Source organism: Azospirillum sp. VT-I1 (assembly GCF_055698305.1).
In genome coordinates, this window is the sequence record NZ_CP168804.1 from 57672 (window position 1) to 115342 (window position 57671).

The following is a 57671-nucleotide window of genomic DNA, read 5'->3' on the forward strand; positions in this document are numbered from 1 at the left end:
CCTCCGGCAGCGTGACCGACAGGCGCGGCTCCTCCGCCGCGACGTCCAGCTCCGGCGACTGCGGCACGGGCTTCGGCGCAACCGGCTTTGCCGCCGCCTGCGGGGCGGGCGCCGGCTCCTTGGCGCGGGCGAAGGCGCGGCTGACCGGCGTCATGTCGAGCGGATGGCAGGTTTCGGCGGTCGTCGGAACGGTGGCGGCACCGGCAGGCGACGCGGGAGCTTGGATTTGTGCGGTTGGTGCAGCAGCGGCCGCGTCCGTCGCCCCGGTGCCGAGCGCAAGGCCGCGGCTGGCGGCGGGCACGGTGCAGTAATCCAGCAGGGTCACCTGCGGGCGGCGCTGGGTCAGCAGGCGGATGTCGCCGATAGCGGATAGCCGCGCGGCGATCTCCGCCTGACCGGTCTGCTGCAGCTTGGAGCGCACCAGTTCGGGGGCGTTGAAAACGCGGTAGACCTGCTTGAACTCGACCCACTGGAGACCCTTCTTCTTCGGGTCGTTCAGGTGGAAGCCGACCAGGGTCTCGCCGCCGCTCTCGGAATGGTCGAAGAAGGCTTCCGGCGTCCACAGCACCCAGCGGCGGCCGTCGCGGTGCGGGAACAGCGCCGCCAGCTCCTCCAGCGGGCGGGTGCCGCCGGACAACGCGTACCAGCGCAGCGTGCCGTCGCCCAGCGCGGCCACGGCGACGCGCCCGTCGGCCGACGCGACGACGCCCCACACCGCGGCCGGAACCTCGGCACGGGCAAGCTCGGCCCCGGTGGGGTCGAGCAGGCGCAGGCTGAACTCCCCGCCCAGCAGGACGCGGCGCTGCCGGCCCAGCACGGTGACGCTGCGTGCCCATTCGCCGCTGTCCAGCTTCACCGGCTGGCCGTTGACCTTGGGGTTGCGGGTGTTGCGCCAGTCGGCGATGCCGATCCCCGGCCCCTCTGCCGTGGGCCGGGCGAGGCCGGGCAGCGCGTCCGGCGCCGGGGTCAGGCTGCGGGCGAGCACGTCGAAGCGCATCGGGCGCTGGCCGCCCTGCTCCATTCCGAATTCCAGCACCAGCCCGTCGTCGGACAGGCCGAAACGGCCGAGATGGATGTCGCGGTAGTCGGCGACGTCGCCCATGCGGGCGAACTGCAGCCCGCCGGCCGGGCCGATCACGCCCCATCCCGGATCGGCGGCGGCGAAGGCAACCCCGCCGCCCGGCAGGGCCAGCAGATGGGTCACGGAATCGCGCGCGGCGGGGGTATCGGCATAGGCCCCCTTGCCGGCATCGGCCCAGCGCCGCACCACGTTGCGCTTGCCGTCCACCGTGGCGGTGCCGGCGGCGACCAGCGCCGTGCCGTCCCAGGCCACCGCGGCGAAGCTGCCGCCGGTAATCCCGGTGGACTTGGCGCTGTGGCGCGTCTTCAGGTCGGCGGCGGCCAGCACGTCGACCTGCGCCTGATCGGCATAGCCGACCGCCAGCAGCGCCCCGTCCGGCGAGAAGGCGACCGAATAGGGCATGCCCTTGCCCGGCTTGCGCTTGGCCTTCGGCTTGAAGCTGCTGTCATAGAGGCGGACGTTGCCGTCGAAGGACGCGGTGGCGAGCCGCCCGTCGGGCGCGAAGGCCAGCGCCGACACCCGCGCCTCATAGGCGGTGTCCTCGGCGACCAGCTTGAAGCTGGAGCTGTCCCACACACGGATGCCGGCGGTGCCGCCGAAGGCCCCGGCGACGAACCGCCCGTCGGGGGAGAAGGCAAGGTCGTTCAGCACCTGCGGCTGCCCCGGAAGCCGGGCCTTCAGCCGCTGCGCCTTGACGTCGAACAGGTAGAGCGTGACGCCGTCGCCCCAGCTCGACCCGGTGTTGCCGGCTGCGACCGCCAGCGACCCGTCGGCCGACAGGGCCACGGCATAGAGCGCGCCTTCGTCCCCCGCCTCAATCGGCACGCGCAGGACGCCCAGCGGCTCCCCGCCGTCGCGCGCCCACAGGCGCAGGGACTTGTCATTGGAAACGGTGGCGATCAGCCGGCCCTGGGCGTCGCTGGCCAGCCGGTTGACGCGGGCGGTGTGGCCGCCGGTCTCGATCCGCAGGAACGCCCCCGTCGAGGCGTCACCGGCCAGCACCGGCCGGGCCGCGAAGGACCCCGCCAGCGTGCCGAGGAGCGCGCCCAGCAGGACGGCGGGAAGAACGCCGCGCCGCAGGCGCGCGTTCAGGCGAGAAAGACAGCCGGCCATCATCCGTTCCGCTTGCACTGGTGTCGTCCGGCGGCGGTCCCGCGCATTCCGCGCGAAGGCCCGCCGCCGGTCAGCTCCTATCAGACCGCGCCGATCAGGCGGCGTCCAGCGTCGCTTCCTTCTGGGCGATCTGCTGGATGCTGCTGGTGGTGGCGTTGATGCGCTCCGACGTCTCGAAGGCGGTGTTGGTGCGCTCGACCACCTGGGCGGCCTGGGTGGTGGCCGTCTGCTTCGCCGGCTTCTTCTTGGTCTGCGCCTTGACCGCGGTCTTGGTGCGGATCTTCTCGGCGGAGCCCGGCTCGATGTTGTCGGCGGCGATCAGATACTCGTCGCGGCGCTTGGTGATGTTCTGGTTGATGCTGCTGGCGATGGCGTAATCCTTGTCCAGCTGGCCGCGGATCGCCGCCAGACGCTTCTCGGCCTCCGGCTTGGCGATGCGCTGGGCCTTGTAGTCGGCCTTGACGCGCGCGATCTCGGCGCGGCGGCAGTTCACCAGCTGGTCCAGCGCGACCTGGGTGCGGTTCAGGTTCTGGTTCTCGGTGTCGAGGTCGCTCATCACGCCCAGGATCGCCTGGTCGCGGCCCTGCTGCGACCGCGAGTTCCAGTAGCCGCCCAGCGTGCCCAGGGCCGCACCGGCGGCGGCGCCGATCAGCGCGCTCTTCACGTTGCCGCCGACGATCGCACCGGACAGCGCGCCGACGCCGGCGCCGATGGCCGCGCCCTTCAGCATGTCCTCGGCATAGTAGTTGCCGGTCGAATCGAGAGCCACGCGGTACTGATAGCAGGCGTCGCTGCCATCGTTGGCGCCGATGCGGTCGGTCTGCGTGGTCACGCAGCCGCTGAGCGCCATGGCGAGGATGGTGATGGAGACGAGGCTTGCCTTGGCACGGTTGCTTCGCATGACCTGGATTCCCGTTTGCATTTCTGTTCAAGACATATTTCGATCAGGTCCAGAACTCCGGGCCGTCCGCACCACCCCCACAGTGGGCGCGTCCCGTAGCCGATCAGGACCCGCCGCAACGCTGCCACAGCAACAACTGTAACGGAAGAGGTCATTACTACCAATTCGTGCGGCCTTTTATCGATTTTTTCGCTCTGTAGCCTTTGCGGCACGGCTTTCCAGGAGAGGTATGATGTTCGGGGACGTGGGGATATGATGTTCGGAAGAATGCGGCGCCGGATGGCGGCGACGAAGATCCTGGCCGGCCTGACCGCAATGGTTGCCGTCGGGACGGTCCTGACGATGACGGCAGGCACGGCGCGGGCCGAAATCGCGGCCCTGGTGATCGGAATCGACCGTTACACGCGGATCAACCCGCTGCAGGGCGCCGTCAACGACGCGCGCGACATCAGCGCCGCGCTGAAGGGCCTGGGCGTCAAGAAGCTGCGCCTGTTCATCGACGGCGAGGCGGAGCGCAGTCGCATCATCGCCGCCTGGCGGGAGCTGATCGCCGAGACCTCCCCCGACTCGACCCTGGTGCTGACCTTCGCCGGCCATGGCGCGCAGCAACCGGAACGTGTCTCCGGCAGCGAAGTCGACGGCATGGACGAGTTCCTGGTGCTCGCCGACTTCGCCCCGCGGGGTCCCGGCACCGCCCAGCGGCTGACCGACGACGAGATCGCCGTGCTGCTGAAGGAGGCCGAGCCGCGCCGGGTGATCTTCGTCTCCGATTCCTGCCATTCCGGCACCATGACCCGCGGTTTCGACGACCGCGCCGGCATGCTGGGCACGCGGGCGGCGAAGATCGACGGCGCCCCGGTCGACCGCATCGACGACGACGCCCTGCCCCCGCCCACCCGCGCCGCCCTGCAGGCGGAGGCCGACGACCAGCCGCACGTCACCTTCTTCGCCGCCGTGGCGGAGCACGAACTGGCGCCCGAGGTGATGATCGACCGCAAGCCGCGCGGCGCGCTGAGCTGGGCCTTCGCCAACGCGCTGCGCGGTCAGGCCGACCGCAACGGCGACGGCATCGTCACCAAGGGGGAGCTGGAGGCGCATATCCGCGGCGCCGTCCGCATGGCGCTGGAGGGCAAGCAGCATCCGCAGGTCCAGCCGCGCGGCCGCGGCGAGGTCGCCCTGATCGACCCGGTCGCCACCAAGCCGAAACCGCCGTCGCTGCTGCCGGCCGCCGGTCCGATCCCGCTGCGCATCCTGGGCAAGCCGGCGGCGGTGAAGACGCTGACGGCCGGCCTTTCCGGCATCGAGCCGGCCGGCAAGGACGATCCCGCCCTGGTCTGGGACAGCGCCACCGGCGAGGTGGTCAGCTCGATGGGCGATGTGCTGGCCAGCATCGCCGGCGACCCGATGGCGCCGGAGACCCGGCGGCGGGTGCAGGGCGTGATCGACAAATGGTCGCTGGTGGTGCGGCTGAAGGCGGCGGCGCAGGACCGCTCGCTGGCCCTGGCGCTGGAGCCGGGCGACCGCAACTACCGGCAGGGCGAGACGGTCTCGCTCGACATCCGCGGCAATGGCGGGACCTATTTCACCCTGATCAACCTCGCCGCCGACGGGACGATCAACTACCTCTACCCGCTGGCGGAGCGCAACGACCCGGCGCAGATCCCGAAGGGCGGCCCCTACCGGCTGGCCCTGACGGTGGAACCGCCCTTCGGCGCCGACCATTTCCTGGCCATCGCCTCGACCAAGCCGATGGCGGCGCTGCAGCGGGATCTCGCCGCACTCGACGGCAAGCCGGCCGCCGCCGAGGTCGCCACCCTGCTGACCCGCCACCTGACCGGCCAGCCGGTGGAGTTCGGCATCCACGGCGTCTACAGCATGGGGCGTTAGCCATCACCCCCGCAGCGCCGCGCGGCGGTCCGCCCGCATCAGGGCGGCGCCGCGTTCGGCGATCATCACGGTCGGCGTGTTGGTATTGCCCGAGGTCAGGGTCGGCATCACCGACGCGTCGATCACCCGCAGGCCGCGCACCCCGCGCACCCGCATCTCGGCATCCGTCACGGCGGTGGCGTCGTCCTTGCCGCCCATCCGGCAGGTGCCGACGGGATGGAAGATGGTGGTGCCGATGTCGCCCGCCGCTTTCGCCAATTCCTCCTCCGTCTGGAAGCTGGGGCCTGGCTTGTATTCCTGCGGGTGGTAGGGGGCGAGCGCCGGCTGCGCCACGATGCGGCGGGTCAGCGCCAGCGCTTTCGCCGCCTTCGCCCGGTCGGCCGGATCGGACAGGTAGCAGGGCGCGATGGCCGGATTCTCGCGGTGGTCCGCCGAGGTGATGCGGGTCCAGCCGCGCGATGCCGGGCGCAGGTCGCAGACGCTGGCGGTGAAGGCCGGGAAGGCGTGCAGCGGATCGCCGAACTTCTCCAGCGACAGCGGCTGCACATGGTATTCCAGGTCGGCGGTCTCGACCTCCGCCGAGGATTTGGCGAAGACGCCGAGCTGGCTGGGCGCCATGGTCAGCGGCCCCTTGCGCAACAGCGCATATTCCAGCCCCATCATCGCCTTGCCGAACAGGCTGCCGGCCCGCTTGTTCAGCGTCAGCACGCCATCGACCTTGTAGATCATCCGCAGCTGCAGATGGTCCTGCAAATTGGCGCCGACGTCGGGCGCGTCCAGCACCACCGGAATGCCGAGCGACTTCAGATGCTCCGCCGGGCCGATGCCGGAGCGCTGGAGGATCGCCGGGCTGCCGATGGATCCTGCGGCCAGCACCGTCTCGATCCTGGAGGTCGCCCGCGCCGGCTCTCCCTTGACGGTGAAGCGCACGCCGGTGACGCGGCCGTCGGCGATCTCCACCCGGTCGATGGCCGCCTCGATGGCGAGCTTCAGGTTCGGCCGGTCGAGTGCCGGGCGCAGGAAGGCCTTGGCGGCACTCCAGCGGATGCCGCCCTTCTGGTTCACCTCGAAACTGCCGACGCCGAAATTGTCGCCGCGGTTGAAGTCTTCGGACCGCGGGATGCCGGCCTGCTGCGCCGCCTCGGCAAAGCGGTCCAGCAGGTCCCAGCGCAGCCGCTGCCGCTCCACCCGCCATTCGCCGCCGACTCCGTGCATCTCGTCGGCGCCGCGCCAGTAATCCTCTCTGCCCTTGAAGACCGGCAGCACCTCCTTCCAGCTCCAGCGCAAATCCCCGGTGATCGCGGCCCATTCGTCGTAATCGCGCGCCTGCCCACGCATGGCGATCATGCCGTTGATCGACGAACAGCCGCCCAGCACCTTGCCGCGGGCATAGTGGATGCTGCGGCCGTTCAGCCCGGCCTCCGCCTCCGTCTTGAAGCACCAGTCGGTGCGCGGGTTGCCGATGCAGAACAGGTAGCCGGCGGGGATGTGCAGCCACACCCAATTGTCTTTGCCGCCCGCCTCCAGCAGCAGGACCGAGACGTCCGGATCGGCCGACAGCCGGTTGGCCAGCACGCAGCCGGCCGTACCGCCGCCGGCGATGATGTAGTCGAAGCTGCCGAAATCCAGCACGTCCGCCATCCGCTTCCCTCCCGAGGGGATTTATCGATTTGTCAGACATATTAAATTGCTGACCGGGCGAACGATCCAGCGAAATTTCGCCGCAGCCCGCAGCCTGCCGCGAAAATCGCCGTTTCGCCCGGTCAATCCGCCGCCCGACGCCGCTGACGCTCCCGTCCGGTCAGCAGATCGACGAAGGCCCGCACCTTGGTCGGGCGGAATCGGGCGGTCGGAAAGACCGCATGGATGCCTCCCGACGGAAGACTCCAGTCGGGTAGCACATGGAGCAACCGGCCGGTGGCGAGGTCATCGGACACGCAATAGTCCGGCAGGACGGACAGGCCGGCTCCGGCGCGCACCGCCTCGCGCACGGCGAAGGTAGCGTCGAGCGCGATGGATGCCCGCAGCGTCACCCCGCGCCGCTCGCCCGCGGCGGACGCGAACTGCCAGTTCAACGGATCGCGCAGCGCCGTGTTGGCGATGAAGGGCACCGCGGCGACGGCGTCCGGCCCGACGCGATTGCCCAACCGCCCGGCCATTTCGGGCGTGCCGACCAGCAGTTGCCGGAAACTGCCGAACTGGCGGGCCTGCAGGCTGGTGTCGGTCAGCCAGCCGACGCGGATCGCCAGATCGAAATTGCCGGTGAGCAGGTCCAGCGACTGGTCGGACAGGGCCATCTCGGCCCGGCAGGCCGGATGGGCGGCGGTGAAGGCGGCGATGGCTGGCACCACCACCGAAACGCCGTAGTCGAACGGCGCCGTCAGCCGCAGCAGACCGGATGGCGCCGCCGCGCTCTCCGCCAGTTCGGCGAAGGCATCGTCGGCTTCGCGCAGGATCACCACGCAGCGCCGATGGAATGCCATGCCGGCCTCCGTCGGCCGGACCTTGCGGGTGGTGCGGACCAGCAGGGTGGCGCCGACCTCCTCCTCAAGCCGGGCGACCTGCTGGCTGACCACCGCCTTGGTGATCCCCAGACGTTCCGCCGCCGCGGTGAAGGATCCGGTTTCGGCCACCGCCGCAAAATAGGCGATGCGGTTGAGGTGCCTGGGGTCGCTCATGGCCCGTCCTGCCGGCTTCAATTGTCAGTTATTGGCATACGATATGTCCATTTCATGCCGGCTATACAGCACAATCGCCGCCGGATAGGGTCGGCTCACTCCATCGGCCTCGGTCAGGCCGGCCAACCATGCCCCGGACCCCATCATGACCCGGACCAGAACCGTCACCTATCTGTTCGACCCTCTGTGCGGCTGGTGCTACGGCGCCTCGCCCGCCATCGCATCGCTGGCGGCGGTCGGGGGCCTCGCACTGGACCTGCTCCCGGTCGGCCTGTTCTCCGGAGCCGGCGCCCGGCCGATGGATGACGGCTTCGCCGCCCATGCCTGGGCGAACGACCAGCGCATCCAGGCCCTGACCGGCCAGCCTTTCAGCGAGCTGTACCGCAGCCGGGTCCTCGCCGATCGGCAGAGCCGGCTCGACAGCGGACCGGCGACGCTGGCGCTCGCCGCCGTGGCGATGACGGCCCCCGACCGGGAATTTGCAGCACTCGCCGCCATCCAGTCGGCACGCTACGCCGACGGGTGCGACATCACGGAGGCCGGGACGCTGACCCGCATCCTGGCCGGACTCGGCCTGGAGACCGCGGCGGACCTGTTCGCCGAAGGGCCGGAGAATCTGACGGTCTTCGATGCCCTCCGGGTGGAGCGCGGCCGGCAGCTGTTGACCGCCTACCGGGCCGACGGGGTGCCGACCCTGCTGTATGACGACTGCATGCACCGCCGGAAGCTCGATTCCGAAATCCTCTTCTCCAAACCCGGCCGGCTGGCGGCGCTGCTGCAGGCTCAGTAAGCGCCCGATTTCAACCGCCATACCCGAAGGACACCGACGATGATCACCCGCAGGGACATCCTTGCCACCACGATGCACGCCCTGGCCCTGGGCGGCGCCGCGACCCTTCTCCCCTCCGCATCCGCTTTCGCCGCCGCTGGCGCTCCGCTGTCCTGGCGTCACTTTCCCGCGGGCGAGGCCGGCTTCTTCCGGACGCCGGTCCTGCTGTCGGGCAGCCGGGAGGCGATCCTGATCGATGGCGGCTTCACCCTGTCCGACGGCAAGGCGCTGGCCGAGGCGATCCGGGCGAGCGGCCGGACGCTGACCGCCATCTATGTCAGCCAGAGCGACCCCGACTATTATTTCGGCCTGAGTCCGGTCAGGGCCGCCTTCCCCACCGCCCGCGTCATCGCCGCAACCGCGACCATCGAGGCCATCAAGGGCAATGTCGAGAAGAAGCTGGCGGTCTGGGGGCCGAAGCTGAAGGAGAACGGTCCGCAGACCCTGGCCGACGTGGCGATGCCGGAGCCGTTCGACGGCCCCTCGCTGACGCTGGAGGGCCAGTCCATCGAGATCGTCGATGCGCAGGGGCTGGCCAACCGACGCTACCTGTGGGTTCCGTCGCTGGGCGCCATCGTCGGCGGGGTGATGGTCTTCTCCGGCCTTCATGTCTGGACCGCCGACACCCCGACCGCCGAAGCGCGGGCCGCCTGGATCCGCACCCTGGACGCCATGGCGGCGCGGAACCCCGCCCTGGTGGTCGCCGGCCATGCCGCGCCGGGCGCCGGCACCGACCCGGCGGCCATCGCCTACACCAAGGCCTATCTGCTGGCCTTCGAGGAGGAACTGTCGAAGGCCAGGACCAGCGCCGACCTGATCGCCGCCATGAAGCGACGCTACCCCGAGGCCGGGATGGGCATCGCGCTCGACATCGGCGCCAAGGTGGCGACCGGTGAGATGAAGTGGGGATGACGGAGCGGCCGTGACGGCGGGGGCGGGGGCGGGAAGCCGGACCTCCCCCGCCGTCACGGCGCCCCCTCACTTCCGGTTGACCAGCGCCACGCCGCAGACCGCCACCGCCATGCCGGCGAGCGCCACGACGCCCAGCTTCTCCCCGAACAGGATCCAGGCGACCAGCGCGGTGACCGGCGGGGTCAGGTAGAACAGGCTGGCCACCTTGGCCGCAGCCCCACGGCGGATCAGGGCGAACAGCAGGAAGATCGCACCGACCGACAGCACGAAGCAGAGCCACAGCAGGGCGAACAGGAATTCCCCCGTCCACTGCACCTGCATGGTTTCGGTCAGCGGTGCGGCGACGGCCAGCACCAGCGCGGTGGCGCCATACTGGATCGCCGTGCCGCTGCGCAGGTCCATGCCGCCGCCGTGGCGCTTCTGGTAGAGCGTGCCCAGGGTGATGCCGACCAGCGCAACGAGGGCATAGCAGAGCGGGACCAGATGCGCCGCATCGACGGACAGCTTCTCGCGCACCACCAGCCCGACGCCGGCAAGGCCCAGCAGCAGGCCGGCCCATTGCCGGCCGCTCACCCGCTCGCCCAGCAGCGGACCGGACAGGGCGGCGGTCAGCAGCGGCTGGATGCCGACCACCAACGCCGTGACCCCCGCCGGAAGGCCATCCGCGATGGCGATGAAGATGCCGCTCAGATAGACGCCGTGCACCAGCAGCCCGGCCAGCGCGATGCGTCCGGCCGTCGCCCAGTCCTTCGGCCAGGGCGCGCGGGTGGCCAGCGCCACCAGCGCCAGCACCGCCGCGACCAGCGCCAGCCGGATCAGCAGGAAGGTCAGCGGCTCCACATAGGGAAGCCCGTATTTCGCCCCGATGAAGCCGGTGCTCCACAGCAGCACGAATAGACCCGGCATCAGGCGCAGCCAGGTCTGGCCGCCGCCCGTCGCGGTCTCGCCCATGGAAAAATCCCTTCCCTGCGGTCAGCTCACCGCCGGGACGGCCGGGGACGACTGGGTCGGCTGCCGGCGCGCCTCGGCGACCGCCTGGATGTGGGATCGCAGATCCGCGTCCTTCTGCACCAGCCGGCGGAAATCCTTCTCATCCAACACCAGCAATTGGCAATAGCCGAGCGCCCGCACGTCTGCATTGCGTCGCTGGCGGGTCAGCAAGGCCATCTCGCCGAAGAAGTCGCCGGTGCCCAGCTTCACCGGCTCCGCCAGATTGGGCACCAGCACCTCGACCGCGCCCGACGCGATGAAGAACATGGCGTCGCCGCGGTCGCCCCTGCGCACGATGGTCTCGCCCGGCAGGGCCAGCTGCGCCCGCAGCAGCGTGGCGATGGTGGTCACCCGTTCGGCCGGCAGGTCGGCGAACAGCGGCACCCGGCGCACCAGCTCCGCCACGTCGAAGCGCACGTCCAGCTTCGGCAGCCGCTCCAGCGCCCGGCGGCGCTTCTCCAGGTCGCGCTCCAGGTCGGTCAGCACCTCCTGGCTGATGATCGATTCCGCGAACAGGGTCCGGTAGTCGGCCTGCTCCAGCCGCAAGGCGGCGCGGCCGACATAGCGGCTCTGCAGCACCACGGCATAATCGGGATACTGCAGCTTCAGGGCCGACAGCGCCTGTTCGACGATGCCCAAGCGGCCGACCAGCATGCCTTCCAGTTCGAACGCCACCTCCTGCCCCAGCACGCGGGCCAGCCGGTCGCGGGTGAAGGCCAGCAGCTCGCGCAGGACGGTGCGCACGGCGACCAGCACCTCGAACCGCATCGACAGGCGCCGGGCCAGCGGCCGGTGGATGCCGAAGCGGCGCTGCAGCCAGCTGGCCCCCGCATCCAGGGAGAGAAGGCGATGAAAGGCTCCTCGAAGGCGCGGTAGCCGTTGCGGCCCTGCACCTTGACGGCGTCCAGCAGCCGGCCGCTGCGCCCGGCCAGCATCTCCATCACCGCGCGCGACACCACGCCTTCGGAGAAGTGGGCGTAATAGAGTTCTTCCTCGCGATTCACCAGGATGACGAGGCCGATGGTGACGCGGTCCTCGTCGGTCAGCTTCGCCTCGTCCCGGCTGTCCTGGTCGATCTTCTTCAGCCGCTCCTCGTAGCGGGAGATCATCACGTCCTTGACGGCACCGTCGACCTCGTAGGTCTGGGCGACGGCGGCCACCCGGTCGCGGATGCTGTCGGTGGACAGGGCCAGCGCCCGGTTGCGCATGGCGCGCTCCACCGGCGTCAGCTCGTCCAGCTTCAGCACGCGGATCAGCCAGCGCAGCGTCGTGCCGTTGACGAACAGCGTGACGAAGACGAAGCCGGTGACCATCACCGCGACGAAGCTCTGGATGCGGTCCGGCACCCGGAAATTCTCGGTCACCGCCAGCGCCAGTGTCAGCGACACCGCCCCGCGCAGGCCGCCCCACAGCATCACCGACTTGTAGGAATTGCTGACCTTCTGCGCCAGCCCGGCCCAGGACAGCACCGGCAGCAGGCCGAACAGCACCACCGCCCGCGCCGCGAAGGCGGCGGCGACCACCACCAGCACCAGCCCGACCTCCGCCCATCCGGCGTCGGCCATCAACCGCGGCACCAGGATGGCGGTCAGCAGGAAGATCAGGGAGTTGGCCCAGAATCCCAGCTGCTGCCAGACATGCTCCATGGCGCCCCAGGTGGCGGGGGAGATGCGGGTGCGTCCGACCGACCCGATGACCAGGGCCGAGGTCACCACCGCCACCACGCCCGACGAGCCGACATAATGCTCCGCCATCACATAGGACAGGTAGGCCAATGCCACCGTCAGCGTGATCTCCGCCATCGGCTGGTTGCGCATCGGCTCCACCAGCATGCAGACGATGCGGCCACAGACATAGCCGGTGACGACGCCGCCGGCGAAGTCGCGCAGGAAGTCCAGGGCCGCCGCCCCCGCCCCGCCATGGGAGGTGCGCGTCAGCATCTCCAGCAGCAGGGTGAACAGGGCGATGGCCGCGGCGTCGTTCAGCAGGCTCTCGCCCTCGACCAGCGTGGTCAGCCGTCGCGGCGCGCCCAGGTCGCGGAAGATGCCGATGACCGCCGCCGGATCGGTGGAGGCGACGATGGCCCCCAGCAGCAGGCAGGCGACCAGCCCCAGCGACGTGAACAGGCTGACCGCATAGCCGACGGCGAAGGTGCAGACGAAGACCGCCACCACCGCCATCAGCAGGATCGGCCCCAGGTCGTCGAACAGCCGCCGCACATCCACCGCCAGCGCCGTTTCGAACAGCAGGATCGGCAGGAAGACGTGCAGCAGGATGTCGGACGAGACGTCCAGCTCGGCCAGCGAATTCAGGAAATCGTGGAACGGGTCCTTGCCCGGCCCGGCGAAGGTCTGGATCACCGCGCCCAGCGCCACGCCCACGCCCGCCAGCAGCACCGTGTAGGGCACCTGGAAGCGGGCGGCCAGCGGCGGCAGGAAGCTGACGAGGGCGAGAAGCCCGGCAACGCCGAGGACTTGAATGACGATGTCGTGCATGTTCCCACGGGGACGGCTGCGGCGTGGGCTGCACGGTATCGCCGCACTGTGGCGGGAGCAAGACCGGGAACCACGGACTCCTGCGGCAAAAATGGTCCCGGACGGCGAGCCGCCTCTACCGTTCTGACAGGATGGTCACCGCGGCGGCGGGGCCGCGATCCCGCGCGACTGCAGATACTGCCGGCAGCGCCTCTGCCAGTCCGAAAGCGGCGAGGACGGGTCGAGGACGGCATGGAAGATGTAGTCGGCCGCCGTGTCCTCCGACACCGGCGAGCGGTGCAGCGCGTCGGCATTCCGGCCCAGCAGATAGGCCACGACGTGGAACTGGTTCATGCGCGCCAGGACCAGCGTCACCGTGCTGCCGCTCTCGTCCGTCGCCTCGATGTCGGCGCCGGCGTCCAGCAGGATGCGGACGGCGTCGGCGTTGCGGCGCAGGCCGGCATTGACCAGCACCGGCTCGCCGATGGCGTTGCGGGCGTTGGGATCGCCGCCGAAGGCAAGCAGCAGCCGCAGCCAGTCGGTATCGGTGCCCGACGCCACCATGGTCAGCGCCGATTCCCCGTCGCGGGCGCGGCGGTTGGGATCGGCCCCGGCCTCCAGCAGGGCCTTGGCCCCGGCCTTGCTGTTGCTTGTGATGGCGAACAGCAGCGGCGTCATCCCCTCCGTCCCGCCGGCATTCGGGTCGGCCCCCGCGGCGGCGAGCTGGCGCACGGCGGCGGCATCCCCCGTCCGGCGGCGTCGGCCAGCCTTGCCGTGGCGGCATCGGGGAAGAAGTGGCTGGCGGACGGCAGAGCGGCCATGGCGGACCTCGCGGCGAAGGGGGTGGGAAGGGGCGTCCAGCCTGCTGCGGCCAGCGCCACCAGGATCAACAGCCGGGGGAGAAAGGCAATGCTAGGCTTGGGGCCGGGCTTGTGGCCGGATTTGGGGGGCGCTGCGGCACCCTCACCGGTGCAGGGCGGCACGCAGCTGGCCCTCGTCGGCGCGCTTCTGCTTCTCCAGCGCGTTGATCGGATAGGCCATGCCATGCTTGGTGACGGAATCGGCGGCGGCACCCTTGACATACTCCATGCCCTTCTTGCCGGCAGCGGCACCCTGGAAGGCATTGCCGTGCTCGTCGACCGCCTCCAGCGGCACATTCCTGCCGATGCTGGTCGGCATCGGCCCGACCGCGTTCTGCGCGGTGGTCAGCACCTCGCCGGCAACCTGATAGTTGGTGACCTTGCCGCCGTTGGCGCGCGACTTGCCGAAGGCGGCGACCGTATCATCCTTCAGGCCGGCCGTGTTGAAGGTGGTGCAGGGCACGTCGGCCACCACGGCGCCGGCGGTCGCCAGCCCGCCGCCCAGCGAATGGCCGGCCATCTCCAGCCGCGGCCCGACCTTGCTTTTGACCTTCTGCGCCGCCTGGATCGCCCGCTCGTAATAGTCGGAGCGCAGGCCGATACCCTGCTGTAGGTTGTTGACCCAGTCCTCCTGGGCGGTGAAGGTGGTTCCCTTCGGCACCAGGACGACCTGCGGCGGGGATCCGAACACCTTGGGGTCAGCCACATACAGCTCCGCCCGGAAGCCGGACGCGGTGCCGGGATTCAGGTCGCTGGGAACGAGGCCGTATTTGCGCAGCTCAGCCGGGTCGTCGCTCAGCCGGGACCAGCCCGGCGGCGGGGTCTTCGGCGAATCCGGGCCGTTCTCGTGGTGATAGACGTCGGCGGCCAGACGCGCGCGCTCCACCGCCTTGTTGTCGCGGGCGAAGCGTTCGGTCACCTCCGGCAGCACCTTCTTCTCGCGCGCCTCGTTGATCAGCGCCTGCCGTTCGGCGACGCGCTTGGCCTTGGCGTCGATCTCCGCCTGGGAGCAGGGGATGGTCGGGTTCTTGGCGGGGACCGGGGCGTTCCGGCGGAAATGATCGGCCAGATCATCGGTCAGCGTCTGGCCGGCGGCCTTGGCGCCGCGCTTGGCCGCTCCGCCGAAGTCGCCCTCCAGCACCGCCGCCCCGGTTTCCTTCAGGCCGGCCTTGACGGTGTCGGCCGCCATCCGGCCGCCGGTGCGCAGGGTCTGGTAGGTCGCCTTGGCCTTCGCCGTGGCGCTTCCGGCCATGTCGGCCAGCGTGGACAGGATCGGCATGGCGTCAGTCCCGCTGTGACAGGGCGGCGATCATGGCGTCCACCCATTCGGTCAGCCATTCCGCCTTCCGGTCGGCGGTCATCGCCGGGTCGGCCAGCACCTCGCGCGCTGCAGGGCTGTCCTCGTCGAACCGGTCGCCGGCCAGCGCCGCGGTGACGATGTAGCAGGCGGCCTGCCAGCGCGTGCTCAGCCCATGGCCCTCCGCCCGCGCCAGCTGGTCGCGCCCGAACGCGAGGAACCTGTCGGCCGGCACCGGATCGGCATCCGGAAATCGGTCGGCGAGGTAGCGATGCACCGCACGGATCAGATCCTCTTCCCCCAGCTTGTCCATCTGGGCCTGAGACAGAACGAACACGGCGCACCCCGATCGATTGCGTTATCGGAATATGATAGAGGTGCAATTATTGCCAGAAAAGCGGCAACGCTGGGTTTTCATGGCTGAGTTGGCCCGGGAGAGTACAACCGGACGGTCCGGTCCTGGAACCGGGACAAGCGGTCGGTTATTGTGGCGTCGGCTTTGCCCGAATCGAAGATAGGGGATGGGGGAATGGGAGCGGTCAGGGTCTTGCGGCCGGTGTTCGCCGGATTGGCGCTGCTGATGGCATCCGGCGGCATCGCCATGGCCACGGAACCGACCGCCGCCCCCACCACGACGCAGGACTTCATCCGGGCCCTGCGGCCGGACACGCCTGCGGCCGGCGAGCAGACCGACGAGGAGCCCGACGAGAAGCCCAGAACCCGCGGCCTCTCGCTCGGCACCGGCAGCACCGCGGAACCGGTGGCACCCCCGCCGGCTTCGGCATCCACCCCTGCCGCCGCCACGACCGCGACCGCGAAGCCGAAGACCGCCCCCAGGATCAGCTTCCAGGTGGAGTTCGCCTTCAACTCGGCGGAGCTGACGCCGAAGGCCACCGGCATCCTGGACGAGCTGGGCCGCGCCCTGACCTCCCCGGATCTCGCCGCCTACCGCTTCCAGCTGACCGGCCACACCGATGGCGTCGGTAACCCCGACTACAACCTTGCCCTGTCGAAGCGGCGGGCCGCCTCGGTGCGCGATTACCTGACCCGGAGTTTCGGCGTGTCGCCCAACCGGCTGGTGGCGATCGGCCGTGGGTCGCAGCAGCTGCTCGACCCCGCCAACCCCGCCAGCGACGCCAACCGGCGGGTGGAGATCGTCAATCTCGGCTCCTGACCGCCGGGAAGCCGGCGGCGGGGCAATGGCGGCTCACCGCCATCCGCCATCCCGCGTCAGCCCGGCCAGGATGTCGCGCAGGATGGCGTGGGCGGCGCGGGCGGCGACCGGCATCGGCCGGCCGGCGGCATGGGCCAGCAGGATCGTCCGGTCGATCTGCGGATCGACGATGGGCAGCCCGGTCAGGCGGTCCGCCACCGTGCCGTAGCGCGCCACCCGCTCCGACAGCACCGTGTAGCCGCAGCCTTCCGCCACCAGCGCCTTGATCTGTTCCAACGCGTCGATCTCCATGGCGACGGTGACGCGGGCGCGGGCCAGCAATGCCGCATGCTCCACCTCCTCGCGCACGCCGTGCGGCCGGCCGGGCAGGATCAGCGGCAGGGCCAGCGCCTCGGCAAAGGGGATGGAGCGTCGGCCGCGCAGCAGCGGGTCGTCCGCCGGCCCGACCAGATGCAGGCTTTCCCGCGCCACCAGCTCCGTCTCCAGCCCGCCCATCTCCTCGGCACCGAACACCAGCGCCAGATCAAGCTGCCCCGACAGCACCCATTCCAGCATGTGGCCCGACAGCCCCTCCACCACCCGCAGCCGGATCTGCGGATGGGCGCGGCGCACCGCCAGCGCCAGCGGCACGGTCAGCACCGGCCCCAGCGAGGTTGGGATGCCGACGGTCGCCGGACCGGCCGGCACCGCCTCCACCGCGCGCACCTCGTCGCGCAGCCCGTCCATCGACTCGATCAGCGCCGCCGCCCGCTGCGCCAGTCGCCGCCCGCTTTCGGTCGGCACCACGCCGCGCGCCGTGCGCAGGACCAGCTGGCAGCCGAAATCCTCCTCCATCCGCTTCAGATGCAGGCTGAGCGCCGGCTGCGCCACCCGCAGCGCCTCCGCCGCGCGGGAGATCGAGCCATGCTCCACGATGCCCAGGAAATAGCGAAGCTGCCGCACGTCCATCCTGCCGGAACCCCTAATGCCCATATCGCAGCACTATGAAGGGGGTGGTGGGGATCGCGTGTCAATATGGCTCTGCTCCTGACGACCGCTGCGATCGGCGCTCACGAGCCCCCTCTTGATCGCCGCAAATCCGTTAACCATTTACCCATCAGGCGCCGGGCGGTCGCGCATTTTGCGGACCGCGGGGGCGCCGTCCCGCGCTGGATGGCTGGGCGGGAGACCATGGAAACGGAGTGCCGGATGGACTTCGGTCAATTCACCGATCGTGCGCGTGGCGTCATTCAGGCCGCGCAGATCGCCGCCCTTGCCGAGCGGCATCAACAGCTTCTCCCCGAACATCTGCTGAAGTCCCTGATCGACGACACCAGTGGCGTGGCGGCGCGTCTCGTGCGCGACACCGGCGGCGATCCCGACCTGCTGAAGTCCGCGACCGAGGAACAGCTCGCCCGCGCTCCGGTGCAGCCCGGCGCCAACGAGGGGCCGCAGCCGCTCTACATGTCGCCGGCGCTGGCCGCCGTGCTGCAGGGCGCCGTCGCCTCCGCCCGCAACGGCGGCGACCGCTTCGTCACCGCCGAACGGCTGCTGGAGAGCCTCGCCCGTCAGAGCGGCCCGCTGCGCGCGCTGTTCCGCCGCGCCGGTGTGGATGCCGACGCGCTGGCCGCCGCCGCCGATGCGCAGCGCAAGGACCATCCCGCCGACGCGGAGACCGAGACGACGGCCGGCGAGGCGCTGGCCCGCTACACCCGCGACCTGACCGAAGAGGCGCGGCAGGGCCGGCTCGACCCGGTCATCGGCCGTGACGACGAGATCCGCCGCACCATCCAGGTCCTGGCCCGCCGCACCAAGAACAACCCCGTCCTGATCGGCGAACCCGGCGTGGGCAAGACCGCCGTGGTCGAAGGCTTGGCCCAGCGCCTGGCCTCCGGCGACGTGCCGGAAGGGCTGAAGGACCGGCGCGTCCTGGCGCTCGACCTCACCGCGCTCTTGGCCGGCGCCAAGTTCCGCGGCGAGTTCGAGGAGCGGCTGAAGTCGGTGCTGGCCGAGGTGCAGGAGGCCAACGGCCGCATCATCCTGTTCATCGACGAGCTGCACACCCTGATCGGCGCCGGCCGCACCGACGGGGCGATGGACGCCGCCAACATGCTGAAGCCCGCGCTGGCGCGTGGCGAGCTGCGCTGCGTCGGCGCCACCACGCCGGACGAGTACCGCAAATACATCGAGAAGGACGCGGCACTCGCCCGCCGCTTCCAGCCGGTGACGGTGGACGAGCCGTCGGTGGACGACGCCGTGTCGATCCTGCGCGGCATCAAGGGCAAGTACGAGGTGCACCACGGCGTGCGCATCGCCGATGCGGCGGTGGTCGCGGCGGTGAACCTGTCGGCGCGCTATATCGGCGACCGCCGCCTGCCCGACAAGGCCATCGACCTCGTCGACGAGGCGGCGAGCCGCCTGCGCATGGCGATCGACAGCAAGCCGGAGGCACTCGACGCCGTCGACCGCCGCGTCGCCCAGCTGAAGATCGAGCGCGAGGCGCTGAAGGCCGAGCCCGACGCCGCCTCGCAGGAACGCCTGCATGTGCTGGAAGGCGAGCTGGCCGAGGCGGAAGCCCGGCAGTCCTCGATGGAGGAGGAATGGCGCGCCTCGCAGTCCCGCCGCACCGAGGGCCGCCGCCTGAAGGAGGAGCTGGACCAGGCCCGCACCAGGCTGGAGCGCGCCCAGCGCGACGGCGACTGGGCCAAGGCCGGCGAGCTGGCCTATGGCGTGGTGCCCGACCTGGAGAAGCGTCTGGCCGAGGCTGAATCGCGCGCCAGCACGGAGCGTGACGAGGTGACGGCCAAGGACATCGGCGCCGTCGTCACCCGCTGGACCGGCATTCCGGTCGAACGGATGCTGGAGGGCGAACGCCAGCGGCTGAAGGGCATGGAGGACAAGCTGGCCGAGCGCGTCGTCGGCCAGAAGGAGGCGGTGCGCGCGGTGTCCAAGGCGGTGCGGCGTGCCCGTGCCGGGCTGAAGGATCCCAGCCGCCCGACCGGCTCCTTCCTGTTCCTGGGTCCGACGGGCGTCGGCAAGACCGAACTGGCTAAGGCGCTGGCCGCCTTCCTGTTCGACGACGAGACGGCGATCACCCGGCTCGACATGTCGGAGTACATGGAGAAGCACGCGGTCAGCCGCATGATCGGCTCGCCGCCGGGCTATGTCGGTTATGACGACGGCGGCTCGCTGGCGGAGCGCATCCGGCGCCGGCCCTATCAGGTCGTGCTGCTGGACGAGGTGGAGAAGGCGCATCCCGACGTGCTGAACGTCCTGTTGCAGGCGCTCGACGACGGGCGGCTGACCGACGGGCAGGGCCGGACCGCCGATTTCCGCCACGCCATCCTCATCATGACCTCCAACCTGGGGGCCGAGGCGCTGAGCGCCTTGGGCGATGACGAGGATATGGCCGGCGTGACGGTGGAGGTGATGGACGCGGTCCGCAAGGCCTTCCGGCCGGAGTTCCTCAACCGGCTGGACGACGTGCTGATCTTCCGCCGGCTGGGCCGGGACCAGATGTCGCGGATCGTCGACATCCAGCTGGCCCGCGTCAACGAGCGGCTGGCCGAGCGGGGCGTCACCCTGGCGGCGGACGCGGCGGCCAAGCGGCGGCTGGGCGATCTGGGCTGGGATCCGGCCTTCGGCGCCCGTCCGCTGAAGCGGGCCATCCAGGGCCTTGTCGAGGACCCGATCGCCGAGCGTCTGCTCGACGAGGAGGTGGAGGGCAGGACCACCATGACCCTGTCGGTGGTCGACGGCCGGCTGGCGCTGGACGGCGTGGTGGTCGAAGAGGACCGGGCGCACGGCTTCAAGGCGCCGGAACGCCCGCCGCTGGGCTTCGCCCTGCCGCCGGTGGCGAGTTCCGCCGGTAGCCGGGAGGCGTCGGTCCACTGACCGTCCGCAGGCGATAAGGAAGAATCGGCGACAACGGAAAAGCCCCGGATGCAATGCATCCGGGGCTTTTTCATGATCGGGTGACGGCCGACCGGGTCAGACCAGAACGGCGCCCTTCACCTTGCCCACCCGCTTGAAATTCTGGTTGTTGCTGAGATGCTGGTGGAGGAAGGACGGGTTGTAGTAACGCGCCTCCAGGCCGAAGACCGCCTGCATGTTCTGCAGCGGGAAGCTGCCCTGGACCGCGATGTTCGACTGCTCCATCGCCACCAGATAGCAGTAGACGACATGGCCCGAGCAGAAGAACGCCTCCCGCCCGCCGGCCATCAGCTGGTCGAGCAGGGTGTTGATGCGGTCGGTGGACTGCACGGCACCCCCGCGGCCGAGCGACCTGACGGCGCCGCCGATGGTGTAGGGCATCTGGGTGCCGCCTTGGGCGAAACCGCCGCCGACGATGCCCTGCCGCATCATGATGGCAGTCTGCGCCGCCCCTTCGCCGATGCCGGGGGTGGTGCAGCGGAAGACGTCGTAGCTGTAGTTGGCGTTCTTGGTCAGCAGGTTGTTTTCCTGCAGCCCGTCGCCGTCCATCTCTATGATGGTGGTCGGCGAGCTGGCGATGCCGGCATGGATGAAGTCCGACTTTCCCCGGCTGAACAGCTGGCCGATCTTGATGGCGATGCCGGTGGCGCCCAGGCCGTGCCGGTACTTGATCATGATGTCGCCGGCCTTGACGGCTCCGACGATTGCGTTGGAACGCGCTCGTGTCATGCCCTGTCTCCCTGTAACCAACCGTGCGCCGACGCTCGCGGTCGCTTGCGGCCTTGATCCGGAAACCTACTATACGAAAGAAAAGGGCGACCACGGAAGCAGTACCACCATCCGGAAGGCTGACTTCCTGCCGGGCGGCAAGGGGGACCGCCCCCAATATTGTCAGCAGTGATTACTTGGTCCGTGGCGGGCATGATTGCCGCCGGCTTCCTCAGCTTTGGACGGTATCCGCGCTACGCAAGGATACCGTCGCCGGCGGTTTCCCATTGTTCAACGCGCCGGATGGATCGACCTGAAGCATGGTTCGGCAGGTCCGTGGTCCTCGATTCGCGGCCCGGCGGCATGCAGGGTGCCATCGGGCCTGCGGGTCTGCTAAATGTCCGCCGCTGCCCAAGCACGGGCGGCGCCGCAACAGCCGGGGGCAGACATGGCCGCGACAAATCTTCCCTATCTGTCGAACTTCTCGCTCGCCGGGCAGGTGGCGCTGGTCACCGGGTCGGGCCGCGGGCTGGGGCTGGAGATCGCGCGGGCGCTCGCCGGCTCCGGCGCGCATGTGCTGCTGAACGGCCGCGACGCCGCGACGCTGGAGACACGGGTGGCCGAGATCGAGGCTGCCGGCGGAAGCGCATCCGCGCTACCCTTCGACGTCTCGGACCGGGCGGCGGTGCGCGACGCCTTCGCGCGGATCGACAGGGACCATGGGTGGCTCGACGTGCTGGTCCAGAATGTCGGTCAACGCAACCGCAAGCCGCTGGCCGACCTGACCGATAACGAGATCGTGGCACTTCTCGACGTCGATCTGGCCTCCAGCCTGATCCTGGCGCGGGAGGCGGCGCGGCTGATGCTGCCGCGAGGCCGTGGCCGGCTGATCGCCGTCACCTCGGTCGCCGGGCAGATCTCGCGGGCCAACGACAGCGTCTATGCCGCGGCGAAGGCGGGCCTGAACGGCATGGTGCGGGCACTGGCCGCCGAATACGGTCCGCATGGCCTGACCAGCAACGCCATCGCGCCCGGCTTTTTCGCCACCGAAACGAATGCGGCGCTGGCCGCCGATCCCGAACGCGGGGCCTATTTCGCCAACCGCACGCCGATGCGCCGCTGGGGCCGCCCGGAGGAGATCGCCGGGGCGGCGGTGTTCCTGGCCTCGGCCACGGCGTCCTATGTCAACGGCCATGTCTTGGTCGTGGACGGCGGCGCCACCATCTTGATGTGAGCCGCCGGCCGACTGCCACCATCATGCTGACCATTCCCATCTCCTGCGGCGACCCCGCCGCCCTGTTCCGCCCCTGGAGCGCCGAGCCCTGGGCGATGCTGCTCGACAGCGCGGCCCCCCATCCGCAGAACGGGCGCTATTCCTACATCGTTGCCGAACCGTTCCGAACGGTCGAATCCACCGGCGGCCGCACGCTGGTCGATGGGGCGCCGGTGCCCGGCAGTCCCTTCGATGCGCTGGAACGGGCGCTGGCAGCATATCCCCTGCCCTCCGCCGGCCCCGTTCCCTTCACCGGCGGCGCGGTGGGCTTCGTCGGTTACGAGGCCGGAACGGCTTTGGAAGGGCTACGCTCCCGCCACGGCAATCCGGGCGGCCAGCCGGACATGGCCTTCGGCCTCTACGATGTCGTCGCCGCCTTCGACCGGGAAACACGCAGCGCCTGGGTCATCGCCGCCCGGCCGGAAGCGGAGGAGCGCGCCCGCCGCATGGCCGCGCGGCTGTCCGTTCCGCCACCGGAACAATCGGCCGGCCCGGCCCCGCTGCGCTGGCGGTCGGAGCTGTCGCGCCCCGACTATCTCGACCGCGTAAGCCGGGTGCTGGAGTATATCCGCGCCGGCGACATCTATCAGGCGAACTTCACCCAGCGTTTCCTGGCCGAGGTGGACGGGTCCATCGACGCCTTTGCGCTGTACGAGCGCCTGCGCCGCCTCAGCCCTGCCCCCTTCGCCGCCTTCCTGAACTGCGGCCCCCGCCTGCGGCTGGCAGGCGCTTCGCCCGAACGCTTCATCCGGCTGCGCGCCGACCGGACCATCGAGACGCGGCCGATCAAGGGCACCCGCCCGCGCCATGCCGATCCTGCCGCCGATGCCGCCGCCGCCGCGGAACTGTCGGCCAGCATCAAGGACCGGGCGGAAAACCTGATGATCACCGACCTGCTGCGCAACGATCTGGCGCGCGTGTCCGAGGTCGGCAGCGTCAGGGTTCCGGTGCTGTTCGGGCTGGAGAGCTTCGCCAGCGTCCATCATCTGGTGTCGGTCGTCACCTCCCGCCTGGTGCCGGGGCTGGGGCCGGTCGATCTGCTGCGCGCCGCCTGCCCCGGCGGCTCGATCACCGGCGCGCCGAAGATTCGCGCCATGCAGATCATCGACGAGCTGGAGGTCGCCCGCCGCGGCGCCTATTGCGGCTCGGTGGCCTGGATCGGCTTCGACGGCGCCATGGACAGCAACATCGTCATCCGCACCCTGTCGGTGACGCAGGACCATGTCATCGCCCAGGCCGGCGGCGGCATCGTCGCCGATTCCGATCCGGCGGCGGAGCATGAGGAAATGCTGGTCAAGGCCCGCGCCCAGCTGCGGGCCGCCGGCGAACTGGTGGAGGGGTTTGCATGACCATCTGGCTGAACGGCCGCCTGCTGCCGGCTGCGGAGGCGCGGATCGACCCGGCCGACCGCGGCTTCACCCTGGGCGACGGGCTGTTCGAGACGATCCGCATCGCGGATGGCGTTCCGCGCCACCTGTCCCGCCATCTTGACCGGCTGGCCGCCGGCACCGCCCTGCTGCGCCTGCCGCTGCCTTACGACGCCAACGCCCTGACGGCGGAGATGACGGCGCTTATCGAGGCGACCGGCCTCACGGACGGGGTGCTGCGCCTGACCCTGTCGCGCGGCACCGGCGCCCGCGGGGTTCTGCCGCCGCCCGATGCCCGCCCGACGGCGCTGATGACGGTCGCCCCCGCCGCCCACATGACGGCGGCGGCCGCCGCCGTCATCGCCCGCAGCACCCGCCGCAACGAACATTCGCCGCTGTCGCGGCTGAAGTCGCTGAACTATTTGGATTCCATTCTCGCCCGGCAGGAGGCGGCGGAGCGCGGCGCCGACGAGGCGCTGCTGCTGAATTGCGCCGGCCGGCTGGCCGAATCCAGCATCGCCAACCTCTTCCTGTCGACCGGCGGTCGGCTGCTGACCCCGCCGGTCGACGACGGCGCCCTTCCCGGCATCCGCCGCGCCCTGATCCTGGAGCGCCATGGCGCGGAGGAAGCGCCGCTCACCCCCGACGATTTCGCCCGGGCCGACGAGGCGATCCTGACCAACAGCCTGGGCCTGCGCCCGCTGCTGTCGGTGGACGGAAGTCCGGTCGGAAACGGGACGGCCGGCCCGGTCCTCACCCGGCTTCTGGCTGACCCGGACCTTTAAGCAAGCAAGGGACTGTCATGATCGAAACGGTGAGCTATCCCGAACTGACCACCATCGGCTTCATGGTCGAGGCGACGCGGGAGGACCTGCCTGCGGCGCTATCGGCGGCGTGGGATCGGCTGTTCGCTGCCGACAGCGGGACGACCTCCTTCGCGGCGGTGTCGCTGCCGGAGGAGAACGGGTTGCAGCGCGAGCTGGTGGGATTCCTGGCGGCCAAGGCCACGGAGATCCCGCCGGGCATGGTCCGCGTCGATCTCGACGCCGGCCGCTATCTGCGGCTCATTCATGACGGCCCGGTCTCCGCCATCCCGGACGGCTTCGCGCAGCTGCAGGCCCATGCCACGGCGAACGGTATGAAACTGAGCGGCATCGCGCTCGATTTCGGCCATCGCCCTGGCTTGCCCGACGGTCGCCACGAACTGCATTTGGCGCTCGCGGCACAGCTGCCGGCGCTGGGGTGAGGGGGTAAAGCCCTCTCCCGCCCCGGGAGAGGGAGGGGACCCACGAAGTGGGGAGGGTGAGGGGGATCGCGAGAATCCCGAACCGCATGGTTCCTTGGGTCACCCCTCACCCTTCCCATGGCATTGCCATGGGCCCCTTCCCTCTCCCGGGGCGGGAGAGGGAGAAGCAGCCCTCCCCACTTACTTCAAAAACGGCAGGTTCAGCCCCTGCTCCTTGGCGCACTCGATGGCGATGTCATAGCCGGCGTCGGCGTGGCGCATCACGCCGGTGGCCGGGTCGTTCCACAGCACACGCTCCAGCCGCTTGGCGGCGGCGTCGCTGCCGTCGCAGACGATGACCATGCCCGAATGCTGCGAGAAGCCCATGCCGACGCCGCCGCCATGGTGCAGGCTGACCCAGGTCGCGCCGCTGGCGGTGTTCAGCAGCGCGTTCAGCAGCGGCCAGTCCGACACGGCGTCGGTGCCGTCCTTCATCGCCTCGGTCTCGCGGTTCGGGCTGGCGACCGATCCGCTGTCGAGATGGTCGCGGCCGATGACGATTGGGGCCTTCAGCTCACCCGACTTCACCATCTCGTTGAAGGCGAGGCCGAGCCGATGGCGCTGACCCAGACCCACCCAGCAGATGCGGGCCGGCAGGCCCTGGAACTGGATGCGCTTGGCCGCCATGTCGAGCCAGTTGTGCAGGTGCGGATCGTCGGGGATCAGCTCCTTCACCTTGGCGTCGGTCTTGCGGATGTCCTCCGGGTCGCCGGACAGGGCGGCCCACCGGAACGGGCCGATGCCGCGGCAGAACAGCGGGCGGATGTAGGCGGGGACGAAGCCGGGGAAGTCGAAGGCGTTTTCCAGCCCCTCCTCCTTCGCCATCTGGCGGATGTTGTTGCCGTAATCGACGGTCGGGATGCCCATGGCGTGGAAGGCCAGCATCGCCTCCACCTGCACCCGCATCGACTTGCGGGCGGCGGCGGCCACCGCGGCCGGCTGGCTTTCGCGGGCGGTTTCCCACTCCTCCAGCGTCCAGCCCTGCGGCAGATAGCCGTTCACCGGGTCATGGGCGGAGGTCTGGTCGGTGACGATGTGCGGCCGGGCCTTGATGTCGGTGCCGGCGCGGCGGGCCAGTTCGGGGAAGACGTCGGCGGCGTTGCCGAGCAGGCCGACGGAGATCGCCTCGCCCTTGGCGCAGGCCTCGTTGATCCAGGCCAGCGCCTCGTCCAGGTCGGCGGTGTGGCGGTCGAGATATCCGGTGCGGATGCGCATCTCGATGCTGCTGGGGCGGCATTCGACCGCCAGCATGCAGGCGCCGGCCATGGTCGCGGCCAGCGGCTGCGCCCCGCCCATGCCGCCGAGGCCGCCGGTCAGGATCCACTTGCCCTTCAGGTCGCCGTTGTAATGCTGGCGCCCGGCCTCGACGAAGGTCTCGTAGGTGCCCTGAACGATGCCCTGGCTGCCGATGTAGATCCAGCTGCCGGCGGTCATCTGGCCGTACATCGCCAGACCCTTGCGGTCCAGCTCGTTGAAATGCTCCCAGGTCGCCCAGCGCGGCACGAGGTTGGAGTTGGCGATCAGCACGCGCGGCGCATCGGCATGGGTGCGGAAGACGCCGACCGGCTTGCCCGACTGGACCAGCAGAGTCTCGTCGTCGTTCAGCGTCTTCAGCGCCGAGACGATGCGGTCGAAGCTCTCCCAGTCGCGGGCGGCGCGGCCGATGCCGCCATAGACGACCAGTTCCTGCGGCCGTTCCGCCACGTCGGGGTCGAGGTTGTTCATCAGCATGCGCATCGGCGCCTCGGCGAGCCAGCTCTTGCAGCTCAGTTCGGGGCCGTGCGGGGCACGGATGACGCGCTGGTTGTCGAGGCGGGATGACATCGGTTGGTGGCTCCGTGTGGGAGGGGTCTTGAAATTCAAGGTCTTTTGCCCCCTCCCCAACCCTCCCCGCTTCGCGGGAGAGGGAGCAAGTGCCGATGCGGGGAGGCGGTGGCAGTCCCCTCTCCCGCGTGAGCGGGGAGGGTTAGGGAGGGGCTGCGGGCGAGAACCTCTAAGGCGGCGGCAACTGGAACCGCGCCCCCAGCCGGTAGCGGCTGCCGGGATGCACCAGCATCGCCACCGTCACCACCCGCCCGCCGACCCAGGTGCGGCGGGTCACGCGTAGGCAGGGCTCGGTAACGGGGATGTCCAGCAGCCGGGCGATCTCCGGCGTCGGCGACACCGCTTCGATGACGTGCTCCACCTGCGGCGAGGACTCCAGTCGGATCAGGTACTCGCCCGGCGTCTGGCGGGTGAAGTCCTGCTCCAGATAGTCCGGCGCCACCGCCGGGTTGACCCAGCGTTCCTCAAGCTGGACCGGCACGTCGCTCTCGCTGTGGACGACGATGGAATGGAACAGCCTCGCTCCCACCGGCAGGTTGAAGCGGCGGGCCAGCCCGGCATCGGCGGTAACCGCGAGCAATCGCTCCACCCGGCAGGAATGGACGTTGCCGCGCTCGGCGATCTCGTCGGCGATGCTGCGCAGTTCCACCACGTCGGTGCTGGGCGGCCGTTCGGCGACGAAGGTGCCCAGCCCCTGCACGCGGGTCAGCAGCCCTTCCTCGGTCAGGTCGCGCAGAGCGCGATGCACCGTCATGCGGCTGACCGAGAATTCCTCCAGCAGCTTGTGCTCCGACGGGATCTGGAAGCCTTCCGGCCAGTCGCCGGAGCTGATCCGGCGGCGGATGGCCTCCTTGATCTGGGCATAGCGCGGCTGGGCGGTGGAGATGACGTCGCTCATGCGGCCTCCACATACGGCTTGCGCACCGTGCCGCCATTCACCACCGCCATGCAGGGGTTGAGGCCGATGGCGTAGGCCAGTTCCGCCGGATGCTCGATGCGCCAGACCGCCAGATCGGCACGCTTGCCCGGCGCGATCACGCCGCGGTCGGCCAGCCCCAGCGCCTTCGCCGCATGGCGGGTGACACCGGCCAGCACCTCCGCCGGGGTCAGGCGGAAGAAGGTGCAGCCCATCGACAGCATCAGCAGAAGCGAGGTCACCGGCGAGGTGCCGGGGTTGTTGTCGGTGGACAGCGCCATCGCCACGCCATGGCGGCGCAGCAGTTCGATCGGCGGCAGCTTGGTCTCGCGCAGGGCATAGAAGGCGCCGGGCAGCAGCACCGCCACCGTGCCGGCCTTGGCCATGGCGGCGACGCCCTCCTCGTCCAGATGCTCGATATGGTCGGCCGACAACCCGCCGAACTCCGCCACCAGCCGGGCGCCGCCGAGGTTGCTCAGCTGTTCGGCATGCAGCTTCACCGGCAGGCCGAGCCGCTTCGCCGTCTCGAACACCCGCCGTGTCTGGGCGACGGAGAAGCCGATGCCCTCGCAGAAGGCGTCCACCGCATCGGCCAGCCCAGCTTCGGCGATGGCCGGCAGCGTCTCGGCACAGATGCGGTCGATGTAGCCGTCGGGATTTCCCTTGAATTCGGGCGGCAGGGCGTGGGCGCCGAGATAGGTGGTTCGCACCTCCACCGGGCGGACCTGCGCCAGCCGGCGGGCGACGCAGAGCATCCGCGTCTCGGTTTCGGTGTCGAGGCCATAGCCGGACTTCACCTCCACTGTCGTCACGCCCTCCGCCAGCAGGCTGTCCAGCCGCGGCAGGGTGGCGGCCAGAAGCTGGTCCTCCGTGGCGGCGCGGGTGGCGGTGACGGTGGACAGGATGCCGCCGCCGGCCCGCGCGATCTCTTCATAAGTGGCGCCGTTCAGCCGCATCTCGAACTCGCGGGCGCGGTTGCCGCCATGGACGAGGTGGGTGTGGCAGTCGATCAGGCCGGGAGTCATCCAGCCGCCCTGCCCCGAATGGACCTGGGTCGCCAGCGCGTCCGGCGCGTCGGTCAGGTCGGCGCGCCGGCCGACGAAAGCGATGCGGCCGTCCTTGATGCCCACAGCCGCGTCGGCGATGGCGCCATAGCCGTCCCCGTCATTCATCGTCGCGACGGACAGGTCGATCCACAGGGAATCCCACGGCGCGCTGGTCGGCATCGGTTCGGCTCCTTCCTACAAGTTCGTGCAGCAACCCTCTTGGCATCAGGTTGCCTATACTTGTATAGTGTTGTCTATAATAGCGAGGACGCCCTCATGAGCAACCTGTTTTTTGCCTCGGCGCTGCTGCCGGATGGCTGGGCAGAGGATGTGCTGGTCACGACGGACCAGCGCGGCCGGATCGTCTCTGCCACCCCCGGTGCCGCCTGCCCGGCCGATGCGGAGCGCTTTGCCGGGGCGGCTGTCGCCGGCATCGCCAACCTGCATTCCCACGCCCACCAACGCGCCATCGCCGGCATGGGCGAATCTTCTGGCGAGGGGTCGGACAGTTTCTGGAGCTGGCGCGAGGTGATGTACCGCGCGCTCGACCGCATGGATCCGGAGGATTTCGAAGCGGTCGCCGCCCAGCTCTATGTGGAGACGCTGAAGGCCGGCTTCACTGCCATCGCCGAATTCCATTACCTGCACCATGACCGCGACGGCAGCGCCTACGCCGACCCGGCGGAGATGAGCCACCGCGCCATCGCCGCCGCGCGGACCACCGGACTGCCGATCACGCTGCTGCCGGTGCTCTACAATACGTCCGGCTTCGGCGGCACGCCACCGACCGCCGGGCAGCGCCGCTTCATCCATGATGGGGCAGGGTTCGCCCGGCTGACCGCTGCCCTGCACGACGCCTATGGCGAGGCCGACGACGTTCGGCTCGGCATCGCCCCGCATTCGCTGCGTGCCGTGCCGGACGGGCTGTTGAGAGAAACCGTCGCAGCCCACCCGCAGGGTCCGATCCACATCCACATCGCCGAGCAGCGCCGGGAGGTGGAGGACTGCCTCGCCCACCATGGCCGCCGCCCGGTGGAGCATCTGCTGGAGACCCAGCCGGTCGACGGCCGCTGGTGCCTGATCCACGCCACCCACATGACCGAAGCCGAGGTAACGGGTGTCGCCGCCAGCGGCGCCGTCGCCGGCCTGTGCTCGACGACCGAGGCCAATCTGGGCGACGGCTTCTTCGCCGCAGAGTCCTACATGGAGCAGGGCGGGCGCTGGGGCATCGGGTCGGACAGTCACATCTCCGTCAGCCCGGTGGAGGATCTGCGCTGGCTGGAATATGGCGCGCGGCTGACCAGCGGCCGGCGCACCGTGCTGGCCCGCGGCCCCCGCCGCTCCACCGCCCGCCGGCTGGTGGAGGACGCCCAGTCCGGCGGCGCGCAGGCGACCGGATTCGAGGCCGGGCGGATCGCCGCCGGTCTCCGCGCCGATATCGTCGTGCTCGACACCGACCATCCGCTGCTGGCGGCGCGAAAGGGCGATGCGCTGCTGGATGGCTGGATCTTCGCCGGCAACGCCCCCCTCGTGCGCGACGTGGTGATCGCCGGACGCGCCGTCGTCCGCGACCGCCGCCATCCGCGCGAGGAAGAGATCGCCGACCGCTTCAAGAACACCCTTGGGAGACTTCTGGGATGAGCGAGACCATCACCCTGGTTCCGGGCGCGCTGTCGCTCGACACGCTGCGCAGCATCTACCGCGGCCGTCCGGCCCTGACGCTCGACCCGGCGGCCTATCCGCGGATGGAGCGCTCGCGCGCCCTGATCGACAAGATCGCCGGCGGTGACGAGGCGGTCTATGGCGTCAACACCGGCTTCGGCAAGCTGGCCCACACCCACATCGCCGCGTCGGACCTGGAGACGCTGCAGCGCAACCTGATCCTGTCGCACGCCACCGGCGTCGGCGCGCCGCTGGCCGATGGCGTGGTGCGGCTGATCCTGGTCATCAAGGCGGTCAGCCTCGCGGTCGGTGCGTCGGGCGTCCGGCCGGCTCTGGTCGATGCGCTGCTGAAGCTGTATGAGGCCGATGTCCTGCCGGTGGTGCCGGGCAAGGGCTCCGTCGGCGCGTCGGGCGATCTGGCGCCGCTGGCCCATCTGTGCGGCGTGCTGCTCGGCATCGGCCATGTCCGGGTGAATGGCGAAACCCTGCCGGCGGAAGAGGGGCTGCGCATCGCCGGCTTGCCCGTCTTCGACCTGAAGGCCAAGGAGGGCCTCGCCCTCATCAACGGCACCCAGGTGTCGACCGGTCTGGCGCTTGCCGGCCTGTTCGAGATCGAGCGCACCTTCAAGGCGGCGCTGGTCGCCGGCTCCCTGTCGGTCGAGGCGGTCAAGGGCAGCCACCGCCCCTTCGACGCCCGCATCAGCGCCCTGCGCGGCCAGCCCGGCCAGATCGCCGTCGCCGCCGCCTTCCGCGAGGTGCTGGCCGGCAGCGAGCTGAACGCCAGCCATCAGGGCCCCGACTGCCACCGGGTGCAGGACCCCTACAGCCTGCGCTGCCAGCCGCAGGTGATGGGCGCCGTGCTCGACCAGATGCGGCAGGCGGCGCGCACGCTGGTGATCGAGGCCAACGGCGTCACCGACAACCCGCTGGTCCTGGTCGACACCGACGAGGTGCTGTCCGGCGGCAATTTCCATGCGGAGCCGGTGGCGATGGCCGCCGACCAGCTCGCCATCGCCGCGTCGGAGATCGGTGCGCTGGCCGAGCGCCGCATCGCCATGCTGATCGACACCACCATCAGCGGCCTGCCGCCCTTCCTGGTCGCCGAGCCCGGCCTGAACTCCGGCTTCATGATCGCCCATGTCACCGCCGCGGCGCTGGCGTCGGAGAACAAGACGCTCGCCCACCCCGCCAGTGTCGACAGCCTGCCGACCTCCGCCAACCAGGAAGACCATGTCAGCATGGCGACCTTCGCGGCGCGGCGGCTGGGCGACATCGCCGGCAATGTCGCCGACATCGTCGGCATAGAGCTTTTGGCCGCGATTCAGGGTCTGGAGTTCCATCGCCCGCTGAAGACCACCGACCGGCTGGAACAGGCCATCGCCACCATCCGCGCCCAGGTGCCGCGCTACGACGTCGACCGCTACTTCGCCCCGGATCTGGCGGCCATCGGCACCCTGGTGCGCGACGGCGCGCTGGACCATCTGATGCCGGTCTCGCTGGAGGCCGGGCAATGAGCGGCGCGATCTTCGATCTGGTGCAGGGCGACGGGCCGCTGGTCATCAGCATGCCCCATTGCGGAACGGAGCTTTCGCCCGGTCTGGCCGAGCGCCTGACGGACGAGGCGCTGACCTTGCGCGACACCGACTGGCACATCCCGCGCCTGTACGGTTTCGCGACCGGCCTGGGGGCGACGCTGCTGAGCGCCCGCTATTCGCGCTATGTCGTCGACCTCAACCGCTCTTCGACCGGTGAGAGCCTCTATCCCGGACAGGCGACGACCGGTCTGTGCCCGGACACGCTGTTCGACGGCACGCCGCTCTACCGCGACGGACAGGCGCCCGACGCGGCGGAGGTGGCGCAGCGGGTGGAGGCCTACTGGCGCCCCTACCACGATGCGCTGGCGGCGGAACTGGCGCGGGTCAAGGCACGCCACGGCTTCGCCCTGCTGTACGACGCCCATTCGATCCGCAGCCATGTGCCGCGGCTGTTCGACGGGCGCCTGCCGGACCTGAACCTGGGCACCGCCCGCGGCACCAGCGCCGACCCGCAGCTGGCCGCCCGCGTCGTCGCCGCGATGGAGAGCGCCGCCGCGGCGGAGGGGATGACCTGTGTCACCAACGGCCGCTTCGTCGGCGGCCACATCACCCGCGCTTACGGCCAGCCGGCGAACGGCGTGCACGCCATCCAGATGGAGCTGGCCCAGGACCGCTACATGGACGAGGAGGCGCCCCCTTCTCCTACCGCCCCGACCGGGCGGAACGGCTGCAGCGGGTGCTGGCGGCGCTGCTCGACGCCTTCTCCGGCTGGCGGCCGGTGCAAGGCTGATAGGAAGCGGGGGCACGGAACCGCCCCCGCACACCCCGCGTTCTCCTGCGGCGCCCATGCTGGGGCGCGGAAGGCAGAAACGGCTATCGCGTTTGAGGTTCGAGCGACAAAGATCCATTTCGGATGCCCTTCTCCCCCTGCGGGAGAAGGGTTGGGATGAGGGTGCAGCGGCCAAAGGCCGGGGAAATCGACGGCTTGCGCCCCCTCACCCCAACCCCTCTCCCGCAAGGGGAGAGGGGCTTGTCGGAAAGCGATATTCAAATGCGGTTGCCCTGAAAATGCAGGGGACCGGTGTTGAGCGACATCATCGAACAGAGCGGCATCGAAAATCCGGGCGGCGGCATCGGCTATGGCGGACATCCCGTTCCCGCCATCCTGCAGCCCACGCTGACCGCCGTCGACGCCCTGGACGCACAGGTCCACGACATCGTCACCTGCGACCCCGGCCCGATCAGCAAGGCTCTGGCGACCGCGGGCCATTACGCCATAAAGCGCCATGTGCTGATCCCCGGCTTCGCCATCGCCGGCATCGTCGGCCTGTTGACCGGACAGGCCGATCTGCGCCGCGCCGGCAGCGTCGGCGTCGCCGGGCTGGTGGCGACCGCGACCGCAAGCCGCTCCATCAAGCGTTACGTCAAACGCCGCCGTCCGGACGAATGCGCCCCCCGCCAGCGTCCGGGCAAGCGGATCAGCGCCCGCTCGCTGCCGTCGGGACATGCCGCGAGTGCCTTCGCAGCAGCGACCGCCCTTGCCGCGGTCAGCCGGTCGCCGGCACAAAGCTTGGTGATTTACGGAACCGCGGCGGCGCTGGCCGGCGGGCGGGTGGTCCGGCACCGCCATTGGGCGTCGGATGTGCTGGCCGGCGCCCTGCTGGGCACCGCCATCACGCTGCTGGCGCGGCGCATCCTGCCGCGCTGATCCGCTATTTCTTCGGCAGCGGCAGGGAGGCCTGTTCGGTCTTGGACTGATCGGCCAGACGCTTGGCGCGCTTGTTGCGCATCTCCGCCGCCTCGCCCGCCTTCAGCGGCACGAAGCCGTCCGGACACATGGCGTTGCCGACGATCTGCTTGAGCAGGTCGATGTTGGTGGTCTGCACCCGGCGGCCGCGGCGGACCTGATCCAGGAACTTCTGCGACGGCGTCAGCACATAGTCGATGGCGTCGATGCGCTTCCCGACCTTGGTGTATTCCTTGTCGGCGACGTCGAGGATCCCCTCGTCCACCAGCGCGTCGACGGCGGAGGTCACCACGCGCAGCGTGTCGCGGCGGCGCGACCATTCGTTCATGCCGCTGTTCTTGATGATCTCGTCGGCGCTGATCGATACCGGCTTCGCATCGTCGTCGGCCGTGTCGTATTCGATGGACAGGCGGTTGTAGAGCCAGCGCGACACCGGCGACTTCAGCTTCATCAGCCAGGCGTAGGAGACCGGCTTGAACTCCAGGTCGCGGATGGCGGCGGAGACCAGCGGGTTGAACTCCAGATAGGTCTCCTCGACCCCGCCGTCCTCATCGACCAGATCGGGGCGCGAGCGGATGGCCAGCACCGGGAAGGCGGTGGATTCCAGCAGGTTCTGCCCGCGGCTCTTCTTCCCCGGCTCGGCACTGCCGCCGGTGGAGATGATGATGCGCGAGCGCGCCAGGATGGTCAGGGATTCGCGGATGTCCTGGATCGACAGTGTGTGGTTGACCGCCCGCAGCTCCCGCTGGATCTCGTACAGGCTGAAGCGCATCTGCACCTTGTCGCGGTTCTCGCCGGTCAGCGACAGGCGCGAGCGGTCCATGGCGAGGCGGCGCACCACCTGCTCCACCACCTGTTCGCGCTCCGACGGGAAGATCTCCACTTCGACCAGATCCGGGCCGCTGCCGGGGGCGCGGTCGTCCTTCTTGGCCGTGCTCAGCCGGTCGATACGGGCGGGCTGGACGGTCAGGCGGTAATTGCGGCCGCGGAACGCGAACTCGCGCCGCACCGACTTGATGAAGTTGTCCTTGGTGACCAGCTCGCCCTTGTCCTTGGCCGCCTTTTCCTTGTCGTTGTCGCGGGAGACGAACACGAACCGCGGCGCCAGATCGTAGAGCGCGATCAGGTGCGATTGCGAACGGTCTTCCAGCTCGAACAGGATGAGCTGCGCGGCGCTGGTCGGGGCCATCTTGGTCATGAACATCTCCGAAGGTCGGGAGTAACCATGGCGCGCGGAGCCCACCGGCGCAACAGACCCGACGGAAATTACCGCCTCCGGGGTGGAGCAACAGCCCGCGTACATGGTGCGACGGCCCGCGGTGATGGAGCAACGGCCCGCGACCATAGAGCCATAGCCCGCGATTGCCGCCGGACGCCCGGCTTTCCCCGTCCCCGAACCGCGACTCCTTGAAGAATCGGGGAGAATCGGCCGCGACTGCGCGCCGGGGAAACGCGGGCTACCGCTCCATGGCCCGGGAACACTGCCCAGGAGGCGGTTCCGAACCGTCCGGACCCGCGCCCGGCTGCCCCGGACGGCAGGAAACGCGGGCTGTTGCTCCAGGATCGGCCCGCCAAGGGGGCTGCGGACGGGCTGGATCCGGTCCGGCAATCGCGGGCAAGGGCTCCATATCCGCGGCCTGAAGCGCCAGGATTCCGATTCGGCGGGGCATCGCGGGCTGTCGCTCCATGGTCGCGGGCAGGGGCTTCAAGGTCGCGGGCTATCGCTGACGGTCCGCGGGCTGATGCTCTATGGAGTGCGAGCCCGCGATTCGACTCTGCCGCGGAGCGCTTCGAATCCTCCCATCCAATCACGTCATCCATTCGCCAGCGCCGACGGATGCGGCCGATGGCACGGAGGAGTATCGCCACAGATGACCGAGCTTAGCGCGAACCCCAACCGCTGGGGCCGGATTCCGGCCTGGTGGCTGGATCACCCCGACCTGGACGCCGACGGCCTCGCCGTTCTGGCCGCCCTCAGCACCTATGCCGACGAGGCCGGCGTCTGCTGGCCGTCGCAGGCGACGCTGGCGGGAAAACTGAAGCGCAGCCGGCCGACGGTCAACCGGATCCTGGGCCGGCTGGAGGCGTTGGGGCTGGTGACCATCGAGCACCGCCGGTCGGCCAGCGGCGGCCGTCTCAGCTGCCGCTACCGGCTGGCCCTGACCGTCGCGGGCACTGTTGCCGGCACCGCCGGGGACGCCGCAGGGATGGACATCCCCGCTGACTCGCCGGCGGACTCCCCCTGTCCGTCAGCGAGTCATGAACAGCCTGAACCTGAACAGATTCCGGACACGCTCCACGGGCGGGCGGGCAGGCACCATGCCGACGGACGCCATCCAGGCGAACGACAGGAGGCAGGCCGGCAACCGGCCGCGGCACAGCAGGTTGCGGAAGACTGGACCCCGTCCGACGCCGACCGCAACTGGGCGGCAAGCCGCTTTCCCGGCGTCGATCCCGACCGCCATGCCGAGCGGTTCGTCCAGCAATGCCGCGCCCATGGCTACCGCTACCGCGACGTGACGGCCGCGTGGCGCTCCTGGCTGCTGCAGGACATGGCCCGTATGGAGCGACAGCCCGCGGAACCGTCCCGCGATCCGTCCGGCCGCAAGAACCGTACGGCGCCGCGTCCCGCCGCCGATGCCGAACAGCGCCTGTCGGCCTGGGCCAGCGTCGCCGCCCGGCTGAACGGTCAACCCGGCAACTCCGCCAACCCGTGGGGAGCAGTGGCATGAGCAACCTTCACCCGTTCCCTGCATCGCCGGCTGCCTCGCCCGGCCTGCCGCTGCCCTTCGACCCGGCCATGGCGCCGGCTTTGCGCAGCCGGATGCTGCGCGAGGCGTTGCCGGAACCGCTGCGGCATCTCCTCGACCGCGGGCAGGTCGGCCGTCACAGCCGCTTCACCGAGACCGGGTTCGCCGACGTGGTGGAGGACTGGACCCCGCCGGCCGGCGTCACGCCGCGCCACGCAGCCCTTGCTCGCCGCGCTTTGGCGGAGATCGACGAGGGCATCCTGGCGCCCGCGCCGGCCAACCATCTGCTGGGCCGCGTTCTGGCTCTGCTCAGCCATTTCCCGGCGAAGGCGACGACGCCGGAGGTGGAGCAATTGCTCGCGATGGACTGGGCGGACGATCTGGGAGAGTTCCCGGCCTGGGCGATCGATCAGGCGGCCAGGACATGGCGGCGCACCCGCAAATGGCGGCCGAGCATCGCCGAAATCCGGTCCCTGTGCGAGGAAGCCTGTGCTGCCGAACGCGGCTTGGCCGAACGGCTGCGCGCCATCGCCGTGGCCGGCGAGCGCGCGGCGGAAACCGGCGCCGCCACAGGCGCCGCTGCCGGGGGCACGGCGGTGCGGCCCGTGCTGGCGTCGGCCCTGCGCCGCATGCGATGATAACCAAACTTCAGTCTTATGTTCCGCCCGTCTGTGGCAGTTGCGACACCCTGTACCGGCGGTGCGGACCTAAGACATGTCTTAGATTTGCGCCACGGCCGCGCTTTGGTAAAAGGGGCCCACAGCCGATGGCGAGAAGGGGCATGAGATGACCAACGACACGGGGCACGGACCGGTGAAGCGCTTGCTGGTCAATGGCCCGAAGGGCGGGATCGGCAAGACGACGCTCAGCCGCAACATCGCGGTGGCGGCGGCGCTCGACGGCTGCACGGTTGCGACCCTCGACCTCGATCCGCAGCGCAGCCTGACCAAATGGTTCGCCAAGCGGCCTGACGGCATGGCCTCCATCACCCATTTCGAAGCCGGCATGACACCGGGCGACATCCGCGCGGCCTTGGACGGCATCGACGGCTACGACCTGCTGGTGATCGACACCCCGCCGTCGATCGAGGACCATCCGGAGGAGTTCAAGCTGCTGGCCCTGTCCTCCGACCTGATCGTGGTACCGACCGGCCAGAGCGACGACGACCTCGATTCCGTCCGGCCCTGGATGCGCTTCGTCCGCCGCTATGGCAAGAACGCGGCCTTCGTGATGAACCGCGTCAAGCCGCGCACCCGCGGCTTCACCGAGGCGCAGCGCAAGCTGCTGGGCGACGGCCGGATCTGTCCGGTCGAGGTGCCGGACTATGAGGACATCCAGTTCACCGCCAGCCGCGGCATCGGCCTTTTGGAGTTGAAGGGCGGCAAGGGGGCCGAGCATGTCGCCGGCGTCTGGGCCTTCGTCCGCCACGAACTGGAGCTGGCGCAATGAGCGGGTTCAAGCAGGTTTCCAAGGCCCAGGCCCGTCGTCACATCGCAGTGGACGAACGGATCGAGCGCATGGCGGAGGCGACCGTCGATCTGGTCCGCCGCGAGGAGTTCGTGCAGGAGATCTCCACCCTGTGGCGCAGTGCCCAGGAGAAGTTCCTGCTGATCGGCCGCTATCTCGTCCAGGCCCGCATGCGTCTGCCCCATGGCGAGTTCCAGGCGATGGTCGAGAACGAGCTGCCCTTCGGCTATCAGGTCGCCTACCAGCTGCGCATGGTGGCGGAGGCGGTGGACAGCGGACGCCTTCCCGGTTCCAAGCTGCCGCCCAGCTACGCCACCGTCTACCAGCTCGCCACGCTGACCAGCGAACAGCTTCGGCTGGCCGACCAGCGCAACCTGATCCGCCCCGACGTCACCCGGCCGGAGATCGTCCGCTTCAAGCGTGACTTGCGGAGCAAGGCCATCGACCACGTCAGCCGCCGCGAGGCGCTGGAGGCCGAACGCCAGCGGCTGCGGGAACGGCTGATTGCGGTGGAGGCCGAACTGGCGACGCTGGACGACCAGGAGGATTGACGCGCCGCCGGTCCGGCCGAAGGGACCCGTCGCCGGCTCCCTCTGCCCTGCCGGTCCGGAACGCTGTATCCTTCACGCAGCTCACTGACCTGCGGGAGAGGCCATGCCGACCGGCAAACCGACCATCGATCTGAACTGCGACATGGGCGAGGGCTACGGCGCCTGGACCATGGGTGACGACCGCGCCATGCTGGACATCGTCACCTCCGCCAACATCGCCTGCGGCTTCCATGCCGGCGACCCCACCATCATGGCCGACACCGCCCGGCTGGCCGGGGAGAAGGGCGTGCGCATCGGCGCCCATCCGGGTTTCGAGGACCGCTCCGGCTTCGGCCGCCGCGCCATCCGCGGCATCACCGCCACGGAGGTGGAGCGGCTGGTCGCCTATCAGGTGGGGGCGCTCCAGGCTTGTGCCGCCCTGTCGGGCCAGCGGGTGACCCATGTGAAGCCGCACGGCGCGCTCTACAACATGGCGGCGGTGGAGCCGGATCTGGCCGGCGCCATCGCCCGTGCGGTGAAGGCGGTGGACCCTGCCCTGCTGTTCGTCGTTCCGCCGTTGAGCGCCATGGACCGTGCCGGCCAGGACGCCGGGCTGCGCGTCGCGCGCGAGGCCTTCGCCGACCGCACCTATGAGGATGACGGCACCCTGACGCCGCGGACCGTCGCCGGATCGGTGATCCACGACCCGGAGCTGGCCGCCGCACGAGTGGTGCGCATGGTGCTGGACGGTGCGGTCGAAAGCCGTCACGGCACGCGTCTGCCCATCGTCGCCGACACCATCTGCGTCCACGGCGACACCCCCACCGCCGTCGCCATGGCCGCCGCCGTCCGCCGGGCGCTGGAAGGGGCAGGGGTCGTGGTGAAGGCCGTGGTCTGAAGCCGGAGCGGGGCTGATCGGCAAGGGATCAGCCTACCTCCCGTTCCATTCTTTTGAAAATTCTGCCCTGGACTTCACGGCCTCGCGCAATCCGCGAATCCGTGCGCATTTTTGCGCCGCAACATACAAAGTCCAGGTCACAGTTTTGTCAGAATTTCAGACGAACATCTCTCAAACTGAAAAGGATACATAGGGCCGCATCGACGAAGTGGACAGTCGACCCCCGGCCAACCAGCAGAGGTCTTGCCCATGCAACGAAGAATTTCCATGCCTATTCTGGCGGCAATGGCGATTTTATCGACCGGTGAGGCGTCTGCTGAGATTCTCTATCGAAAGGGTAGTGTTGCAGATCGGCGTCATTTCTTGCAGGTCGATGTTTCCTGGGGCGCGCTGGAGATCGGGCAGGCCGATGGTGCCCGCAACCGTCTGGTGGGGACCACGGCGATGCCGCCCACCGCGGGGGCCGGCAGCCGCACGGCGAAGCTGACCTACTACACCCCGCCGCTGCGCGGGTTCGAGCTTGGCGCCAGCTATACCCCGCTGCCGCGCGGCAACGCCGACATGCCCGACCCGCGCGAGGCTCTGCATCTGGTGGAGGCGGCGGTGCGCAAGACCATGCGGATCGGCGGGATCAACGCCCGGCTGACCGCCGGCACCAGCCGGGCGCGGGTGCGCAGCGACAGCCGCCGCCTGCCGCGCCAGTCCTGGATCGTCGGCAGCCAGTTCACATGGCAGAGCGTGACCCTGGACGGCGACCTCCGCCAGCAGGAGGAGGCGGACGGCGCATCCTTCCGCAGCCTGAATGCCGGGCTGGCCTATGGCCGGGGCGACATGACGCTGTCCTTCCGGGTCCGCCGGTCGGCGCCGGAAGGGGCGGCGGCCAACGACCAGTATCTCGCCGACCTGACCTACCGCATCACGCCCCGCTGGCAGGTGATGGCCGACACTAACTTCGACACCGGGCCGGAAACGATGGGCGCGGTGGTGAAGGTGGGCGCCCGGCTGCAGTTCTGACCCGCTCAGCTCGTCAGCAGGGCCGCCAGCCGCTCGGCCGCGGCATCGACGGCCTCCGCCGTGGTGCCGCGGCCCAGGCCGAAGCGCAGGCTGGCATGGGCATCGGCGGCGGACAGGCCCAGCGCCAGCAGGACATGCGACGGCTCGCCCGCGCCGCTGTGACAGGCGGAGCCGGTGGCGACCGCCAGATCCGGCAGGTCCAGCAGCCGGTCGGCGGCGTCGATGCCGGGAACGGTGACGTTCAGGCAGCCGGCCAACCCCTCTCCGTCCCCGCTGGCTCCGTTCCGGCGGATGCCCGGCAGCAATTCGCGCAGTCGTTCCCACAGCCGGTCGCGCAGCGCCACGATCCGGCGCGCATCCTCCTCCCGCCGTTCCTGCGCCAGCCGGCAGGCGGCGCCCAGCCCGACACAGAGCGGCGTCGGCAGGGTGCCCGCCCGCAGGCCGCGCTGCTGCCCGCCGCCGGCGGAGGCCGGAACCGGCCGCAAAGGCGGGCGGACGATCAGCGCGCCGATCCCCATCGGCCCATACAGCTTGTGCCCCGACAGGCTCAGCCCGTGCAGGCCCAGCGCCGCCATGTCGATCGCCCGCGTGCCCAGCGCCTGCACCGCGTCGCTGTGCATCAGCGCGCCATGGCGGGCGGCGACCGCCGCCAGTTCCGCCAGCGGCTGGAGCGTTCCGACCTCGTTGTTCGCGGCCATCACCGATACCAGGGCAGCGCCGGGCAATCCCGTCAACGCGCGCTCCAGCCCGGCCGGATCGACCCGCCCGGTCCCGTCCACCGGCAGCACGGCGACCGGATGGCCGCGCCGCCGCAGCTCCGGCAGGCAGCCCAGCACGCTGGCATGCTCCACTCCTGAGACGACGCAGCCGCCCCCCGGCGGCACCCCGCCCAGCAGGGCCAGCGCATTCGCCTCCGTGGCGCCGGAGGTGAAGACCACCTCGCCGGGCTGCGCGCCGACCAGCGCCGCGACCTCTCCCTTCGCCTGCTCGATGGCGTCGGCGGCGCGCCAGCCGGCGGCATGGGCGGCATGCGGGTTCCCGGCAGCCTCCGGCCGCATCCAGGGCAGCATCGCCTCCAGCACCAGCGGGTCGAGCGGCGTCGAGGCCAGATGGTCGAGATAGATCATGGCGCAGTATCGCGCCATCCGCCCTGGAAGGGGAGGGGAATAGCGCCTGGCGATAATCTCCCTCTCCCGCCTCGGGAGAGGGAGGGGACCCGCGCCGAAGGCGTGGGGAGGGTGAGGGGATCCCAAGAATTCCGAACCGCATGGTTCCTTGGGTCACCCCTCACCCTTCCCATGCTCCGCATGGGCCCCTTCCCTCTCCCGGGACGGGAGAGGGAGAACTGTAGGAAGGAGGCTTCCGTTACTGCGCCGGCTGGTCCGGCCGTTCCGCCGACTGGGCGGCGCCGCTGCCGCTGACCCGCCAGATGGCGTTGCCGACGTCGTCGGCGACCAGCAGCGCACCCTTCTTGTCCAGGATGACGCCGACCGGGCGCCCCTGGGCCTTGCCGTCCTTGTCGAGGAAGCCGGTCAGCACGTCCACCGGCTCGCCCGCCGGCTTACCGTCGCGGAAGGGCACGAAGATCACCTTGTAGCCGCTGGGCGGCTCGCGGTTCCACGATCCGTGCTGGCCGATGAACACGCCCTGCTGCAGGGATTGCGGCAGCTCGCCCGGCCGCGAGAACGCCAGCCCGAGAGAGGCGGTGTGCGGCCCCAGCGCATAGTCCGGCGGGATCGCCTTGGCGACCAGATCCGGGCGCTGCGGCTCCACCCGCTGGTCGACATGCTGGCCGAAATAGCTGTAGGGCCAGCCGTAGAAGCCGCCGTCCTTCACCGAGGTCATGTAATCGGGGACAAGGTCGCTGCCGATCTCGTCGCGTTCGTTGACGGCGGTCCACAGGGCGCCGCTGGTGGGCTCCCAATCCAGCCCGTTGGGGTTGCGCAGGCCCGACGCGAAGATGCGGTGCGACCGCGTCTTCAAATCGATCTCCCAGATGGCGGCGCGCCCTTCCTCCGCCTCCATCCCGTTCTCGGCCACATTGCTGTTGGAGCCCGTGGTCGCATACAGCTTGGTGCCGTCGCGGCTGGCGATGATGTTCTTGGTCCAGTGATGGTTCAGCGGCCCGCCCGGCAGGTCGACGATCTTCTCCGGTTTTGCGGTGATCCGGGTGTCGCCCTCCTTGTAGGGGACCTTCACCACCGCGTCGGTGTTGGCGATGTAGAGGTCGCCGCCGACCAGCGCCATGCCGAAGGGGGAGTTCAGCCCCTCCATGAAGGGTTCGCGGACATCGGCCTTGCCGTCGCCGTCGCTGTCGCGCAGCAGGGTGATGCGGTTGGCGCTGGGGGTCTTGGCGCCGGCCTTGTCCATCACCAGCCCCATGACCCAGCCCTTGATGCCCTTGTTGTCCTCCGGCTTCGGCGGGGCGTTGGTCTCCGCCACCAGCACGTCGCCGTTGGGCAGCGCCAGCATCCAGCGCGGATGGTCCAGCCCGGTGGCGAAGGCGGTGAGGCTCAACCCCTGCGCCGGCGCCGGCTGGGCTCCCTGCGGCCAGCCGATGGCGTCGGCGATGTTCACCGTCGGGATCAGCGTCGATTTCGGTTCCGGCAGGGTCGGATTGGGGCCGGTGCCGGCCGACACCGGCAGGCTCGCCTGTTCGCCGCAGCCGGCGAGCGACAGGACCGCGACCGTCGCGCAAAGCATGATGGCAAGCCGAGAAGTGCTGTGCATGCGCCGGATTCCCGCATCTGTGGGCGTGGAGGGAGTACCCACGCTCAACGTCGGGGCGGCGTCGTTGGTTCCGGTCCTGCCTCGCTTCAGTGCGGGGCGGCCAGTGCCCGCAGCTCCGCCGCCAGGGCGGCGGCCAAGCGGTTTCCGTCGCACAGCGGCCCGCCGGCCATGCGGGGGCGCAGGCTGCGGCGCAGCTCCGCCAGCCGCTGCGGGTCGGAGGCCAGGGCGACGGCGCGTTCCACATAGTCGGCCGGGTCGGCGGCGACGCAGCCCTCCACCCCCGCCACCGTCAGGAAGGCCAGCGAATGGCGGCTGGAGAAGGTCTCCCCCGGTAGGGTGACCACCGGCACGCCCATCCACAGCGTCTCCAGCGTCGTGGTGCTGCCGGCGAAGGGGAAGGGGTCCAGCGCCACGTCGACCGAGGCGCAGCGGCGCATATGGTCCAGGCTGCTGCTGGCGCCGGCCATCGTCACCCGGTCCGGGTCGATGCCGGCGGCGGCCAGCCGGCCGCGCCACAGCGCGGCGGTGGCGGGGCAGGACAGCGCCTTGGTCTTCATCAGCAGGCGCGCGTCCGGCATCCGGCGGAGGATCGCCGCCCAGGCCGCCAGCACTCCGTCGTTCAGCTTGGTCAGGATGTTGAAGCTGCCGAAGGTGACCGGCCCGCCCGACAGGCTGGGCGGCGGCGTCAGCGGCAGGATCTCCTCGCCGCCCGGCGGGTCGTAGGCGATGAAGGCGTCGGGCATGCGCAGCACCCGCTCGGCATAGAATCCCTCCATGCCGTCCGGCACATGGTGGCGGTCGGCGACCAGCGCGTCCATCGCCGCCAGCCCGGTCGTCGCCATGTAGCCCGACCAGGCGACCTGCACCGGCGCCGGCTTGCGCGCGAACACGCCGGGCCGGCCGCGGGCGTTGTGCCCGGCGAGGTCGATCAGCACGTCCGGCCGGTCGTGGCGGATCCGGGCCGCCACCTCGGCGTCGGTCAGGCCGGCCACCGGCGTCCAGCGCGCCGCCGCCTTGCGGAAGCGCTCCGTCACGTCGTCGGCCTCCGTCTGGTTGGCGTAGAGCAGCAGGCGGACGTCCTGCGCCGGCAGCGCCTCCACCGTGCGCAGGGCGAACAGGCCGGCGGGGTGGCGGCGGAAGTCGCCGGACAGGATGGCGACGGTCAGCGGCCCCTTTGCCGCACCGCGGCCGGGCTTGACCCAGCGCCCGCGGTGCGGGGCGCCATGGACGGCGTCCCAGTCCCGATGCGCCTCCAGCACCGCCGCCGCCGTCACCCCCGGCTTGAACAGCTGGAGATAGGCGAGGTTGGAGCGCACCTCCGCCAGACCGGGGTCGAGCGCCAGCGCCCGCCGGTTCCCGGCCTCCGCCGCGTCGAGCAGGCCCTGGCCCTGCCGCACCAGCGCCAGATTGGCATGGGCCTCCGCCATCGCCGGGTTCCGGACGAGCGCCGCGGCATAGGCGTCGGCGGCGGCTCCCAGCCGGTCGGCGCTCTGCCGCACCTCCCCCAGCCGCAGCAGGGTGTCGGGCAGATCCGGCCGGGCGGCCACGGCATGGCGCGCGGCCCGTTCGGCCCCGTCCCGGTCGCCCAGCGCCAGCCGTGCCGCCGCGAGGTTGGCCAGCGCCGCCGCATGGTCGGGGCGCAGCGCCAGCGCGCGGGCCAGCGCCGCCGCCCCCTCCTGCGGCCGGCCCTGCGACAGCAGCAGCCCGCCGCGGTTGGCGTGCGCCTCGACGAAGCCGGAATCGTCGGCGATGGCGGCGCGGTAGGCGGCGTCGGCATCCTCCCGGCGGCCCAGCGCCGCCAGCACGTTGCCCAGGTTGAAGCGGGCGCGGGCATAGCCGGGGCGCCGCGCCGCCGCCTGCCGGAAGGCGGTCGCCGCCTCTTCCAGCCGGCCGAGCGCTTCCAGCGCATTGCCCATGTTGTACAGCGCCTGGGCGAAGTCCGGCCGCAGGCGGATCGCCTGCCGGTGGGCGGCCACCGCCTCCTCCAGCCGGCCGAGCGCCTTCAGCGCGCTGCCCAGATTGTCGTGATAGTCGGCGACCCGGTGGCTGTGCTGGATGGCGCCGCGGATCAGCGACACCGCCCGGTCCGGCTGGCCCGACTGCAGGTGGACCACGCCCAGCAGATGGGCGGCGTCGGCATGGCCGGGGATGGCGTCCAGCACGGCATGGTACAGGGCCGCCGCCTCGTTCAGCCGGCCGGCCTGATGATGCGCCACCGCGGCAGCCATCGCGTCCTGGATCGTCGCCATGCCGACCGTCATACCGGTTGCCGGAGAGCTGCGCCAGCGGTTTCCCTGCCCTGCGGGTCAGGCAGACGGCATTCCAGCCCGGCTCCTCCTCCCTCTCCCCGGGGGGAGAGGGGATTCTTCCGGCGGCCGCCGATCGAGCCCCAGGTTTTCAACACTTGACCCGGCGGGCCCGGGCGGTCAGCTTGCCGGCCGTATACAGCTCCGGCCGAACTCCATGAACCGACTGCAACGGTACCTGTTCCGCAACCTGCTGATCGCCACGCTCTATTCCACGGCGGGCCTGACGCTGACCATCTGGCTCAGCCAGTCGCTGCGCCTGATCGAGATCGTGGTCAGCGCCGGCGCGCCGATGGGCATGTTCCTGTGGCTGCTGCTGCTGACGGTGCCGACCTTCCTCGGCATCGTGCTGCCGCTGGCCCTGGTGGGCGCCATCCTGTTCACCTACAACAAGATGGCGACCGACAGCGAGCTGGTGGTGATGCGCGCGGCCGGCGTCGGCCCGCTGTCGCTGTCGCAGCCGGCGCTCGTGCTGGCGGTCGGGGTGATGGCCGTCGTCCTGATGCTGAACGTCTGGATCACCCCTGCCGCCCACCGCGAGCTGGTGCGGATGGAATACATGGTGCGCAGCGACTATTCGCAGCTGTTCCTGCGCGAGGGCGTGTTCAACGAGGTCGGCGACCATTTCAGCGTCTTCCTGCGCGACCGCGACGCCGACGGCAACCTGCACAAGGTGCTGATCCATGACGGGCGCCAGCCGGACAAGCCAGTGACGATCATGGGCGACCGCGCGGTGATGCAGACCGGGCCGGAGGGCACGCGCTTCGTCGTCTATGACGGCAACCGGCAGGAGCTGGACCGCAAGACCAACCGGCTGTCGCAGCTGTTCTTCGACCGCTATGCCGTGGACCTGAAGGCGGTGGCGCCGCAGGCGGCGGAACGCTGGCCCGACGCCCGCGAACGCACCACGGCGGAGCTGATGTCTGGCGACGTGCCGGCGCAGGACGACCGCATGCGCCGCGGCCTGATCGCAGAGCTGCACCACCGCTTCTCCTCGCCGCTGCTGGCCCTGACCTATGCGCTGGTGGCGCTGGCGGCGCTGCTGTCCGGCGAGTTCAACCGGCGCGGCCAGTCCTCCCGCGTGACCATCGCCGTCCTGCTGGTGATGGGGCTGCAGGCGGGGGCGCTGGGCCTGACCAGCCTCGCCGGCAAGGCGACCGTCTTCGTCCCGCTGATGTACGCCATGCCGGTGGTCATGCTGCTGCCGGCGCTGTGGGTGATGTCGCGGGGGCTGACCCTGCGGCCGGGGCGCCGGCACGCCGCCTCCGATGCGCCCAGGGGTGGCGCCGGGGATGGCGCCGGGGATGCCGCCGGGCGCGCGTCATGAGCCGTATCCTCTTCATCACCTCCAACCGGCTGGGCGACGCCGTGCTGTCCACCGGGCTGCTCGACCATCTGACCCGGGCCTATCCCGACGCGCGGCTGACCGTCGCCTGCGGACCGCTGCCGGCGCCGCTGTTCCGTTCCGTGCCGGGGCTGGAGCGGCTGATCCCGCTGGCCAAGCGTTCCTACGCCCGGCATTGGCTGCGGCTGTGGCTGGACTGCGTCGGCACCCGCTGGGACCTCGTGGTCGATCTGCGCAACTCGGCGGTCGGACGGCTGGTGCCGGCAAGCCGCCGGGTCTTCCACGCCAAGCCCCCCGCCCGATGCACAAGGTGGAGGAGAATGCCGCCCTGCTCGGCCTGTCGCCGCCGCCGGCCCCGCGCCTGTGGATCGACGATGCGGCGCGGCGGCAGGCCGACGCCCTGATCCCCGCCGGAACCGGGCCGTTCCTGGCGATCGGGCCCACCGCCAACTGGCTGGGCAAGGAATGGCCGGCCGACCGCTTCGCCCGGCTGGCGCTCCGGCTGACCGGGCAGGGGGCGCTGGAGGGCGCCCGCGTGGCCGTGCTGGCCGCCGGGCCGGAGCGGGAGCGGGCGCGGCCGGTGCTGGACGCGCTGGGCGGTCGGGCCATCGACCTGACCGGCCGCACCGATCCGATGGCGGCGGCGGCCTGCCTGGAGCGCGCCGCGCTCTATGTCGGCAACGACAGCGGGCTGATGCACATCGCCGCGGCGGCGGGCGTGCCGACGGTGGGGCTGTTCGGTCCCGGCTATCCCGCCATCTACGGTCCATGGGGGCCGCGCGGGCGGGTGGTGGTCAGCGACGTGCCCCAGGCGGATCTGCTGGCCCGCGTCGCCGCCGATCCCAATGCCCGCGGCCTGATGGACGGCATCGCAGAGGAGCGGGTGGCGGCGGTCGCCGCCTCGCTCCTCGCCGAAACGCATAGAACTTGTGACCAGTTTGCGGCAACGCCCTCCACAGCGGCCGAAGTACCCCCGTTGCGTTGACAAAGGCGGCCGGATAACCGACACTTCGGCGACTATGCAATGGGGCATTTGCGCCCCGACGGATGGGTTTTCCCCCGAGGGTTTGGAATGAAGCCGACTCCCACCTACGCCAACAAGCCGACCTCGGACAATCCGCGCGACGTCGAGGCTTGGGCCCTGGCGGAAGCGGCGCGCCGCATCATCGCCGCCAGCCATGCCAAGGACGAAAAGGCCTTCCGAGAGGCTCTTCAGCTGAACCAGCGCCTGTGGACGATCTTCCAGGCCGCCATCACGGAAGAGGATTGCGGCCACCCGCCGGAGGTGCGGACGAACATCGCCGCCCTGTCGCTGCTGGTCGACCGCGAGACCACCAACCGTCTGATCGACCTGGATTTCGGCAAGATCGACACGCTGGTCAACATCAACCGCAACGTCGCCAGCGGCCTGACCGCCCAGGGCCAGTTCATCGCCGCCCAGCAGGCGACCCAGCCGCATCCGGGCACGCCTCAGGCCGCCGCTCCGCAGGCTCCGGCTGCCCCCCAGGCCGCCTCGGCCCCTGGCCAGCCGCCCGCCGGCATGCGCCCCGCCGTGCCGCCGCGCCCGGTGGCCACGCCCGACGCCGCCCCGGTCAACCGCGAGTCCCTGCGCATCTCGATCTGATCGGCATCCGATCGACAAGGAAAAGGCCGGCGCTCCGATGGGGCGCCGGCCTTTTTGTTTGCTTCACTCCGCCGGAACCTCGCGCTCAAGCTCTTCCAGCCAGATGCGGGCGTTGCCGTCCGACGGCGCCCTCCAGTCGCCGCGCGGCGAGAGGGAGCCGCCGGCCGTCACCTTCGGGCCGTTCGGCATGGCGGAGCGCTTGAACTGGCTGAAGCCGAAGAAGCGGCGCAGGAACACGCGCAGCCAGTCGCGGATCTCGGCCGGGCTGTAGGCGCGGCGCTTCTCCAGCGGATAGCCCTCCGGCCAGTCGCCCTTTTCGGCGTCGGACCAGGCGTGGCGGGCCAGGAAGGCGATCTTCGACGGGCGGAAGCCGTAGCGCAGCACGTAGAACAGGTTGAAGTCCTGCAGATCATACGGCCCGACCACGGATTCGGAGCTTTGCAGCGCCTTGTCCGACCCGGCCGGCACCAGCTCCGGCGAGATCTCCGTCTTCAAGATGGCGTCGAGCGTCTCCGACACCTCCTGCTGGAACTGGCCGGTGCGGCTGACCCAGCGGATCAAATGCTGGATCAGCGTCTTCGGCACGCCGGCATTGACGTTGTAGTGGGACATCTGGTCGCCGACGCCATAGGTGCACCAGCCCAGCGCCAGCTCCGACAGGTCGCCGGTGCCCAGCACGAAGCCGTTGTGGTGGTTGGCGAGGCGGAACAGGTAGTCGGTGCGCAGGCCGGCCTGCACATTCTCGAAGGTCACGTCATACACCGCCTCGCCGCGGGCGAAGGGGTGGTCCATGTCCTTCAGCATCTGGTTGGCGGCCGGCCGGATGTCCAGCTCCTGCGCCGTCACCCCCAGCGCCGTCATCAGCCGCCAGGCGTTGGACTTGGTGCCCTCGCTGGTGCCGAAGCCGGGCATGGTGTAGGCGAGGATGCCCGAGCGCGGCAGGTCCAGCCGGTCCATGGCGCGGGCGGCGACGATCAGGGCGTGGGTGCTGTCCAGCCCGCCCGACACGCCGATCACCAGCTTCTCGATGCCGGTGGCGCGCAGCCGCTGCACCAGCCCGGCGACCTGGATGTTGTAGGCCTCGTAGCAGTCCTGCTCCAGCCGTTCGGCGCTGGCCGGGACGAAGGGCAGGCGCGGCACCACGCGCAGCAGCCCGACATCCTCCTCCGGCGCGTCCAGCCGGAAGGCGACGGTGCGGAAGCCGCCGGTGGCGGAGCCGTGCAGGCGCCGGTTGTCGTCGAAGGTGCCCTGGCGCAGCCGTTCCTGTCGCAGCAGGTCCAGATCCACGTCGGCCACCGCCATCTGGGCGCCGTCGGGGAAGCGGTCGGTCTCCGCCAGCTTCTCGCCATTCTCGAAGATGGAGGTCTGGCCGTCCCAGGCGAGGTCGGTGGTCGATTCCCCTGTCCCGGCCGACGAATAGAGATAGGCCGCCAGACAGCGCGCCGACTGCGACTTCGCCAGCAGCCGGCGGGTGTCGGACTTGCCGATGGTGATGTTGCTGGCCGACAGGTTGGCCAGGATGGTGGCACCGGCAAGCGCCGCCATGGTGCTGGGCGGGGCAGGCACCCACAGATCCTCGCAGACCTCGGCATGCACGACCAGCCCCGGCTGATCCTCCGCCGAGAACAGCAGGTCGGGGCCAAAGGGCGCGGTCAGGTCGCCGATGCGGATCGTCCCGCCGTCGGTGCCGGTGCCCGAGGCGAACTGCCGGCGTTCATAGAATTCCCGGTAGTTCGGCAGATGCTGCTTCGGCACCACGCCCAGCAGCTCGCCCCTGTGGATCGCCACCGCCGTGTTGTAGAGCCGCCCGTCATACAGCAGCGGCGCGCCGACCAGCAGGAGCGGCATCAGCCCGACCGACGCCTGCACCAGATCCAGGATCGCCTGCTCCACCGCGTCGATCAGCGGGTCCTGCATCAGCAGGTCGTCGATGGCGTAGCCGGACAGCGCCAGCTCCGGAAACAGCGCCACCGCCACCGACTTGTCGTGGCAGGCGCGCGCCGCCTCCAGGATGGCGGCGGCGTTGGCCGCGGGGTCCGCCGGGGTGCTGCGCGTGGTGCAGGCCGCCACCCGCGCGAAGCCGTGCCGATAGATCGAGGTGAAGCTCATGACCCGTCCCTGCTGCGATGCCGGTCCCTGACGCTTCGCGATGCGGCGCCAGGGCAGCAAACATAGCAGGAATTTCCCCCGCGTCAGGTCCCCTCGGGGGCTTTGCGGCGCGATGGTCCGGAAGTGCTTTAGACACGATACATTCGTTATAAAACCAAGGTCAAATCGATAGTTCGATCGGACATCTCCAGTTAAAATGATGGGGTTGGAGGATCACGGACTCCGACAGCCAAGTTGACCAATTCAGATGCGTTGGATATAGCCAAGGGCTCGTTTACACCGAGAGTCGGCAGACCGACGCCAGAGGGACTCGTTCATCATCGTGCCATCGGATACGCCGGTCACGCAGCCCGCCCAGAACGACGCCGCATCGCGGCAGACCGACGCCGCGGCCGAATCGATAGTCAAATCCCCGGCGGAGACCGGGAGCGAAGCGGGGGACCGGGCGGAGCAGTCCTGCTGCATCGTCGGCATCGGCGCCTCGGCCGGCGGGCTGGAGGCGTTGCAGCGCTTCTTCGATGCGGTGCCGGGGGACAGCGACCTCGCCTATGTCGTGGTCCAGCACCTGTCGCCGGTGCACAAGAGCCTGATGGTCGACCTGCTGGCCAAGCACACGGCGATGGAGGTGGTGCAGGCGACCGACGGCGTCCCGGTCCAACGCAACACCGTCTATCTGCTGCCGCCCGGCAAGCATCTGACCATCCAGGATGGCCGGCTCAGGCTGACCGCCAAGGACGCCGGCAGCGGCATGAGCCTGCCGATCGACATCTTCCTGACCGCCCTTGCCCGCGACCAGGGGCCGCTCGCCATCGGCGTGATCCTGTCGGGCACGGGATCGGACGGCACCCGCGGCCTGATGGCGATCAAGTCCGCCGGCGGATTCGCCGCCGTGCAGCAGCCGGAAACGGCGCAGTTCGACGGCATGCCGCGCAGCGCGCTCGCCACCGGCCAGATCGACGCCACCCTGCCGCCGGACGAGCTGCCGGCCCGCCTGATCGATCATGCGCGCAAGGCGCTGGCCCGCGCCCGCCCCGTGGCGAACCGGCGGCAGCGCGAGGGCCAGTCCGACCAGGGCGACGACCCGCTGGCCCAGATCATCGCGGTCATCCGCGCCGTCACCGGGGTCGATTTCTCCCATTACAAGCTGGCGACGCTGCTGCGGCGGATCGAACGGCGGATGCAGGGCGCCGGCCTGGAATCGATGGAGGATTATGCCGCCCTGCTGCGGCGGAACAGCGCCGAGACGGTCAGCCTGTACAAGGAGATGCTGATCGGCGTCACCCGCTTCTTCCGGGACGAGGCGGCCTTCCGCATCCTGGCCGACCGGGTGATCCCCAGCCTGCTCGGCAACCGCAGCCCGACCGACCTGATCCGCGTCTGGGTCTGCGGCTGCGCCAGCGGGGAGGAGGCCTATTCCATCGCCATCCTGTTCGCCGAGGCGCAGGAACGGATGGGCCGCAGCTTCGACGTCAAGATCTTCGCCACCGACATCGACCAGGACAGCATCGAGGTGGCGAGCCTCGGCGAATATCCCCGCGCCATCGCGGAGGACGTGTCGCAGGAACGGCTCGCCCGCTTCTTCACCGCGCGGGGCGAATCCTATGTGGTGTCGCGCGAGCTTCGCCGGATGGTGGTGTTCGCCGCCCACAACATCATGCGCGACCCGCCCTTCACCAAGATCGACCTGCTGAGCTGCCGCAACCTGCTGATCTATATGGACCAGCCGCTGCAGCGCAAGGTGCTCAGCCTGTTCCAGTACGCCCTGCGCCAGAGCGGCTTCCTGTTCCTCGGCACCAGCGAGACGCTGGGCGACCTGCAGTCGGACTTCCACACCGTCGACAGCCGCAACAAGATCTTCCAGAGCCTGCGCGCCGGGTCCTTCCGGCTGTCGCGGCTGCTGGTGCCGACGGTGGCGGCCCCGCTGGCCCGCCACGGCGACGACGTCTCGTCCCCGGCGCTGGAGGAGGGGGCGGCGATCGACGAGGCGATGGCCACGCTGATGAAGGCGTATGTGCCGCCCTGCCTGCTGGTCAACGAACAGATGAACATCATGCATGTGTTCGGCGACGCCTCCTCGCTGCTGAAGGTGCCGGCGGGCGAGGCGACGCTGAACGTGCTGAAGCTGTTGCCCTCCTCGGTCGCCATGGTCACCGGCACCGCGCTGAACCGCGCCTTCCGCTCGGGCGAGGAGTTCGCGCTGTCCAACATCCCGGTGAAGGACCGCGACGGCGTCGTGGCGATCAGCCTGCGGGTCCAGCCCTATGTCGCGCGCAAGACCGGACGCCGCTTCGCCCTGGTGGTGCTGGACCGGGCCAACATGCTGCCGCTGTCGGTGCCGGATTCCGATTTCGACCTAAACGCCGACGCCGCAGAGCGCATCCGCGGGCTGGAGCAGGAGCTGCTGTCGCGCGGCGAGAACCTGCAGGCGACCATCGAGGAGCTGGAAACCGCCAACGAGGAATTGCAGGCCACCAACGAGGAACTGCTCGCCTCCAACGAGGAGCTGCAGAGCACCAACGAGGAACTGCAGTCGGTCAACGAGGAGCTTTACTCCGTCAACGCCGAATACCAGGCGAAGGTGGAGGAGCTGACGGAGATCACCAACGACCTGGACAACCTGCTGCGCTCCACCGAGATCGGCACGGTGTTCCTGGACGACGACTTCGTCATCCGCCGCTTCACCCCGGCGGCCACCAGCTTCATCAACATCATCCCGCGCGACATCGGCCGGTCCATCGCGCATCTGTCGACCAACATCGACTATCCCGACTTCCTGGCCGACATCCGGAAGGTGTTCGGCGGTCACGAGGCGATGGAACGCCATGTCCGCGTCCATGACGGCCGCTGGGTGCTGACCCGGATCCTGCCCTACCTGACGGACAAGAAACAGGTCGCCGGCGTGGTGGTGACCTTCGTCGACGTGACCGCGACCAAGCAGGCGCAGGAGAGGCTGCAGAACGTCCTGGACAGCCTGCCGGAACACATCGCCGTCACCGACCGTGAAGGCCGCATCGTCATGGTCAACGCCGCGTGGCGCGGCTTCGCCGAGCGCAACGGCGGCGGGGCGGTGGACCGCTGCGGAATCGGCACCAATTATCTCGAAGTCTGCCTTTCTCCGGAGGCGGTCCGGCAGGACGGCGTCGCCCGCGCGGTCCATGACGGGCTGCGGCGCATCCTGGACGGAAAGGCCGACGATTTCTCCATCGAATACCCCTGCCATTCTCCCGACGAGCAGCGCTGGTTCCTGATGCACGCCACACGCCTGAACGACCATGACGGCGGCATCGTCGTCAGCCACATCAACATCACCAACCGGAAACTGATGGAGTTGCGGCTGGGCGACGAAGAGGACGGTGGAGGGGCGCCATGACCGAGGATCTCTCCGGCGGCCTGCGGCGCCGTGCCGAGACCGTGCTCAGCGACGGCCATTTCGAGGCCGCCGACGTCACCGCGACGTCGATGAAGGAGCTGCTGCACGAGCTGTACGTCCATCAGGCCGAGCTGGAAATCCAGAACGAGGAGCTGCGCGGCGCCCAGCAGGCGCTGGAGGCATCGCGCCTGCAGTATCTCCAGCTGTTCCAGTCGGTGCCGCTCGCCTGTCTGGCGGTGAACGCCGCCGGCATCGTGGGGGAGGCCAACGCCGCTGCCGAACGCCAGTTCGGCCTGCCGATGCTGCGGCTGAAGGGCCGGCCGCTGACCCTGCTGGTCGACAGCCTCGACCATGGCCGGCTGTTCACCGCGCTCGGCCGCCTGCGCGACACCGGCGAGTGGGTCCGGCAGGAATTCCGCTATGTCGGACCGCAGGGCACCGTCATCGACGGGCTGACCGACGCCCGCACCGTGGCGCTGGACGACGGCGACCGCGGCGACGTGCTGCTGACCATCACCGACCTGACCGAACGGAACGCCTGGCTGCGCGAGGTGCAGCAGGCCCGCGACGACGCGGAACGGGCGCGCGCCGACTACCACCATATCCTTCAGTCGGTGGGCGACGGCATCCTGGGGGTGGATTCCGACGGGCGCATCCGCTTCGTCAACGCCGCCGCCACGACGCTGACCGGCCATCTCGACCTCGACCTGATCGGCCGTCCGCCGTCGGACCTGCTGGCCGGCCCGGCGGCGGACGGGGAGGGCGTCCTGCCCGCCGAGGGCGGCGCCGCCCGTGCGCTGGCCCTGTCGCTGACCGACGGGCGGCCGCGCAGCGTCGCCTGCGAACGGCTGCGGCGGGAGGACGGCGGCATCGTGCTGGTGGAGGTCTCCATCTCGCCGATGCTGGTGCCCGGCAAGCGCCTCGCCCCGGTGTCGGAGCGCATCCAGGGCGCGGTGGTCGCCTTCCGCGACGTCACCGCCCGGCGGGAGGCGGAAGCGGCGCTGAACCTCAGCGAGCGGCGGCACCGGGTGCTGGTGCAGTCGCTGCACGACGCGCTGGCGATGACCGCCGCCGACGGCCACAGCCTGCTGGCGAACGCCATGGCCGAGCGGCTGCTGAACGGCCCCGCCCGCCCGCTGCTCGATCCCACCGCGGCCGGCTATGACGGGGACGGGCGGATGGACGGGCATCTGGTCCCCGCCACCGCCCCGACCAAACTGGTGCCGACCACCGCCGGGCGCCGTTTCATCGATGCCAACGGCAACCGCCTGCACGGGCTTCCCCCGGCGGCGGAGGCGGCGCGCAGCGGCAAGCCGGTGGTGGAGCGCATCGTCGGCGTCGTGGAGGGGGAGGAGGCCACCGCCCCGACGCGCTGGCTGCGGGTGTCGAGCCACCCCGTCGCCGACACCGCCGGCCGGGTGGAGGCGGTGGTGTCCAGTGTCGCCGACATCACCGCGGTGAAGGCGCTGGAACGCGAACTGAACGTCGCGCTGGACGCCCGCGAACGCTTCCTGGCCGCCGCCAGCCACGACCTGCGCCAGCCGGTGCAGGCGCTCCTGCTGCTGTCGGACCTGCTGCTGAAGGAAAGCCTTCCGGCCGGGGCGCGGCGGATGGCGGAGCAGATCCAGTCCTCGCTGGGCGGGCTGGGCGGCATGTTGGACGGCATGCTCGACATCTCCAAGCTGGAGGCGGGGCTGGTCGCGCCGCATCCGGAGCCGGTCGACATCGCCGCCCTGCTGGCCCGGCTGCATGGGGAATTCGCTCCCGTCGCCGAGAAGGGCGGGCAGACCCTGCGTCTGGTGGCGCCGCCGCTGGCGACGCGGACCGACCCCGGCCTGCTGGAACGGGTGCTGCGCAACCTGCTGGCCAACGCGCTGCGCTATGCCCCCGGCGGGCGGATATTGCTGGGTGCCCGCCGGCGCGGCGACCGCCTGCAGATCGAGGTGTGGGACAGCGGCATCGGCATCGCCGACCAGCACATCGACCGCATCTTCCAGGACTTCTATCAGGTCGGCAACGCCGCCCGCGACCGCCGGGAAGGGCTGGGGCTGGGTCTCAGCATCGCCCGGCGGCTGGTCACCATGCTGGGCGGCAGCATCGACGTCACCTCCTCGCTGGGCCGGGGCAGCCGCTTCACCGTCAGCCTGCCGCTGACCGAATCCGGCACCGGCGCGCAGCCGCAGGCCGACGGCGCCGACGCGCCCGGCATGCCCGACGGCAGCGGGGAGCGGCTGGTCATGCTGGTGGAGGACGATGCCGTCATCCGCATGGCGCTGGCCCTGATGCTGGAGGACTGGGGCTTCCGCGTGGCGGAGGCCGGCAGCGGCACCGAGGCGGACGGGCTGCTGGACGAGCTGATCGGCGCCGGGCAGACGCCCGACGTCATCCTCGCCGACTATCGTCTGCCGGAGGGGACGACCGGACTGATGGTGATGGACATGGTCCGCCGCCGCCTGTCGCGCGACGTGCCCGGCGTGCTGCTGACCGGCGACACCTCCGCCGACCGGCTGCGCGAGGCGGCCGGCGCTCAATGCGCCCTTCTGCACAAGCCGATCCAGCCCAACCGCCTGCGCGACACGCTGAGCGCAGCGCTCAACGGCTGAAAAGGACCGCCGCGCTTTGGAAAACCTTATTATAATTCGGGGTAACCATTCCGGATGATCTTCGCCCGAGTTATTTTTGACTCACGTCAATGCTACCAATACAGGAGAATCCAGACTGTAAGGACTACATAAGACCTGATCGACGGCGGCAAGCGAGACCGTTCCATGTCCACCAACACGGATGCCAGCCTGCTGCGCCGAAAGATGCGCGCCCGTGCGGCCAGGGTGTCGGCCCTGCTGTCCGCCGGCTTGTTCGTCGGGCTCCTGCTGCTGGCCGTCGTGTTCCTGGAGTATCGCCGCGCCATCGATTGGGTGGACCACACGCGCTCGGTGATCTTCGCCGTGGAGGAGCTGCAATCGAGCCTGTCGGGCGCCGAATCCAGCCAGCGCGGCTATCTGCTGTCGCTGGACGGCAGCTATCTGGTCCCCTACGCCGAGGAGGCGGAGCGTAGCCGCAGGCTGCTCGACCGCGTTCAGTCGCTGACCGCCGACAATCCGGCGCAGCAGGACAAGGTGAAGGCGCTGCGCACGCTGACCCAGGCCAAGCTGGACCGCATGGCCGAGATCCTGCGGCAGGCCGATGGGCCGGGGCTGGACCGGGCGCTGGAAACCTTCCGCGAGGGAACGAACGCCGGCCTGATGAGCGGCATCCGGCAACTGACCGCCACCATGCGGGCGGAGGAGGATGCGCTGCTCGACCGGCGCAGCCGGCATGCCACCATCCTCGAATTCCTGATGATCGGCTATGCGCTGACCTTCGTGGCGGTCACGGGTTGGCTCGGTTACAGCACCGTCCGGCGGCTGGAGCGCGACTATCAGGCCGAGCGGGCGGAGGGGGAGGCGCTGGCCGCCGCCCTGGACGAGAACCGCATCCTGCTCGACGAGGTGAACCACCGGGTGAAGAACTCGCTGCAGATCGTCGCCAACCTGCTGCGGACCCAGGCGCTGCGGCACGGCAACGCCGACGTGCGGCAGGAATTGCTGGACAGCAGCAGCCGCGTCCTCGCCATAGCCGAGGTCCACCGCCGCCTGTATGGCGAGGGGGCGGTCTACGACACCGTCGAGCTGTCGGACCTGATCCGCAGCATCGCCGAGAACGCGATCCCGGCGACCGCAGTTGCCAGCGAACCGGCGATGACCATGGCGGTGGACAGCCCGCTGCCGGCGCCGGTCGACACCGCCGTACCGGTGGCGCTGATCGTCAACGAGCTTCTGACCAACACCTACAAGCATGCCTTCCCGGACGGGCGGATCGGCACCATCAGGCTGGGCGTGGGGGTGGAGGGCGACGAGGTGCGCATCGACGTCGCCGACGACGGCGTCGGGCTTCCCGATGAAGTCGCAAGCAGCGGCGGCGGCGGCTTCGGGCTGAACACGGTCCGCAATCTGACGCGGCAAATAAGGGGGCGGCTGGAGATCGAACGTTTGACACCGGGGACCCGCTTCCTTTTAAC

The 57671-nt window shown here is 70.1% G+C and carries 45 protein-coding genes and 1 pseudogene (2 of these 46 cut by a window edge); 26 read left to right on the plus strand and 20 right to left on the minus strand.

The genetic code is table 11. From position 1 onward, the window contains the following. Nucleotides 1-2212, minus strand: partial view of a caspase family protein gene (locus tag AB8P05_RS22740; protein WP_472760986.1) — the 5' portion only. 1193 nt of this gene lie to the left of the window's left edge; the window shows 2212 of its 3405 coding nt (coding positions 1-2212); it begins with the start codon at nt 2210-2212; its stop codon lies beyond the left edge, outside the window. Nucleotides 2213-2288: 76 nt separating this feature from the next. After that, complete coding sequence (locus tag AB8P05_RS22745; RefSeq protein ID WP_472760987.1) at nt 2289-3095, minus strand: YMGG-like glycine zipper-containing protein; 807 nt, start codon at nt 3093-3095, stop codon at nt 2289-2291. Nucleotides 3096-3347: 252 nt separating this feature from the next. On the opposite strand from AB8P05_RS22745, the gene AB8P05_RS22750 reads away from it, so the two are divergent. Next, complete coding sequence (locus tag AB8P05_RS22750) at nt 3348-4982, plus strand: caspase family protein (RefSeq protein ID WP_472760988.1); 1635 nt, start codon at nt 3348-3350, stop codon at nt 4980-4982. Between the two features lie 3 nt (nt 4983-4985). Here the strand turns inward: AB8P05_RS22750 and AB8P05_RS22755 are convergent, their stop codons facing one another. Both AB8P05_RS22755 and AB8P05_RS22760 read right to left on the minus strand, forming a co-directional pair. Continuing rightward, nucleotides 4986-6623 (minus strand): GMC family oxidoreductase, encoded by a 1638-nt coding sequence (locus AB8P05_RS22755; RefSeq protein ID WP_472760989.1) that lies wholly within the window; start codon nt 6621-6623, stop codon nt 4986-4988. 122 nt (nt 6624-6745) lie between these two features. Next, nucleotides 6746-7660 carry a LysR family transcriptional regulator gene (locus tag AB8P05_RS22760; protein WP_108549133.1) on the minus strand — a complete coding sequence of 305 codons (915 nt, stop codon included), beginning with the start codon at nt 7658-7660 and terminating at the stop codon, nt 6746-6748. A gap of 145 nt (nt 7661-7805) precedes the next feature. Between AB8P05_RS22760 and AB8P05_RS22765 the strand changes: the two genes are divergently transcribed. Both AB8P05_RS22765 and AB8P05_RS22770 read left to right on the plus strand, forming a co-directional pair. Continuing rightward, nucleotides 7806-8450: a DsbA family protein gene (locus AB8P05_RS22765; protein WP_472760990.1), complete on the plus strand. Its 645-nt coding sequence runs from the start codon at nt 7806-7808 to the stop codon at nt 8448-8450. Nucleotides 8451-8489: 39 nt separating this feature from the next. After that, entirely contained in the window at nt 8490-9401 is a 912-nt protein-coding gene (locus AB8P05_RS22770) for an MBL fold metallo-hydrolase (protein WP_472760991.1), read from the plus strand. A gap of 66 nt (nt 9402-9467) precedes the next feature. Here the strand turns inward: AB8P05_RS22770 and AB8P05_RS22775 are convergent, their stop codons facing one another. From AB8P05_RS22775 to AB8P05_RS22800, 6 genes are all read right to left on the minus strand, one after another. Next, complete coding sequence (locus tag AB8P05_RS22775; RefSeq protein ID WP_472760992.1) at nt 9468-10352, minus strand: DMT family transporter; 885 nt, start codon at nt 10350-10352, stop codon at nt 9468-9470. Between the two features lie 21 nt (nt 10353-10373). Further along, a complete protein-coding gene (locus AB8P05_RS22780) occupies nt 10374-11045 on the minus strand; it encodes a cyclic nucleotide-binding domain-containing protein (RefSeq protein WP_472761193.1) in 672 nt (223 codons plus the stop codon). Continuing rightward, complete coding sequence (locus tag AB8P05_RS22785) at nt 10997-12886, minus strand: cation:proton antiporter (RefSeq protein ID WP_472760993.1); 1890 nt, start codon at nt 12884-12886, stop codon at nt 10997-10999. The genes AB8P05_RS22780 and AB8P05_RS22785 overlap by 49 nt, the downstream gene beginning before the upstream one ends. Before the next feature lie 135 nt (nt 12887-13021). After that, complete coding sequence (locus AB8P05_RS22790) at nt 13022-13597, minus strand: ankyrin repeat domain-containing protein (RefSeq protein WP_472760994.1); 576 nt, start codon at nt 13595-13597, stop codon at nt 13022-13024. A gap of 231 nt (nt 13598-13828) precedes the next feature. Next, nucleotides 13829-15004, minus strand: coding sequence for a Tle-like phospholipase domain-containing protein (locus AB8P05_RS22795; RefSeq protein WP_472760995.1), 1176 nt, complete (start codon nt 15002-15004; stop codon nt 13829-13831). A gap of 4 nt (nt 15005-15008) precedes the next feature. After that, nucleotides 15009-15359: a hypothetical protein gene (locus AB8P05_RS22800; RefSeq protein ID WP_472760996.1), complete on the minus strand. Its 351-nt coding sequence runs from the start codon at nt 15357-15359 to the stop codon at nt 15009-15011. A gap of 192 nt (nt 15360-15551) precedes the next feature. Here AB8P05_RS22800 and AB8P05_RS22805 point away from each other — a divergent pair, with 192 nt between their 5' ends. Then, entirely contained in the window at nt 15552-16196 is a 645-nt protein-coding gene (locus AB8P05_RS22805; RefSeq protein ID WP_472760997.1) for an OmpA family protein, read from the plus strand. A 33-nt stretch (nt 16197-16229) separates the two neighbouring features. Here the strand turns inward: AB8P05_RS22805 and AB8P05_RS22810 are convergent, their stop codons facing one another. Then, on the minus strand, nt 16230-17144 hold the full coding sequence (locus tag AB8P05_RS22810) for a LysR family transcriptional regulator (protein WP_472760998.1): 915 nt from the start codon (nt 17142-17144) through the stop codon (nt 16230-16232). Nucleotides 17145-17384: 240 nt separating this feature from the next. Here AB8P05_RS22810 and clpB point away from each other — a divergent pair, with 240 nt between their 5' ends. Beyond that, nucleotides 17385-20069: an ATP-dependent chaperone ClpB gene (gene clpB, locus AB8P05_RS22815; RefSeq protein ID WP_472760999.1), complete on the plus strand. Its 2685-nt coding sequence runs from the start codon at nt 17385-17387 to the stop codon at nt 20067-20069. A gap of 96 nt (nt 20070-20165) precedes the next feature. On the opposite strand, the gene AB8P05_RS22820 is transcribed toward clpB, so the two are convergent. Continuing rightward, nucleotides 20166-20837 (minus strand): hypothetical protein, encoded by a 672-nt coding sequence (locus AB8P05_RS22820; RefSeq protein ID WP_472761000.1) that lies wholly within the window; start codon nt 20835-20837, stop codon nt 20166-20168. A gap of 427 nt (nt 20838-21264) precedes the next feature. On the opposite strand from AB8P05_RS22820, the gene AB8P05_RS22825 reads away from it, so the two are divergent. The 4 genes from AB8P05_RS22825 to AB8P05_RS22840 are packed head-to-tail and all read left to right on the plus strand — an operon-like array spanning nt 21265 to nt 24702. Then, nucleotides 21265-22050: an SDR family oxidoreductase gene (locus tag AB8P05_RS22825; RefSeq protein ID WP_472761001.1), complete on the plus strand. Its 786-nt coding sequence runs from the start codon at nt 21265-21267 to the stop codon at nt 22048-22050. A 23-nt stretch (nt 22051-22073) separates the two neighbouring features. Then, nucleotides 22074-23438: an aminodeoxychorismate synthase component I gene (pabB, locus tag AB8P05_RS22830; protein WP_472761002.1), complete on the plus strand. Its 1365-nt coding sequence runs from the start codon at nt 22074-22076 to the stop codon at nt 23436-23438. Then, entirely contained in the window at nt 23435-24241 is an 807-nt protein-coding gene (locus AB8P05_RS22835; RefSeq protein ID WP_472761003.1) for an aminotransferase class IV, read from the plus strand. Before pabB ends, AB8P05_RS22835 begins: the two co-directional genes overlap by 4 nt. Before the next feature lie 17 nt (nt 24242-24258). After that, on the plus strand, nt 24259-24702 hold the full coding sequence (locus tag AB8P05_RS22840; protein ID WP_472761004.1) for a GyrI-like domain-containing protein: 444 nt from the start codon (nt 24259-24261) through the stop codon (nt 24700-24702). Between the two features lie 180 nt (nt 24703-24882). On the opposite strand, the gene hutU is transcribed toward AB8P05_RS22840, so the two are convergent. The 3 genes from hutU to hutI form a co-directional block, all read right to left on the minus strand. Continuing rightward, nucleotides 24883-26565, minus strand: coding sequence for a urocanate hydratase (hutU, locus tag AB8P05_RS22845; RefSeq protein ID WP_472761005.1), 1683 nt, complete (start codon nt 26563-26565; stop codon nt 24883-24885). A gap of 169 nt (nt 26566-26734) precedes the next feature. Next, nucleotides 26735-27463 carry a histidine utilization repressor gene (hutC, locus tag AB8P05_RS22850; protein ID WP_472761006.1) on the minus strand — a complete coding sequence of 243 codons (729 nt, stop codon included), beginning with the start codon at nt 27461-27463 and terminating at the stop codon, nt 26735-26737. Further along, entirely contained in the window at nt 27460-28707 is a 1248-nt protein-coding gene (hutI, locus tag AB8P05_RS22855; protein ID WP_472761007.1) for an imidazolonepropionase, read from the minus strand. The genes hutC and hutI overlap by 4 nt, the downstream gene beginning before the upstream one ends. Before the next feature lie 96 nt (nt 28708-28803). Between hutI and AB8P05_RS22860 the strand changes: the two genes are divergently transcribed. The 4 genes and pseudogenes from AB8P05_RS22860 (at nt 28804) to AB8P05_RS22875 (ending at nt 33432) form a co-directional block, all read left to right on the plus strand. After that, nucleotides 28804-30168, plus strand: coding sequence for a formimidoylglutamate deiminase (locus AB8P05_RS22860; protein WP_472761008.1), 1365 nt, complete (start codon nt 28804-28806; stop codon nt 30166-30168). Continuing rightward, nucleotides 30165-31703: a histidine ammonia-lyase gene (hutH, locus tag AB8P05_RS22865; RefSeq protein WP_472761009.1), complete on the plus strand. Its 1539-nt coding sequence runs from the start codon at nt 30165-30167 to the stop codon at nt 31701-31703. Before AB8P05_RS22860 ends, hutH begins: the two co-directional genes overlap by 4 nt. Further along, a pseudogene (hutG, locus tag AB8P05_RS22870) lies at nt 31700-32514 on the plus strand (N-formylglutamate deformylase). Before hutH ends, hutG begins: the two are co-directional and overlap by 4 nt. A gap of 294 nt (nt 32515-32808) precedes the next feature. After that, nucleotides 32809-33432 carry a phosphatase PAP2 family protein gene (locus AB8P05_RS22875; protein ID WP_472761010.1) on the plus strand — a complete coding sequence of 208 codons (624 nt, stop codon included), beginning with the start codon at nt 32809-32811 and terminating at the stop codon, nt 33430-33432. Between the two features lie 4 nt (nt 33433-33436). Here the strand turns inward: AB8P05_RS22875 and AB8P05_RS22880 are convergent, their stop codons facing one another. After that, the gene (locus tag AB8P05_RS22880; RefSeq protein WP_472761011.1) at nt 33437-34669 is read right to left on the minus strand and encodes a plasmid replication protein; all 1233 of its coding nucleotides are present in this window, start codon (nt 34667-34669) and stop codon (nt 33437-33439) included. Between the two features lie 673 nt (nt 34670-35342). Between AB8P05_RS22880 and AB8P05_RS22885 the strand changes: the two genes are divergently transcribed. The 6 genes from AB8P05_RS22885 (at nt 35343) to AB8P05_RS22910 (ending at nt 40130) form a co-directional block, all read left to right on the plus strand. Next, complete coding sequence (locus AB8P05_RS22885; protein WP_472761012.1) at nt 35343-36203, plus strand: helix-turn-helix domain-containing protein; 861 nt, start codon at nt 35343-35345, stop codon at nt 36201-36203. Next, the gene (locus AB8P05_RS22890; RefSeq protein ID WP_472761013.1) at nt 36200-36859 is read left to right on the plus strand and encodes a hypothetical protein; all 660 of its coding nucleotides are present in this window, start codon (nt 36200-36202) and stop codon (nt 36857-36859) included. Before AB8P05_RS22885 ends, AB8P05_RS22890 begins: the two co-directional genes overlap by 4 nt. Nucleotides 36860-37007: 148 nt before the next feature. Continuing rightward, nucleotides 37008-37670, plus strand: coding sequence for a ParA family protein (locus AB8P05_RS22895; protein ID WP_149225748.1), 663 nt, complete (start codon nt 37008-37010; stop codon nt 37668-37670). Then, a complete protein-coding gene (locus AB8P05_RS22900) occupies nt 37667-38239 on the plus strand; it encodes a hypothetical protein (RefSeq protein WP_455175172.1) in 573 nt (190 codons plus the stop codon). Before AB8P05_RS22895 ends, AB8P05_RS22900 begins: the two co-directional genes overlap by 4 nt. A 103-nt stretch (nt 38240-38342) precedes the next feature. Beyond that, a complete protein-coding gene (locus AB8P05_RS22905; RefSeq protein WP_472761014.1) occupies nt 38343-39116 on the plus strand; it encodes a 5-oxoprolinase subunit PxpA in 774 nt (257 codons plus the stop codon). A gap of 363 nt (nt 39117-39479) precedes the next feature. Further along, nucleotides 39480-40130 carry a porin gene (locus tag AB8P05_RS22910; protein WP_472761015.1) on the plus strand — a complete coding sequence of 217 codons (651 nt, stop codon included), beginning with the start codon at nt 39480-39482 and terminating at the stop codon, nt 40128-40130. Nucleotides 40131-40135: 5 nt separating this feature from the next. Here AB8P05_RS22910 and AB8P05_RS22915 read toward each other — a convergent pair whose 3' ends face one another. The 3 genes from AB8P05_RS22915 to AB8P05_RS22925 all read right to left on the minus strand — a co-directional run bounded on the left by AB8P05_RS22915 (nt 40136) and on the right by AB8P05_RS22925 (nt 45109). Beyond that, nucleotides 40136-41257 (minus strand): cysteine desulfurase family protein, encoded by a 1122-nt coding sequence (locus AB8P05_RS22915; protein ID WP_472761016.1) that lies wholly within the window; start codon nt 41255-41257, stop codon nt 40136-40138. Between the two features lie 238 nt (nt 41258-41495). Then, nucleotides 41496-42860 carry a PQQ-dependent sugar dehydrogenase gene (locus tag AB8P05_RS22920; protein ID WP_472761017.1) on the minus strand — a complete coding sequence of 455 codons (1365 nt, stop codon included), beginning with the start codon at nt 42858-42860 and terminating at the stop codon, nt 41496-41498. Nucleotides 42861-42946: 86 nt separating this feature from the next. Beyond that, the gene (locus AB8P05_RS22925; protein ID WP_472761018.1) at nt 42947-45109 is read right to left on the minus strand and encodes an O-linked N-acetylglucosamine transferase, SPINDLY family protein; all 2163 of its coding nucleotides are present in this window, start codon (nt 45107-45109) and stop codon (nt 42947-42949) included. 214 nt (nt 45110-45323) lie between these two features. Between AB8P05_RS22925 and lptF the strand changes: the two genes are divergently transcribed. The 4 genes from lptF to AB8P05_RS22945 all read left to right on the plus strand — a co-directional run bounded on the left by lptF (nt 45324) and on the right by AB8P05_RS22945 (nt 48135). Then, nucleotides 45324-46493, plus strand: coding sequence for an LPS export ABC transporter permease LptF (lptF, locus tag AB8P05_RS22930; RefSeq protein WP_472761019.1), 1170 nt, complete (start codon nt 45324-45326; stop codon nt 46491-46493). Continuing rightward, the gene (locus tag AB8P05_RS22935) at nt 46490-46915 is read left to right on the plus strand and encodes a glycosyltransferase family 9 protein (protein ID WP_472761020.1); all 426 of its coding nucleotides are present in this window, start codon (nt 46490-46492) and stop codon (nt 46913-46915) included. The genes lptF and AB8P05_RS22935 overlap by 4 nt, the downstream gene beginning before the upstream one ends. Further along, complete coding sequence (locus AB8P05_RS22940) at nt 46813-47496, plus strand: glycosyltransferase family 9 protein (RefSeq protein ID WP_472761021.1); 684 nt, start codon at nt 46813-46815, stop codon at nt 47494-47496. The genes AB8P05_RS22935 and AB8P05_RS22940 overlap by 103 nt, the downstream gene beginning before the upstream one ends. A gap of 87 nt (nt 47497-47583) precedes the next feature. Further along, nucleotides 47584-48135 (plus strand): flagellar biosynthesis regulator FlaF, encoded by a 552-nt coding sequence (locus AB8P05_RS22945; RefSeq protein ID WP_472761022.1) that lies wholly within the window; start codon nt 47584-47586, stop codon nt 48133-48135. Nucleotides 48136-48198: 63 nt separating this feature from the next. Here the strand turns inward: AB8P05_RS22945 and AB8P05_RS22950 are convergent, their stop codons facing one another. Then, nucleotides 48199-50244 (minus strand): NAD(+) synthase, encoded by a 2046-nt coding sequence (locus AB8P05_RS22950; protein WP_455175163.1) that lies wholly within the window; start codon nt 50242-50244, stop codon nt 48199-48201. A gap of 322 nt (nt 50245-50566) precedes the next feature. Here AB8P05_RS22950 and AB8P05_RS22955 point away from each other — a divergent pair, with 322 nt between their 5' ends. The 3 genes from AB8P05_RS22955 to AB8P05_RS22965 all read left to right on the plus strand — a co-directional run. Further along, nucleotides 50567-53614, plus strand: coding sequence for a chemotaxis protein CheB (locus AB8P05_RS22955; RefSeq protein ID WP_472761023.1), 3048 nt, complete (start codon nt 50567-50569; stop codon nt 53612-53614). Beyond that, nucleotides 53611-56217 carry a hybrid sensor histidine kinase/response regulator gene (locus tag AB8P05_RS22960; protein ID WP_472761024.1) on the plus strand — a complete coding sequence of 869 codons (2607 nt, stop codon included), beginning with the start codon at nt 53611-53613 and terminating at the stop codon, nt 56215-56217. Before AB8P05_RS22955 ends, AB8P05_RS22960 begins: the two co-directional genes overlap by 4 nt. A 165-nt stretch (nt 56218-56382) precedes the next feature. Next, on the plus strand, nt 56383-57671 hold the 5' portion of the coding sequence (locus AB8P05_RS22965) for a sensor histidine kinase (RefSeq protein ID WP_472761025.1). It continues 37 nt past the right edge of the window; the window shows 1289 of its 1326 coding nt (coding positions 1-1289); it begins with the start codon at nt 56383-56385; its stop codon lies off the right edge, out of view.

Coding starts and splice junctions, on each gene's coding strand:
- AB8P05_RS22745 (WP_472760987.1), bottom strand. CDS start 3,095: ATGCGAAGCAACCGTGCCAAGGCAAGCCTCGTCTCCATCACCATCCTC.
- AB8P05_RS22750 (WP_472760988.1), top strand. CDS start 3,348: ATGATGTTCGGAAGAATGCGGCGCCGGATGGCGGCGACGAAGATCCTG.
- AB8P05_RS22755 (WP_472760989.1), bottom strand. CDS start 6,623: ATGGCGGACGTGCTGGATTTCGGCAGCTTCGACTACATCATCGCCGGC.
- AB8P05_RS22760 (WP_108549133.1), bottom strand. CDS start 7,660: ATGAGCGACCCCAGGCACCTCAACCGCATCGCCTATTTTGCGGCGGTG.
- AB8P05_RS22765 (WP_472760990.1), top strand. CDS start 7,806: ATGACCCGGACCAGAACCGTCACCTATCTGTTCGACCCTCTGTGCGGC.
- AB8P05_RS22770 (WP_472760991.1), top strand. CDS start 8,490: ATGATCACCCGCAGGGACATCCTTGCCACCACGATGCACGCCCTGGCC.
- AB8P05_RS22775 (WP_472760992.1), bottom strand. CDS start 10,352: ATGGGCGAGACCGCGACGGGCGGCGGCCAGACCTGGCTGCGCCTGATG.
- AB8P05_RS22780 (WP_472761193.1), bottom strand. CDS start 11,045: ATGCTGGTCGGCCGCTTGGGCATCGTCGAACAGGCGCTGTCGGCCCTG.
- AB8P05_RS22785 (WP_472760993.1), bottom strand. CDS start 12,886: ATGCACGACATCGTCATTCAAGTCCTCGGCGTTGCCGGGCTTCTCGCC.
- AB8P05_RS22795 (WP_472760995.1), bottom strand. CDS start 15,004: ATGCCGATCCTGTCCACGCTGGCCGACATGGCCGGAAGCGCCACGGCG.
- AB8P05_RS22805 (WP_472760997.1), top strand. CDS start 15,552: ATGGGAGCGGTCAGGGTCTTGCGGCCGGTGTTCGCCGGATTGGCGCTG.
- AB8P05_RS22810 (WP_472760998.1), bottom strand. CDS start 17,144: ATGGACGTGCGGCAGCTTCGCTATTTCCTGGGCATCGTGGAGCATGGC.
- clpB (WP_472760999.1), top strand. CDS start 17,385: ATGGACTTCGGTCAATTCACCGATCGTGCGCGTGGCGTCATTCAGGCC.
- AB8P05_RS22820 (WP_472761000.1), bottom strand. CDS start 20,837: ATGACACGAGCGCGTTCCAACGCAATCGTCGGAGCCGTCAAGGCCGGC.
- AB8P05_RS22825 (WP_472761001.1), top strand. CDS start 21,265: ATGGCCGCGACAAATCTTCCCTATCTGTCGAACTTCTCGCTCGCCGGG.
- pabB (WP_472761002.1), top strand. CDS start 22,074: ATGCTGACCATTCCCATCTCCTGCGGCGACCCCGCCGCCCTGTTCCGC.
- AB8P05_RS22835 (WP_472761003.1), top strand. CDS start 23,435: ATGACCATCTGGCTGAACGGCCGCCTGCTGCCGGCTGCGGAGGCGCGG.
- AB8P05_RS22840 (WP_472761004.1), top strand. CDS start 24,259: ATGATCGAAACGGTGAGCTATCCCGAACTGACCACCATCGGCTTCATG.
- hutU (WP_472761005.1), bottom strand. CDS start 26,565: ATGTCATCCCGCCTCGACAACCAGCGCGTCATCCGTGCCCCGCACGGC.
- hutC (WP_472761006.1), bottom strand. CDS start 27,463: ATGAGCGACGTCATCTCCACCGCCCAGCCGCGCTATGCCCAGATCAAG.
- hutI (WP_472761007.1), bottom strand. CDS start 28,707: ATGCCGACCAGCGCGCCGTGGGATTCCCTGTGGATCGACCTGTCCGTC.
- AB8P05_RS22860 (WP_472761008.1), top strand. CDS start 28,804: ATGAGCAACCTGTTTTTTGCCTCGGCGCTGCTGCCGGATGGCTGGGCA.
- hutH (WP_472761009.1), top strand. CDS start 30,165: ATGAGCGAGACCATCACCCTGGTTCCGGGCGCGCTGTCGCTCGACACG.
- AB8P05_RS22880 (WP_472761011.1), bottom strand. CDS start 34,669: ATGACCAAGATGGCCCCGACCAGCGCCGCGCAGCTCATCCTGTTCGAG.
- AB8P05_RS22885 (WP_472761012.1), top strand. CDS start 35,343: ATGACCGAGCTTAGCGCGAACCCCAACCGCTGGGGCCGGATTCCGGCC.
- AB8P05_RS22890 (WP_472761013.1), top strand. CDS start 36,200: ATGAGCAACCTTCACCCGTTCCCTGCATCGCCGGCTGCCTCGCCCGGC.
- AB8P05_RS22895 (WP_149225748.1), top strand. CDS start 37,008: ATGACCAACGACACGGGGCACGGACCGGTGAAGCGCTTGCTGGTCAAT.
- AB8P05_RS22900 (WP_455175172.1), top strand. CDS start 37,667: ATGAGCGGGTTCAAGCAGGTTTCCAAGGCCCAGGCCCGTCGTCACATC.
- AB8P05_RS22905 (WP_472761014.1), top strand. CDS start 38,343: ATGCCGACCGGCAAACCGACCATCGATCTGAACTGCGACATGGGCGAG.
- AB8P05_RS22915 (WP_472761016.1), bottom strand. CDS start 41,257: ATGATCTATCTCGACCATCTGGCCTCGACGCCGCTCGACCCGCTGGTG.
- AB8P05_RS22920 (WP_472761017.1), bottom strand. CDS start 42,860: ATGCACAGCACTTCTCGGCTTGCCATCATGCTTTGCGCGACGGTCGCG.
- AB8P05_RS22925 (WP_472761018.1), bottom strand. CDS start 45,109: ATGGCGACGATCCAGGACGCGATGGCTGCCGCGGTGGCGCATCATCAG.
- lptF (WP_472761019.1), top strand. CDS start 45,324: ATGAACCGACTGCAACGGTACCTGTTCCGCAACCTGCTGATCGCCACG.
- AB8P05_RS22935 (WP_472761020.1), top strand. CDS start 46,490: ATGAGCCGTATCCTCTTCATCACCTCCAACCGGCTGGGCGACGCCGTG.
- AB8P05_RS22940 (WP_472761021.1), top strand. CDS start 46,813: ATGCACAAGGTGGAGGAGAATGCCGCCCTGCTCGGCCTGTCGCCGCCG.
- AB8P05_RS22945 (WP_472761022.1), top strand. CDS start 47,584: ATGAAGCCGACTCCCACCTACGCCAACAAGCCGACCTCGGACAATCCG.
- AB8P05_RS22950 (WP_455175163.1), bottom strand. CDS start 50,244: ATGAGCTTCACCTCGATCTATCGGCACGGCTTCGCGCGGGTGGCGGCC.
- AB8P05_RS22960 (WP_472761024.1), top strand. CDS start 53,611: ATGACCGAGGATCTCTCCGGCGGCCTGCGGCGCCGTGCCGAGACCGTG.